The sequence below is a fragment of the Photobacterium sp. GB-210 genome, from assembly GCF_003026075.1.
In the GTDB taxonomy this organism is placed as follows: Bacteria; Pseudomonadota; Gammaproteobacteria; order Enterobacterales; family Vibrionaceae; genus Photobacterium.
Window position 1 is genome coordinate 1 of the sequence record NZ_PYNU01000008.1, and the last position, 57,671, is coordinate 57,671.

Annotated in this window: 48 protein-coding genes (1 of these 48 running past the window's edge); 34 read left to right on the forward strand and 14 right to left on the reverse strand. The window is 41.1% G+C overall.

The window, feature by feature from the left end; all coding sequences use genetic code 11:
* Nucleotides 1-560 precede the first annotated feature (560 nt).
* Entirely contained in the window at nucleotides 561-1,058 is a 498-nt protein-coding gene (locus C9J38_RS11570) for a putative 4-hydroxy-4-methyl-2-oxoglutarate aldolase (RefSeq protein ID WP_107207324.1), read from the forward strand.
* Between the two features lie 14 nt (nucleotides 1,059-1,072).
* Here the strand turns inward: C9J38_RS11570 and C9J38_RS11575 are convergent, their stop codons facing one another.
* A complete protein-coding gene (locus C9J38_RS11575; RefSeq protein ID WP_107207239.1) occupies nucleotides 1,073-1,540 on the reverse strand; it encodes a hypothetical protein in 468 nt (155 codons plus the stop codon).
* A gap of 171 nt (nucleotides 1,541-1,711) precedes the next feature.
* Nucleotides 1,712-3,430 carry a bifunctional isocitrate dehydrogenase kinase/phosphatase gene (gene aceK, locus C9J38_RS11580; RefSeq protein ID WP_107207240.1) on the reverse strand — a complete coding sequence of 573 codons (1,719 nt, stop codon included), beginning with the start codon at nucleotides 3,428-3,430 and terminating at the stop codon, nucleotides 1,712-1,714.
* Nucleotides 3,431-3,854: 424 nt separating this feature from the next.
* On the opposite strand from aceK, the gene thrA reads away from it, so the two are divergent.
* The 3 genes from thrA to thrC are packed head-to-tail and all read left to right on the forward strand — an operon-like array spanning nucleotide 3,855 to nucleotide 8,561.
* A complete protein-coding gene (gene thrA, locus C9J38_RS11585) occupies nucleotides 3,855-6,314 on the forward strand; it encodes a bifunctional aspartate kinase/homoserine dehydrogenase I (RefSeq protein ID WP_107207241.1) in 2,460 nt (819 codons plus the stop codon).
* 1 nt (nucleotide 6,315) lies between these two features.
* A complete protein-coding gene (thrB, locus tag C9J38_RS11590; protein ID WP_107207242.1) occupies nucleotides 6,316-7,272 on the forward strand; it encodes a homoserine kinase in 957 nt (318 codons plus the stop codon).
* Between the two features lie 2 nt (nucleotides 7,273-7,274).
* Nucleotides 7,275-8,561, forward strand: coding sequence for a threonine synthase (gene thrC / locus C9J38_RS11595; protein ID WP_107207243.1), 1,287 nt, complete (start codon nucleotides 7,275-7,277; stop codon nucleotides 8,559-8,561).
* 138 nt (nucleotides 8,562-8,699) lie between these two features.
* Here the strand turns inward: thrC and grcA are convergent, their stop codons facing one another.
* The gene (gene grcA / locus C9J38_RS11600; RefSeq protein ID WP_107207244.1) at nucleotides 8,700-9,077 is read right to left on the reverse strand and encodes an autonomous glycyl radical cofactor GrcA; all 378 of its coding nucleotides are present in this window, start codon (nucleotides 9,075-9,077) and stop codon (nucleotides 8,700-8,702) included.
* Nucleotides 9,078-9,393: 316 nt separating this feature from the next.
* On the opposite strand from grcA, the gene nfo reads away from it, so the two are divergent.
* On the forward strand, nucleotides 9,394-10,248 hold the full coding sequence (gene nfo, locus C9J38_RS11605) for a deoxyribonuclease IV (protein ID WP_199187070.1): 855 nt from the start codon (nucleotides 9,394-9,396) through the stop codon (nucleotides 10,246-10,248).
* Between the two features lie 92 nt (nucleotides 10,249-10,340).
* Nucleotides 10,341-11,003, forward strand: a complete 663-nt coding sequence (gene ung, locus C9J38_RS11610) for a uracil-DNA glycosylase (protein WP_107207245.1) — start codon at nucleotides 10,341-10,343, stop codon at nucleotides 11,001-11,003.
* Between the two features lie 71 nt (nucleotides 11,004-11,074).
* Here ung and C9J38_RS11615 read toward each other — a convergent pair whose 3' ends face one another.
* Nucleotides 11,075-11,257 carry a DUF3545 family protein gene (locus C9J38_RS11615; RefSeq protein ID WP_005369686.1) on the reverse strand — a complete coding sequence of 61 codons (183 nt, stop codon included), beginning with the start codon at nucleotides 11,255-11,257 and terminating at the stop codon, nucleotides 11,075-11,077.
* A 444-nt stretch (nucleotides 11,258-11,701) separates the two neighbouring features.
* On the opposite strand from C9J38_RS11615, the gene C9J38_RS11620 reads away from it, so the two are divergent.
* Nucleotides 11,702-13,129 carry a sodium:alanine symporter family protein gene (locus C9J38_RS11620; protein ID WP_107207246.1) on the forward strand — a complete coding sequence of 476 codons (1,428 nt, stop codon included), beginning with the start codon at nucleotides 11,702-11,704 and terminating at the stop codon, nucleotides 13,127-13,129.
* 103 nt (nucleotides 13,130-13,232) lie between these two features.
* A complete protein-coding gene (yaaA, locus tag C9J38_RS11625; protein WP_107207247.1) occupies nucleotides 13,233-14,006 on the forward strand; it encodes a peroxide stress protein YaaA in 774 nt (257 codons plus the stop codon).
* An 81-nt stretch (nucleotides 14,007-14,087) separates the two neighbouring features.
* On the opposite strand, the gene srmB is transcribed toward yaaA, so the two are convergent.
* Together srmB and C9J38_RS11635 are read right to left on the reverse strand one after the other, a co-directional pair.
* A complete protein-coding gene (gene srmB, locus C9J38_RS11630) occupies nucleotides 14,088-15,338 on the reverse strand; it encodes an ATP-dependent RNA helicase SrmB (protein ID WP_107207248.1) in 1,251 nt (416 codons plus the stop codon).
* A gap of 193 nt (nucleotides 15,339-15,531) precedes the next feature.
* Complete coding sequence (locus tag C9J38_RS11635) at nucleotides 15,532-16,254, reverse strand: tRNA1(Val) (adenine(37)-N6)-methyltransferase (RefSeq protein ID WP_107207249.1); 723 nt, start codon at nucleotides 16,252-16,254, stop codon at nucleotides 15,532-15,534.
* 397 nt (nucleotides 16,255-16,651) lie between these two features.
* On the opposite strand from C9J38_RS11635, the gene brnQ reads away from it, so the two are divergent.
* Entirely contained in the window at nucleotides 16,652-17,965 is a 1,314-nt protein-coding gene (gene brnQ / locus C9J38_RS11640) for a branched-chain amino acid transport system II carrier protein (protein WP_107207250.1), read from the forward strand.
* 74 nt (nucleotides 17,966-18,039) lie between these two features.
* Here brnQ and fldB read toward each other — a convergent pair whose 3' ends face one another.
* A complete protein-coding gene (gene fldB, locus C9J38_RS11645; protein WP_107207251.1) occupies nucleotides 18,040-18,561 on the reverse strand; it encodes a flavodoxin FldB in 522 nt (173 codons plus the stop codon).
* A gap of 214 nt (nucleotides 18,562-18,775) precedes the next feature.
* Between fldB and xerD the strand changes: the two genes are divergently transcribed.
* From xerD to C9J38_RS11680, 7 genes are all read left to right on the forward strand, one after another.
* Nucleotides 18,776-19,672 (forward strand): site-specific tyrosine recombinase XerD, encoded by an 897-nt coding sequence (gene xerD, locus C9J38_RS11650; protein ID WP_107207252.1) that lies wholly within the window; start codon nucleotides 18,776-18,778, stop codon nucleotides 19,670-19,672.
* A 160-nt stretch (nucleotides 19,673-19,832) separates the two neighbouring features.
* On the forward strand, nucleotides 19,833-20,561 hold the full coding sequence (gene dsbC, locus C9J38_RS11655; protein WP_107207253.1) for a bifunctional protein-disulfide isomerase/oxidoreductase DsbC: 729 nt from the start codon (nucleotides 19,833-19,835) through the stop codon (nucleotides 20,559-20,561).
* Between the two features lie 114 nt (nucleotides 20,562-20,675).
* Entirely contained in the window at nucleotides 20,676-22,400 is a 1,725-nt protein-coding gene (gene recJ / locus C9J38_RS11660) for a single-stranded-DNA-specific exonuclease RecJ (RefSeq protein ID WP_107207254.1), read from the forward strand.
* Nucleotides 22,401-22,579: 179 nt separating this feature from the next.
* Nucleotides 22,580-23,678, forward strand: a protein-coding gene (gene prfB / locus C9J38_RS11665; RefSeq protein WP_105059510.1) for a peptide chain release factor 2 whose coding sequence is annotated in 2 segments (ribosomal slippage) — nucleotides 22,580-22,654 and nucleotides 22,656-23,678 — 1,098 coding nt in all. Because the reading frame shifts where the segments join, the coding sequence is not laid out codon by codon here.
* Between the two features lie 32 nt (nucleotides 23,679-23,710).
* Nucleotides 23,711-25,216, forward strand: coding sequence for a lysine--tRNA ligase (gene lysS, locus C9J38_RS11670; protein ID WP_005369658.1), 1,506 nt, complete (start codon nucleotides 23,711-23,713; stop codon nucleotides 25,214-25,216).
* Between the two features lie 338 nt (nucleotides 25,217-25,554).
* A complete protein-coding gene (locus C9J38_RS11675; protein WP_107207255.1) occupies nucleotides 25,555-26,874 on the forward strand; it encodes a sigma-54 dependent transcriptional regulator in 1,320 nt (439 codons plus the stop codon).
* 338 nt (nucleotides 26,875-27,212) lie between these two features.
* A complete protein-coding gene (locus tag C9J38_RS11680) occupies nucleotides 27,213-27,455 on the forward strand; it encodes a hypothetical protein (protein WP_107207256.1) in 243 nt (80 codons plus the stop codon).
* Between the two features lie 58 nt (nucleotides 27,456-27,513).
* Here C9J38_RS11680 and C9J38_RS11685 read toward each other — a convergent pair whose 3' ends face one another.
* The gene (locus C9J38_RS11685; RefSeq protein WP_107207257.1) at nucleotides 27,514-28,548 is read right to left on the reverse strand and encodes an NADP(H)-dependent aldo-keto reductase; all 1,035 of its coding nucleotides are present in this window, start codon (nucleotides 28,546-28,548) and stop codon (nucleotides 27,514-27,516) included.
* 164 nt (nucleotides 28,549-28,712) lie between these two features.
* Here C9J38_RS11685 and C9J38_RS11690 point away from each other — a divergent pair, with 164 nt between their 5' ends.
* Nucleotides 28,713-29,015: a DUF6482 family protein gene (locus C9J38_RS11690; RefSeq protein WP_107207258.1), complete on the forward strand. Its 303-nt coding sequence runs from the start codon at nucleotides 28,713-28,715 to the stop codon at nucleotides 29,013-29,015.
* Nucleotides 29,016-29,041: 26 nt separating this feature from the next.
* Here C9J38_RS11690 and mutH read toward each other — a convergent pair whose 3' ends face one another.
* Nucleotides 29,042-29,722: a DNA mismatch repair endonuclease MutH gene (gene mutH, locus C9J38_RS11695; protein ID WP_107207259.1), complete on the reverse strand. Its 681-nt coding sequence runs from the start codon at nucleotides 29,720-29,722 to the stop codon at nucleotides 29,042-29,044.
* 622 nt (nucleotides 29,723-30,344) lie between these two features.
* Here mutH and rppH point away from each other — a divergent pair.
* The 4 genes from rppH to C9J38_RS11715 all read left to right on the forward strand — a co-directional run bounded on the left by rppH (nucleotide 30,345) and on the right by C9J38_RS11715 (nucleotide 34,941).
* Nucleotides 30,345-30,863 carry an RNA pyrophosphohydrolase gene (gene rppH / locus C9J38_RS11700; RefSeq protein WP_005369648.1) on the forward strand — a complete coding sequence of 173 codons (519 nt, stop codon included), beginning with the start codon at nucleotides 30,345-30,347 and terminating at the stop codon, nucleotides 30,861-30,863.
* A gap of 59 nt (nucleotides 30,864-30,922) precedes the next feature.
* Entirely contained in the window at nucleotides 30,923-33,169 is a 2,247-nt protein-coding gene (ptsP, locus tag C9J38_RS11705; protein WP_107207260.1) for a phosphoenolpyruvate--protein phosphotransferase, read from the forward strand.
* Nucleotides 33,170-33,196: 27 nt separating this feature from the next.
* Nucleotides 33,197-34,000, forward strand: a complete 804-nt coding sequence (locus tag C9J38_RS11710) for a sulfite exporter TauE/SafE family protein (RefSeq protein ID WP_107207261.1) — start codon at nucleotides 33,197-33,199, stop codon at nucleotides 33,998-34,000.
* Nucleotides 34,001-34,089: 89 nt separating this feature from the next.
* Entirely contained in the window at nucleotides 34,090-34,941 is an 852-nt protein-coding gene (locus C9J38_RS11715; RefSeq protein ID WP_107207262.1) for a thymidylate synthase, read from the forward strand.
* Nucleotides 34,942-35,040: 99 nt separating this feature from the next.
* On the opposite strand, the gene C9J38_RS11720 is transcribed toward C9J38_RS11715, so the two are convergent.
* Nucleotides 35,041-36,183, reverse strand: a complete 1,143-nt coding sequence (locus C9J38_RS11720; RefSeq protein ID WP_107207263.1) for a Na/Pi symporter — start codon at nucleotides 36,181-36,183, stop codon at nucleotides 35,041-35,043.
* Between the two features lie 520 nt (nucleotides 36,184-36,703).
* On the opposite strand from C9J38_RS11720, the gene nhaA reads away from it, so the two are divergent.
* The 3 genes from nhaA to nhaR all read left to right on the forward strand — a co-directional run bounded on the left by nhaA (nucleotide 36,704) and on the right by nhaR (nucleotide 39,123).
* The gene (gene nhaA / locus C9J38_RS11725; protein ID WP_107207264.1) at nucleotides 36,704-37,873 is read left to right on the forward strand and encodes a Na+/H+ antiporter NhaA; all 1,170 of its coding nucleotides are present in this window, start codon (nucleotides 36,704-36,706) and stop codon (nucleotides 37,871-37,873) included.
* A 1-nt stretch (nucleotide 37,874) separates the two neighbouring features.
* Entirely contained in the window at nucleotides 37,875-38,129 is a 255-nt protein-coding gene (locus C9J38_RS11730) for a hypothetical protein (RefSeq protein WP_107207265.1), read from the forward strand.
* 106 nt (nucleotides 38,130-38,235) lie between these two features.
* The gene (gene nhaR, locus C9J38_RS11735) at nucleotides 38,236-39,123 is read left to right on the forward strand and encodes a transcriptional activator NhaR (protein WP_107207266.1); all 888 of its coding nucleotides are present in this window, start codon (nucleotides 38,236-38,238) and stop codon (nucleotides 39,121-39,123) included.
* A 74-nt stretch (nucleotides 39,124-39,197) separates the two neighbouring features.
* Here nhaR and C9J38_RS11740 read toward each other — a convergent pair whose 3' ends face one another.
* On the reverse strand, nucleotides 39,198-39,824 hold the full coding sequence (locus tag C9J38_RS11740) for a DUF502 domain-containing protein (protein WP_107207267.1): 627 nt from the start codon (nucleotides 39,822-39,824) through the stop codon (nucleotides 39,198-39,200).
* Nucleotides 39,825-39,964: 140 nt separating this feature from the next.
* Entirely contained in the window at nucleotides 39,965-40,225 is a 261-nt protein-coding gene (gene rpsT, locus C9J38_RS11745) for a 30S ribosomal protein S20 (RefSeq protein ID WP_087845855.1), read from the reverse strand.
* A 208-nt stretch (nucleotides 40,226-40,433) separates the two neighbouring features.
* Here rpsT and murJ point away from each other — a divergent pair, with 208 nt between their 5' ends.
* The 10 genes from murJ to C9J38_RS11795 all read left to right on the forward strand — a co-directional run bounded on the left by murJ (nucleotide 40,434) and on the right by C9J38_RS11795 (nucleotide 55,287).
* Nucleotides 40,434-41,993 carry a murein biosynthesis integral membrane protein MurJ gene (gene murJ, locus C9J38_RS11750; protein WP_107207268.1) on the forward strand — a complete coding sequence of 520 codons (1,560 nt, stop codon included), beginning with the start codon at nucleotides 40,434-40,436 and terminating at the stop codon, nucleotides 41,991-41,993.
* A 155-nt stretch (nucleotides 41,994-42,148) separates the two neighbouring features.
* Nucleotides 42,149-43,111, forward strand: coding sequence for a bifunctional riboflavin kinase/FAD synthetase (ribF, locus tag C9J38_RS11755; RefSeq protein WP_105059524.1), 963 nt, complete (start codon nucleotides 42,149-42,151; stop codon nucleotides 43,109-43,111).
* 5 nt (nucleotides 43,112-43,116) lie between these two features.
* Nucleotides 43,117-45,957, forward strand: coding sequence for an isoleucine--tRNA ligase (ileS, locus tag C9J38_RS11760; RefSeq protein WP_107207269.1), 2,841 nt, complete (start codon nucleotides 43,117-43,119; stop codon nucleotides 45,955-45,957).
* Nucleotides 45,957-46,478, forward strand: coding sequence for a signal peptidase II (lspA, locus tag C9J38_RS11765; protein WP_107207270.1), 522 nt, complete (start codon nucleotides 45,957-45,959; stop codon nucleotides 46,476-46,478). The genes ileS and lspA overlap by 1 nt, the downstream gene beginning before the upstream one ends.
* Nucleotides 46,479-46,721: 243 nt before the next feature.
* The gene (fkpB, locus tag C9J38_RS11770) at nucleotides 46,722-47,156 is read left to right on the forward strand and encodes an FKBP-type peptidyl-prolyl cis-trans isomerase (protein WP_045083744.1); all 435 of its coding nucleotides are present in this window, start codon (nucleotides 46,722-46,724) and stop codon (nucleotides 47,154-47,156) included.
* A gap of 12 nt (nucleotides 47,157-47,168) precedes the next feature.
* On the forward strand, nucleotides 47,169-48,116 hold the full coding sequence (ispH, locus tag C9J38_RS11775) for a 4-hydroxy-3-methylbut-2-enyl diphosphate reductase (protein ID WP_107207271.1): 948 nt from the start codon (nucleotides 47,169-47,171) through the stop codon (nucleotides 48,114-48,116).
* Between the two features lie 113 nt (nucleotides 48,117-48,229).
* On the forward strand, nucleotides 48,230-49,039 hold the full coding sequence (gene dapB / locus C9J38_RS11780; protein WP_107207272.1) for a 4-hydroxy-tetrahydrodipicolinate reductase: 810 nt from the start codon (nucleotides 48,230-48,232) through the stop codon (nucleotides 49,037-49,039).
* A gap of 533 nt (nucleotides 49,040-49,572) precedes the next feature.
* Nucleotides 49,573-50,712, forward strand: coding sequence for a glutamine-hydrolyzing carbamoyl-phosphate synthase small subunit (gene carA / locus C9J38_RS11785; protein ID WP_006646195.1), 1,140 nt, complete (start codon nucleotides 49,573-49,575; stop codon nucleotides 50,710-50,712).
* Nucleotides 50,713-50,729: 17 nt separating this feature from the next.
* On the forward strand, nucleotides 50,730-53,948 hold the full coding sequence (gene carB, locus C9J38_RS11790) for a carbamoyl-phosphate synthase large subunit (protein WP_107207273.1): 3,219 nt from the start codon (nucleotides 50,730-50,732) through the stop codon (nucleotides 53,946-53,948).
* 490 nt (nucleotides 53,949-54,438) lie between these two features.
* On the forward strand, nucleotides 54,439-55,287 hold the full coding sequence (locus tag C9J38_RS11795; protein ID WP_107207274.1) for a magnesium transporter: 849 nt from the start codon (nucleotides 54,439-54,441) through the stop codon (nucleotides 55,285-55,287).
* Nucleotides 55,288-55,377: 90 nt separating this feature from the next.
* On the opposite strand, the gene dacB is transcribed toward C9J38_RS11795, so the two are convergent.
* Both dacB and C9J38_RS11805 read right to left on the reverse strand, forming a co-directional pair.
* On the reverse strand, nucleotides 55,378-56,781 hold the full coding sequence (gene dacB / locus C9J38_RS11800; RefSeq protein WP_107207275.1) for a serine-type D-Ala-D-Ala carboxypeptidase: 1,404 nt from the start codon (nucleotides 56,779-56,781) through the stop codon (nucleotides 55,378-55,380).
* A gap of 160 nt (nucleotides 56,782-56,941) precedes the next feature.
* A protein-coding gene (locus C9J38_RS11805) for a porin (RefSeq protein ID WP_107207276.1) crosses the window boundary here: on the reverse strand, nucleotides 56,942-57,671 show its 3' portion. 326 nt of this gene lie beyond the right edge of the window; only the last 730 of its 1,056 coding nucleotides appear in the window; its start codon lies off the right edge, out of view; it ends in the stop codon at nucleotides 56,942-56,944.

Consider the following 57,671-nt stretch of genomic DNA (forward strand, 5'->3'; position numbering starts at 1 on the left):
CTTAATATACTTATTAGTATATAGTTGACGGTTCTTATGCTTGCAAGTTTGAATAACCACCAAATCAAACCCGATACATTTCAGATAATATGGCAGTAAATAGTATGTGTAATGGAATGGAACTAATGTTGATTTATATCAAACAGAATGAGCAAAGATAGATTATTCACTCTTAGTTTTAACAATATCGTCGAAGCTATAGTGGGTTGATTACTTCCAAGTTAAATATTCATGAAAAACATACCGATTGTGTGTTTTTCAGGCTATAACTTACATTAACTACAACATGTTATTTACGTTATGTTTTTAATTGTAACATTGACGTCGTTATGTTGCATGTTTTATATGTGATGAATCTAAACCTGATTCTATATTAGATTGACGCTAAAAGTTGTTAATACGTCTTCTACATAGCTATTTTGTTTATAACGTTACCTTGTTTCAAGTCGTGTTGATTTCTGCGTTTAACCATTAAGGGGTAGGTAACATTGTTAATTTACTTTTTGATGTTAGACAAGATGAGTATTGATGACGTTAACTGATACTAAGAAGAGTGAATGATGAAAGATTTACTACCGGATTTATGCGATCACTATGAACAAGATATCCATTTTTTGCCAATAGGATGTCATGATTATGGTGGGAAAAACATTTTTTACGGCCAATGTGTCACGCTCCGATGTTTTGAAGATAATAGCTTAGTACGTGACATATTATCTCAAGACGGCACTGGTAAAGTGTTATTTATTGACGGTCATGGTAGTTGTCGACGAGCGTTACTTGGTGATCAATTAGCATTGTTGGCGATTAAGAATCATTGGCAAGGGATCATTGTTAATGGTGCGGTTCGTGATATAGCAACATTAGCGACATTAAATTTAGGTGTAAAAGCATTAGGGGGATGTCCGATTAAGACAGTGAAGCGTCAAATGGGAGAGCTCAATGTGACATTAAATCTCAGTGAAAACCTAGTTTACCCTGGTGATTATATTTATGCCGATTTAAATGGAATTATCTTGTCTAAGCACGCGTTGGATTTATCTGTCTTAAGTGACTAATAGCTAACTTTTACTTAGAAGCTAAATCCTAATCCAAACTCAATGACTTGTTCGAGTTCTTCATAATCAACAGTCGCTCTAAGGTTTAGTTGATCTGATACATCATATTGACTACTGACCTCTATCCCTAACTTTATATTCTCTTTAGTCGTTGCCGTATTTATTTCACTTTGTAGGCTGACTTTGGGCGTGAGATTATATTTAACACCTGATGCAATACCTCTAGACCCTCGCTGGGTTACTGTACCTGATGTTAATTGGGTACTTAAATAAAGTTGAGTATTTTTGGTAATGGTATAAGCGTATCCGCTGTCAATTTGCCAAACATCAAATGCTTGTTGATGACGTGATTGTGACGAGAGAAACCACCCTGATGATTGTTCTTTATTGCGATTATAAGTGGGTTCGAAGTCATCGAATTCAGAGGCAAATACAGGCTGAATCCCTAATAATACAATCATCCCTAATAATAATCTCGTCATACCATTATCTCTAATTATTATTTTATGTTACTAACTTTAGGGTATTGGTAGATAAAATGCATTTCAGATTTAAGAAATAGACACCCTGTTTTACATTATATGAGCCAGTGCGCTTATTTTATGTAACTAGTGTTTTAATTATTACAATGTGATGATGTTTTTTGTTGATTGTTAATGCTGATGAAATCGATATTCAGATGGATAAGGGAACACATCGGGATAATTTTCCTCCGTAATATTCTGTTGTAGCTTTTGCCAATAGCTCGCTTCAAACAAATCACTATGTAGCTCGTCAAATAATGCGCGTACTTTGGGGTTTATTAATAAAAAGGTACGAAACTCTTCAGGAAAGACATCATTGATTCCTACGCTATACCAAGGCTCTGCCGCCAGTTCATCTTCTGGGTATCGAGGTGGTGGAATTTTACGAAAATTCATCTCTGTCATGTAGGTGATTTCGTCATAATCGTAAAACACTACACGCTTATGTCGAGTCACACCAAAGTTTTTAAATAGCATATCACCTGGAAAAATGTTGGCTGCGGCTAACTGCTTTATAGCGTTGCCGTATTCATTAATAGCAAAGCGTAGATCACCATCGTCTGCTTTTTCTATATAGAGGTTAAACGGCACCATGCGTCGCTCCATATATAAATGTTCAATCATAATCGTATCATCAGTTAGCGTAATGATAGAGGGAGCGATAGACTGTAGCTCTTGGATTAATGCTTCGCTAAAACGCTCTCGAGGAAAACAGAAATTACGATACTCCTGGGTATCCGCCATTCGACCAACACGATCATGTCCTTTTACTAGCTGATACTTTTCTTTGACAGTGTTGTGGCTTATATCTTTTTGAGGTGCAAATTTGTCTTTAATGATCTTAAAGACAAAATCATAAGATGGCAGAGTAAATACCGACATCACCATGCCTTTTATGCCGGGCGCTACGACAAATTTGTCATCAGTTGTCGCCAAATGGGCTAAGAATTCACGGTAAAGCTCTGTTTTTCCATGTTTTTGGCAGCCAATCGCAGTATAAAGTTCAGCAAGGGTTTTATTGGGAATTAACTGTGAAAGGAAACGAACTAATGCAGCTGGCGCAGGGGCATAAACCATAAAATATGAGCGTGCAAAACCAAAAATAATACTGACATCGTTAGCGTCACAAATACACGCATCAAGATAAATTTCATGACTACTATCGTTTAAAATCGGAACGACAAAGGGACAGAAATCGCCATTAGAGAATGTGAGTTTTCCGATTAAATAGGCGGCTTTATTTCGATAAAAAGGCTCACGAATAAGCTCAAGCGTTGTATCTTGATCGAACTTATTACCCAGATCCCGTTGTAAGTGTTTAAGTAATAGTTGGATATCTCTCGATTTATCTTGCCAAGTTAACGTAAAGGGCGTGTCATCAAGTATTCTTTCAAACATCGCACTCAGTGTTGTTTTAACACGATAGTGGCGCGTTAGTGATGTTGGGTAAGGGGGAACACGATCTTCTTGTGAAGTATGAACAAACAATTTATCGCGATTAATATTTCGATGTTTGAATATACGGCAATATACTGAATTGAAGAAGCTCTCAGCAATATCGTAACGAGGATAGTCTAAGAGTAAATCTTGGTAGGCCATTTTCACAGCCATTAAAAAATCATGATTGGCGTATCGTTCACCTAGCATAATTTGAATTTGGTTTGTGACTAATTCAACATGATGATCATAAAAGCTGATGCGCTTCTTTAAAGCATTATGTACAAGCCCCCAATGCTGTTTTTCAAAACGTTCTTGTGCTTCAGCTGTTACATCGAGAAAGCGACCGTACATGGCATCAAAGCCTTGTAAGATGGTATGGGCAATTAATGATTCCATGGCAGCGCTCATTTGGTACTCCTCCCGATGCAATATATTCACGCCTAACTATGCAACGTAGTCCGCATGACTGCAAATAGAATAGCCATTTTTGTTAATTAAAGTGACTGATAATTGATTAATTTCGCCATCTATTGTGTTGTGCAATTGTAAAGATATTATTGACTCTAATGTATGATTGCTGTAAACGTAAGCTATTAGCAAAAAAGAATTTGTAGACCAATGAAGAATGTATTCAGCTCTCACGCCATTACACGCATTATTATTACCATTAACATCTTCGGTGTTGGTGCGGGCTGATATACGCAAGGATTAACAATAAGCCCGCAACTCATATTGAGCTGCGGGTTTTTTTTTAACGATTTTAAATTCACATATTTGAGTATATCTAGATGCGATAACTAGATAGATCAGGATAGTCACTCGGGAGTAGGGAATGCGAGTATTTAAATTTGGCGGTTCATCATTAGCCGATGCAGAGCGATTTTTAAGAGCAGCAGATATTATTGCGAGTAATGCTCAGCAAGGTGACGTTTCTGTTGTGCTATCAGCACCAGGGAAGGTAACAAATAAATTAGTTTCAGTGATTGATAACACCGTGAAAACGGGTGAATCATCGCTACAGTTGGCCGATCTCGAACAGGTATTTACTGAATTGTTTAGTGGCTTAAAAGCCTTAGAGCCTCAGTTTGATAAAGCCGCTTTAGATGCAAAACTGGCGAGCTCTCTAGGACAACTAAAAGAGTATGTTCATGGTATTAAACTATTAGGTTTATGTCCTGATAATGTGTATGCGACGATCATCAGTAAAGGTGAACGTCTTTCTATTGCAGCGATGAAAGCTTTACTTGAAGCGAAAGGTCAGCCTGCAAGCCTTATCGATCCGGTTAAATATCTCTATGCTGAAGGTGATTACCTTGAGGCGCATGTCGATATTGAAATTTCAACGCAGAATTTCCGTCGTGATCCATTACCTGCCGGGCATGTTTGTATTATGCCTGGCTTTACCGCAGGTAACAGCAAAGGTGAGCTAGTAACACTGGGTCGTAATGGTTCTGATTATTCTGCTGCAGTGCTTGCTGCATGTCTACGTGCGGATTGTTGTGAAATTTGGACAGATGTTGATGGTGTCTATAGCTGTGATCCTCGTTTAGTCCCTGATGCACGCCTACTGAAATCTTTAAGTTATCAAGAAGCGATGGAATTATCTTATTTCGGTGCTTCTGTTCTTCACCCTAAAACTATCGCCCCTATCGCCCAATTTCAAATTCCATGCTTGATTAAAAATAGCTTTAGCCCACAAGCGCCAGGGACACTAATTGGTCAAGATACTGGTGAAGATCAATTAGCCATAAAAGGGATCACAACTCTAAAAGATCTTACGATGGTGAACGTGTCTGGCCCAGGTATGAAAGGGATGGTCGGTATGGCTGCCCGCGTATTTGGTGCGATGTCATCTGCTGGCGTATCGATTGTATTGATCACTCAATCATCATCTGAATACAGTATTAGTTTCTGTATTGAAACGGCAGATCATGTTCAAGCTGAAAAAGCGTTAAACGAAAGTTTTGAACTGGAATTAAAAGAAGGTCTGCTTGAGCCTGTTGAATTTTCAGATAACGTATCGATCGTAACTTTAGTTGGCGATGGTATGCGTACATCTCACGGCGTAGCATCGCGTTTCTTTACTTCTTTAGCGGAAGTGGATGTCAATATTGTTGCGATTGCGCAAGGATCATCTGAGCGTGCTATTTCAGCGGTTATTCCACAAAATAAAGTCCCAGAAGCTGTTAAAGCGTGTCATGAGAATTTGTTTAATAGCCAGCATTTCCTAGATGTTTTTGTGATTGGTGTTGGCGGTGTTGGTGGTGAGTTGATCGATCAGATCCAGCGTCAACAAAGTAAACTTGCCGATGACGGTATCGTGATTCGCGTCTGCGGAATGGCGAACAGCAAAGGGTTACTCCTGAGCCGTGATGGCTTTGACCTAGATAACTGGCGTGATCAAATGGGAGCGGTGAATGAGCCACTCAATCTTGCTCGTATGATCCAGCTAGTTCAGCGTAATCACATTATCAACCCTGTGATCATTGATTGTACGTCAGATCAAACCATTGCTGAGCAATATACTGATTACCTTGCTGCTGGCTTCCATGTTATTACACCGAATAAGAAAGCAAACACGGCTAGCATGGCTTATTACCAACAATTACGCCAAGCGGCACGTTTAAGCCGTCGTAAGTTTATGTATGACACTACGGTGGGTGCAGGTTTACCTGTTATTGAAAACTTGCAGAACCTATTAGCCGCAGGTGATGAACTACAGCGCTTCTCTGGCATTTTATCTGGCTCAATGTCATATATCTTCGGTAAATTGGATGAAGGCATGAGCTTTAGCGAAGCAACAACCGTTGCGCGTAATAATGGCTTTACTGAGCCCGATCCTCGTGATGATTTATCAGGTATGGATGTGGCACGTAAGCTGTTGATCCTTGCTCGTGAGTCTGGTTTGGAGCTAGAGCTTTCAGACGTGGATGTTGAACAAGCACTACCACCAGGTTTTGATGCTTCTGGCTCTGTAGATGATTTCATGGCGCGTTTATCACAAGCGGATGCATATTTTACTCAATTAGCTCAAGAAGCGGCAAAAGAGGACAAAGTACTGCGTTATGTTGGTGAAATCGATAACGGCCATTGCTCGGTGAAAATTGTTGCGGTGAACCCTGATGATCCAATGTTTAAAATTAAAGATGGTGAGAATGCCTTAGCTTTCTACAGCCGTTACTACCAACCGATCCCACTGGTATTACGTGGTTACGGTGCGGGTACGGAAGTAACTGCAGCGGGTGTCTTTGCCGATTTAATGCGTACATTAGGCTGGAAGCGAGGAGTATAAGATGAGTGTTGTTGTTTATGCTCCGGCATCGATTGGTAATGTGAGTGTTGGTTTTGATGTTTTAGGCGCGGCAGTATCGCCAATTGATGGCACCTTATTGGGCGATCGAGTAAAAGTGGCTGCGGGTCAAACACCTTTTAGTTTGCAATGCGTTGGTGCCTTTGTTGATAAACTGCCGCAGCAGGCAGAAGAGAATATTGTCTATCGTTGCTGGCAAGTATTTGCACGAGAGCTGGATAAAAAAGGGGTCACGTTACTCCCAGTTGATGTGACATTAGAAAAAAACATGCCGATTGGATCTGGCTTAGGTTCAAGTGCTTGTTCGATTGTTGCCGCATTAGATGCACTTAACCGTTTCCATGATCAACCGCTTAATGAAACAGAGCTATTAGCGCTCATGGGGGAAATGGAAGGCGAGATTTCAGGGAGTCTTCACTATGATAACGTCGCACCGTGTTTTCTTGGTGGATTGCAGTTCATGGTGGAAGAGCTTGGGATCATAAGCCAGAAGGTCCCTTGTTTTGATGATTGGTATTGGGTGATGGCTTACCCTGGGATTAAAGTTCCAACGGCTGAAGCGCGTGCAATTTTACCGGCACAATATCGTCGCCAAGATGTGATCACTCATGGTCGTCATTTAGGTGGTTTTATTCATGCCTGTCACTCAAACCAACCGCTGTTAGCTGCGAAGATGATCAAAGATGTCGTGGCTGAACCTTACCGTGAAAAGCTGTTACCTGGCTTTGCGCAAGCACGTCAGCATGCGTTAGATGCAGGGGCGATTGCGAGTGGTATTTCAGGCTCTGGACCAACCATGTTTAGTGTTTGCACCGATTTAGAGGTCGCTAAACGACTTGCACGTTGGCTCGAAGAACATTATGTTCAAAATGATGAAGGATTTGTTCATGTTTGTCGATTAGACAGCTTGGGCGCAAAAGTAACAGGAAGTGAGCTATAACAATGAAATTGTATAATCTAAAAGAACATCAAGAGCAGGTTTCATTTGGTCAGGCTGTACGTCAAGGATTAGGACGTAACCAAGGTCTATTCTTTCCATCAGAACTCCCTCAATTTAGCGATATTGATGCATTGCTAGAGATGGATTTTGTCACACGTAGTAGCAAGATCCTTTCCGCGTTTATCGGTGATGAGCTAAGTGAAGAAACTGTTAGCCAAATGGTTGATAGTGCATTTCAGTTCCCAGCACCTATCAATAAAGTAAAAGACGGCGTGTATGCGCTAGAGTTGTTCCATGGCCCAACATTAGCATTCAAAGATTTTGGTGGTCGTTTTATGGCGCAATCACTCGCAGCAGTAACGGCTGATAGTGAAAGTGATATCACGATTTTAACCGCGACATCAGGCGATACAGGTGCCGCTGTTGCGCATGCTTTTTATGGCATGGATAACATCAAGGTTGTGATTTTGTATCCGAAGGGCAAGATTAGCCCATTACAAGAAAAGATGTTCTGTACTTTAGGTAAGAACATTACAACAGTTGCGGTAAATGGCACATTTGATGATTGCCAAGCATTAGTGAAACAAGCATTTGATGACGCTGAGTTGCGCAAAGAAGTGGGTTTAAACTCTGCTAATTCCATCAATATTAGCCGATTAATGGCGCAGATCTGTTACTACTTTGAAGCTGTTGCTCAACTGCCTAAAGCGGAACGTGAGCAATTAGTTATTTCAGTACCAAGTGGTAATTTTGGTAATTTAACGGCAGGCTTATTAGCTAAATCGTTAGGTTTACCTGTTAAACGCTTTATTGCGGCAACGAATGAAAATGACACTGTTCCACGTTATTTACAAACGGGTGAGTGGTCTCCAAAAGTCACTGTTCCAACTATTTCAAATGCGATGGATGTTAGCCAACCGAATAACTGGCCACGTATTGAAGAGCTTTGTCAGCTAAAAGGTTGGGGATTAAATGAATTAGGTTATGGTGCTGTTACGGATGAGCAAACAGCTGAAACCTTAAAGCAAATGAATGAAGAAGGCTATTTATGTGAGCCTCATGGCGCGATTGCTTATCGTATTCTTAACGAGCAATTAAATGATGGCGAAACAGGTTTGTTCCTCTGTACTGCGCATCCAGCGAAATTTAAAGAAGTGGTGGATGAGATCTTAGATAAAGATATTCCATTACCTGCACCTTTAGCGAAGCATAATGCGATGGAATTATTATCTTTAGAACGTGATAATGATTTTGAAGCCGTGAAGGCGGTATTACGTTCAGTACAGTAATAACGAATAGTATTTAGCGCTAAAAAGGAGCCGAGGCTCCTTTTTTTATTACTCTGTTATTACAGATAATAAAAAACGGCACATTGATCGTGCCGTTTTTTTATTGTTACGTACTTAATAAGGCAAGCTAGCAGGAAATTATAGGCTGCTAGTGAAAGTACGTGCGATAACGTCTTGTTGCTGCTCACGAGTTAGTGAGTTGAAACGTACAGCGTAACCAGAAACACGGATTGTTAGCTGTGGGTATTTTTCTGGGTGCTTAGCAGCATCTTCTAATGTTTCACGCTTAAGAACGTTTACGTTTAGGTGCTGACCGCCTTCGATTTTTGCTGGTGCTTCGATAGCTAGCTCACGGTATTCGATGTCACCTAGATCTGATTGAGCAATAACTTGGTCAGCTTCAAAACCAGATAGTGCACATACACAACGAGCTTCGTTTGTTTCGCTGTCTAGGATCCAAATAGTGTTTAGTAGATCGTCGTTTGCAGCTTTAGTAATTTGAATACCAGTAATCATAACTTATCTCCGAGAAAGTGGTGTTAATTTAATCTTTTTGCTGAGTCTTTAATGCTATAACTCAGCACGGCTACTTGTGTATTGATCTAGATCAAATTACAACAAAAAACCTTAAATAAAGTAGGGCTGTTTTATTGAGCTAAGTCAATCTAACGCCATTTTAAGGGTTAATCAACAACAAATTTTAAGCGATAAAAAATAGTTTAGTTCAATAATGTTGTATTTTTACAACATTATTGAAGTGTGATTGTAATTATAATGTTTGTTAAATGTTTCTCTTTGGCTTGAAATGCCAAATGACATGAATAAGGTGAAAATTGTTATGAAACTGATTGGTGCTCATGTTTCTGCTGCTGGTGGTGTATTTAATGCGCCAGTAAATGCTGACAAAATTGGTGCGAATGCTTTTGCCCTGTTTACTAAAAACCAGCGTCAGTGGGTGGCTAAGCCGTTAGAGGCCGATGTGATAGCGGCATTTAAAGCGCGTTGTTCTCAATTAGAATTTAATGCCAATGCTATTTTGCCACATGACTCTTATTTGATTAATTTAGGTGCACCAGAGGCTGAAAAGTTGGAAAAATCGCGTGCTGCTTTTATTGATGAAATGTCGCGTTGTAAACAGCTTGGATTGCACCTTTTGAACTTCCATCCGGGGAGTCATTTAAAAAAAATTTCTGAAAAAGAGTGTTTAAAATTGATTGCTGAGTCCATAAATCTTGCGCATAAAGAAGTCAGTGATGTGGTTGCAGTGATCGAAAATACCGCGGGACAAGGTTCAAATTTAGGTTGGCGGTTTGAACATTTGGCAGAAATTATTGATCAAGTTGAAGATAAAACACGGGTAGGTGTCTGTATTGATACCTGTCATACCTTTGCGGCGGGATATGATTTACGCACTGAAACTGCAACTGATCGAACTTTTGCTGAATTTGATGACGTTGTTGGAATGCAATATCTCCGAGGTATGCACTTAAATGATTCCAAAGGTGATTTAGGGAGTCATTTAGATCGCCACCATAGTCTAGGTGAAGGAGCGATCGGTTGGGATTGTTTTCGTTATATCATGCAAGATGATCGTTTTAATCATATGCCTCTTATTTTAGAAACGATTAATCCTGATATTTGGCATCAAGAGATTGCGACATTGCGAGATTTTGCCGCTCAAAAATAAGTGGCTTTAAATGAAGGCGTCGATTATTTATCTCGCTTGTGATCTGATTTTGATATTCTTACTGAGTAAATTCTATTGATGAGGAAGTATTTATGACCGCTAGCTGGTCTACATTTATCGAGCAACAACGAGCACAAGCGTATTTTTCTGGGATTGAACAGGCGGTTGACGCTGCTCGTGCATCAGGAAAAGTGGTATTTCCTCCTCAACAAGATATCTTTAATGCATTCACCTCTACGCCATTAGAGAACACCAAGGTCGTGATTTTAGGACAAGATCCTTACCATGGGCCAAAGCAAGCTCATGGATTAAGTTTCTCTGTACTTCCAGGAGTTAAAACGCCACCGTCATTGGCGAATATGTATAAAGAATTAGCCACTGACATTGAAGGCTTTGTAGTACCTGAACATGGTTATTTACAGCCGTGGGCAGAGCAAGGTGTTTTATTGCTTAATACCGTCCTAACAGTAGAGCAAGGGAGCGCGCATTCTCACGCTAAGATTGGTTGGGAAACATTTACCGATCGTGCGATTGAGTACATTAATGATAATACAGAGGGAGTGATCTTTTTACTGTGGGGCGCCCATGCTCAGAAAAAAGGTAAAAAGATAGATACCGAGCGTCATCATGTTTTACATTCAGCGCATCCTTCACCGTTATCTGCATACCGGGGGTTCTTTGGTTGTCAGCATTTTTCTAAAACCAATCAGTTACTCGCTGAAATGGGGAAATCAGTGATTAATTGGCAGCTATAAGTGAATTTATTTCTAAAAACAAAACGCCAGCAAAATGCTGGCGTTTTATTTTTTTAGTCTGGAACTGTCTGTTAAAAGTCGAATTCATCGGCATTGTAACTACCGCACATATCCATATCTTGAAGTTCACGACGAAGTCGTTGACGATCTTTTAAGGCTTCGATTTCACGCCATTTACGTTTTTCAGGTTTTGCTCGAGAGCGACGAGAGACGGTTTCTGTGGTGAACATATCATCAAATGCAAAGCTATCCATAAAGCACCTCTTCCTATGATCTAGCTAAATATAAGCTACAAGGTCATTAATTATCACACTATGGGGTAGAGTAAAATTGAACTGTTTCTCATTTGTTGCTTAAAGATGAAATTTTTATGTGCTAAAAGTCAAATATATCCTTTTTATGACCGAAAATGTAAGAAAACAACTCGCGATTAGGCTTTATTTATGTTTGGATTTAGTGGGAAGTTTTTAGATATTTACTTAAAAAATATACCCTTAGTGTATTTCATGTGATAATGAATGAAATTTTTTTGATATATCCCCTCATAATAGACTTACAAAAATAAGAGAGGGAATATCCATGTGTAATCACTCTGTTTGGTTACTAAATTGTAATGATTTAGTTTGCGCTGCTTGGGTGGATACCACATCCATTGCCATTATTTATTCGATACGTACGGTGTTGTAGAAGGAACCCACTTGTCTAGCCAAATTACCTTTTTAAATGACTTACTCTGGGGCTCGGTATTAATTTATTTACTGATAGGAGTCGGTATTTACTTTACCTACCGTTTGAGCTTTATCCAGTTCCGTCATTTTGGACATATGTTTAAGGTGATGAAAAACAGTCGCAAATCAGACAGTGCCGGAATTTCTTCCTTCCAAGCATTATGTACGAGCTTAGCAGCTAGAGTCGGCACAGGTAATATGGCGGGAGTCGCCGTGGCCTTAACTTTGGGTGGCCCCGGCGCGATCTTTTGGATGTGGCTGATTGCTATGCTTGGTATGGCGACTGCTTTTGCAGAAAGTGCATTAGCTCAGCTTTATAAAACCCGCGATAATGATGGTAATTATCGTGGTGGTCCTGCGTATTATATGGAAAAAGGATTAGGCATGCGCTGGATGGGCGTTATGTTCTCGGTCTTTTTGATCATTGCTTTTGGCTTAGTGTTTAACTCGGTTCAAGCTAACTCGATAAGTCAGGCGGCTCATGTCGCTTTTGGCTGGTCACCGATATATGTTGGTATTGGGCTTGTGATCATGACTGGAGTGATCATCTTTGGTGGTTTGCGTACGATTGCAAGAACCGCGGAAATTTTAGTTCCTGCAATGGCATTATGTTATCTGGTGCTTGCCCTTTATATTATGGCGATCAACATAGAAAAACTGCCTGATATTATCATGATGATTTTTCGCAGTGCTTTCGGTCTAGAAGAAGCGGCATCGGGAGCACTGGGGTATACCATTGCGCAAGGAATGATTAATGGATTAAAGCGTGGCTTATTTTCAAATGAAGCCGGCATGGGATCGGCACCGAATGCGGCAGCCTCTGCAACACCTTATCCGCCCCATCCTGCCTCGCAGGGATATGTGCAAATGCTGGGGGTATTTATGGATACAATGGTGATCTGTTCATCCACTGTCGCGATTATTTTGATGTCTGGCGAATATGTTCCCCATAGTGAAGTGACAGGGATTGAGTTAACTCAGCGTGCCTTGAGCTCGCAAGTCGGCGATTGGGGCTCTGTGTTTATTGCCGTTGCAATTTTCTTCTTTGCGTTTACATCGCTCGTTGCTAATTATTCCTATGCTGAAACCAACCTTATTTTTCTTGAGCATAACCATAAAATTGGCTTGAATATTTTTCGTGTTGTGGTGCTCTTTATGGTGATGTTTGGGGCGTTAGCTGATCTGCCAACGGTATGGGCAATGGCCGATGTCTCAATGGGAATGATGGCACTGATTAACTTAGTCGCGATTGTTTTACTGTCAGGCACTGTGGTGAAGTTGGCTACTGATTACAATAAACAGTTATCGCTGGGTAAGGTGCCGACGTTTGATAGTAATGATTACCCAGAGCTTCATGCCCAGTTAGAAGAAGGCATTTGGGATAAGAGTAAATCATAGTGAACGCCTATTACTGAAATAACCAAAGCCACTTAGTTTCTAAGTGGCTTTTTTGTTGTTTAGTGATAATCTTTTCAAGTCAGACTTTAAAGGAAAAAGCCTTATGTTAATTGTGGTCTCCCCCGCTAAAACCCTTGATTATGAATCGCCATTGGTAACATCAACCTATACTTTGCCAGAGCTAACGGATCACTCTGCTGAACTGATTGATGTATGTCGTGAGTTAACGCCAATGGATATTGCGAGCTTAATGAAAGTGAGCGATAAAATTGCAGGTTTGAATGCAGCTCGTTTTGCTGAGTGGCAGCCACAATTTACGCAAGACAATGCTCGTCAGGCAATATTGGCTTTTAAAGGTGATGTTTATACTGGTCTTGCGGCTGAAACCATGACGGAACAACAGTTTGCTTATGCTCAACAGCATTTACGTATGCTTTCGGGTTTATATGGTTTATTGCGTCCATTAGATTTGATGCAACCTTACCGCTTAGAGATGGGGACGAAATTAGCGAACCCTCGCGGTACTAATCTGTATCAATTTTGGGGTGATATCATTACCGATAAATTGAACCAAGCATTAGTAGAGCAGGGCGATGATATTCTGATCAACCTTGCATCTAACGAATATTTTAAATCGGTGAAACCGAAGAAGTTGAATGCTCAACTTATCACACCTGTTTTTAAAGATTGTAAGAACGGTAATTATAAAGTGATCAGCTTTTACGCCAAAAAAGCCCGTGGCATGATGGCGCGTTACATTCTTGATAATCAAATCACATCGATTGAAGCTTTAAAAGAATTTGATACCGCGGGTTATTATTTTGTTGAAGCAGAATCAACAGCGAAAGAATTCGTATTTAAGCGTGAAGAACAATAGTAATAAATAATTGTTTTTAAATGAAAAAGGCCAACTCGTGAAAGTTGGCCTTGTTGTTTTATCTATGTGGTAAAAGAGAAATTACGATTTAGCTTGGCCTTTTTTTGCCGCTTGTTTGATTTTCTTTTTCGCTTTCGCTTCTTTTACTTTTTTACTCACTTTTTTCTTTTTCTTGGCAGTGCTTGCTTTTTTGGTCTGTGGACGTAGGCCATGAATAAAGCGTTCTGGCACTTCTTCTTTCATGTAGCGGCTGATACGTTCGATCATGCTTTGATCATGTGCTTCAACCAAGGAGATTGCCGTTCCTTTCTTACCCGCTCGTGCAGTACGACCAATACGGTGTACATAAACTTCAGCTGTACGAGGTAGATCAAAGTTGATCACATGGCTAACATCAGGTAAATCAATACCACGTGCAGCAACGTCTGTCGCAATTAATACGTTCACAACACCATCACGAAAACGAGTGATCATGTTTGTACGTGCAGCCTGTGCCATTTCACCTTGGATCCAGTTACAAGGGATGCCCATGGCTTCTAGTTGACCACGAAGTACAGCTAGGCGCTCACGTGTTTTGACAAAGATGATCGTGCGTTCAGCTTGCTCTTTAATGATGTTTTCTAACAGAGCAAGCTTGTGATCCATATTGTCACAACGAAGGTACATTTGGTGGATCTTTTTACGTTCGCGGCGAGAAGGATCTGCATTTACTTCAACAGGCTCATTCAAAATTGTTTCTGAAAACTCACGTACACCTTTACCTTCTAAGGTAGCGGAGAACAATAAGCTTTGACGACGCCAGCGACACTCATGGTTAAGACGCTCAACAATTTTACCAAAGCCCATGTCTAACATGCGATCGGCTTCATCAAGGATCAAACACTCGATAGCACGACAGTCAAATTTCTCAGCTTCAATGTACTCCATAAGACGACCTGGTGTTGCTACCACGATATCCTGAGTTTTACCCAGCATTTCGGCATGTTCGTCATATGAGATACCACCTGTGATGGTAAATACTTTTAGTGTTGTATATTTTGCTAATGCTCTTGCTTGATCGGCAACTTGAATGGCAAGTTCACGCGTTGGCGTTAAGATCAGAATACGTGCAGGTCCCGGTCTTTTGCGTGGGAAATCTTGCAAGTGTTGGATCATCGGTAGAAGAAAGGCTGCTGTTTTTCCGGTCCCTGTTGGCGCAGAAGCCATTACATCTTTACCGTCAAGGGCATGAGGGATAGCCTGCGCTTGAACCACTGTTGGGCGGCTATAGCCGATTTCTTCAATCGCTCGTAACAGCTCGCTATCTAACTCTAATTCGGAAAAGTCTCTCACCAGTTATCTCTCCCAAGACAAATGCTATGTGTCATTATCGTATGCCAATTACAAAGAATAACAACAAGGGTATTAATATTTAAGGGGCGGCATTATAGCCACTCTTGGCGTAAGTGACACCGATTAAAACATAAAAACTTTAATCATTGATGATTATTACAACGTTTACAGGGGCTATAAATGTCGTATTCGGTTACATTTTCAGATAGAAATCTTTCGTTAATGCTTTGAATTCAATTGAATAATCACCATTATTATGAATGCAAAGGTGAGATGAATAACAGGTTTGTTTCTTTTTACTTAATTGTAGAAGTAATCGAATCGGTGCTTTTTTCTCGGTACTTTGGACATCGCAACGTTCAATACAATGTAAATGATATTCAGCAGCGGCTTCAATTAAGCGCTGTCCTTCGTAACTTGGCAAGATAATACTGGCGATCCCTTCTTCTGTAAGAAGCCATTGAAGCGTTTTAAGTAGCTGTTGATGGCTAAATGTATCGGTATGTCGAGCAGTAGCACGGTGTGATTGCTCTGCTTGCTGACCAAAATTGAAATAAGGGGGGTTACACACAATCGCATTAATACTATTAGGGGGCTGTGTATGTCGCCATTCAGTGACATCTTGTTCAATACACTGTAAGCGTAGATGCCAAGGTGAATTTGTGAAATTTTGGCGTGCTACCGCTGCGGCTTGTGGATCGATTTCGATAGCTTCGATAGTAATAGGTAAAGCTAACGTGCTTGTCCGCTGTGCAGCCATGAGTGCTAATAAACCACTGCCTGTACCAATATCCACCACTCTACCTTGTCGAGGCATAGCTGCCCATGCTCCTAGCAATACACCATCGGTGCTGATAGGCATTCCGCAGCCTAAATCATTGACGTGAAATTGTTTAAAGCTAAAGCCGCGTGACATGGCTATTTTCCCTTTTCTTGTGTTTTGAGCTAAGTAGTTTGAGCTAAATATGGAATAAACGATTAACCGTAATGGTTATAACACTAATCATCACAACGGCTTGGTTAGTGCGCTTTTATTGTTTTGACATAGTTAACTACTATGTTTGCTTTTTGTTTATATTTTAATCTTTTGTATTTAGTTGGTTTTATATTCTATTTTTATTGTCTTTATTGGTTGTATATTTTGGTTTTAATGCTTTGTTTATGTATTATGTGGTGTTTATTTCTACACTATTGCCAAGAATGCTGTTTTTATCCATTATGTTTTCGTTGGTTATATATGTTTAATTTTGTAATCAACGTGGATAATTATAAAAACACAACACGTAACCCATAAGAAGAGTGGAAGGTGCAGTTTGAAAAAGACACTCAAAGTAACAGACATTATAGCGTTAGGTTTTATGACTTTCGCTTTCTTTCTTGGTGCTGGGAATATTATTTTTCCACCATTAGCAGGTCAACTTGCCGGTGAAAATATGCTTTCGGCCATGTTTGGCTTTTTAGTTACAGCCGTTGGTCTACCTTTAATTGGCATTATTGCCGTTGCAATGGCAGGTGGTGGCTGGCAGGGGTTAACCCGTGATTTACCCTCAAAAATAGCAACGTTAATGGCGGTGCTGATTTTTATTATTATTGGTCCTGCTTTTGCTGCGCCGCGAACAGGTTTAGTCGCTTATGAAATGGCAGTAAAACCATTTATGGCGGCAGATGCTGGTCAAGCAAGCTTAACGACTTTTTCTGTGATCTTTTTTGCAGTCGCCCTCTTTTTTGCTTGGTCTCGTGGCCAGCTGATCGACATGATTGGTAAGTTCTTAACACCTGCACTGTTTATCGTATTGGCTATACTGGCTATTGCAGTATTTGTAAATCCACAAGGTTCGATTGTTGCAGCGCAAGGTGAGTATGTAACACAGGCGTTTACGAAAGGTTTCCTTGAAGGCTATAACACCATGGATACTTTCGCGGCCTTGATGTTTGGTATGCTGATTGTGGATGTGATCCGCAGTAAAGGTGTTAGTGATGAAAAAACAACCTGTACCTACCTGATCTACGCCGGTCTTATTGCAGCAGCAGGCTTAGCCTTTGTATATATCTCATTATTTTACTTAGGCGCGACCAGTACAGCGATTGCACCTAATGCGGCTAATGGTGGCGTTATCTTAACTGGCTATGTGATGGCGTTATTTGGTGCGCCGGGTCAGGTGATCCTATCTGCAATTGTATTACTTGCCTGTTTAACGACAGCGATCGGTTTGATCAGTGCATGTGCAGATTACTTCAGCTCTTTAACGTCACTGTCTTACAAAAAGTGGGCGGTGATTTTGGCGGTAATTTGTGCGGTGGTAGCCAATGTGGGTTTGAACCAGTTGATTGCGTTATCTGTACCTGTGTTATTTGCTTTGTATCCAGTCGCGATTGCACTGGTCGCATTAACCTTAGTACGTAAATGGTTACCGAATCCACGTTTAGCATACCGTGTTGTGTTGTTGGTTTCTTTTATCTTTAGCATGATTGATGTGGCGAAATACTTGAAGTTTGATGTATCAATGTTCAGTGATTTACCACTATTTAATTATGGTATGGCTTGGGTATTACCGACTTTGATTGCGCTTGCGATCACGCGCTTTGTCGGTGGCAAAGCGATGGGGCCACAAGATAAGTTAGCGTAAATTCACTGTTGAGATAGACATAGAAAAGGGATGCCATGTGCATCCCTTTTTGTTGATATATGCAATGTGATTGCTCACAAGGTTTCGGCGTACTCAAGCATAATTTGCTCACACCACTGGGTGATACGTTGATCGGAATGTTCGTATTGTGAGTCTTCATCCAGCGCAAGACCGACAAAGAATTGTTTATCGTCAGTAAGGGCTTTTGATGCTTCAAATTGGTAGCTATCATCATTGGGCCAGTAGCCAATAAATTGAACGCCTGCTTCTAATAGCTTGTCATGCAGCATTCCCATCGCATCAAGAAACCACTCGGTGTAACCTTCTTGATCGCCTAAGCCAAACAATGCAATGGTTTTATTGGTTAAACGTAATCCATCAAGCTGCTGCCACACGGCTTCCCAATCTTCTTGCAGTTCACCAAAGTCCCAGGTTGAAATACCTAAAATAAGCATATCAAACTGGTTCATCTCATTGATGTCTGCTTCTTTAATATTACGCAGTTCAATCAGCTCGGGACCAATACAATCACGGATCTTTTCTGCTGCCATTTCGGTATAGCAGGTGGTTGAGCCATAAAACAAACCGATTTTCATGCTGAGTATCCTAGTATTTTTATTTATTGTTTGAGTGTACCTGTAATGACCTTACAAGCTCAATAAAGTGAATAAAAGCATCCGATATTTTTTCACTTATTGTCTGTTGTAATAAGCCTCGTTACTTTTGCTTTAAAATATTCTATGATGAATGAAAGTACTGTGTTTCTATCCATGTGTTAAAGCTTTGCTAACACAGATTTTGGAGTGAAAAATGGAAAACGATGACGTTATTATCGAACGTTTTCTGGATGCGATGTGGATGGAGCGAGGATTATCTGAAAATACCTTGTCGTCTTACCGCAATGATTTAACCAAGCTATTACGCTGGTTAAAACAAGAATCACGTAATGTCATCAGTGTTTCAGTTGATGATTTACAGCGTTATCAACAATGGTTATTTGATAAAGATTATAAGCAAACCTCACGTGCACGTATGGTTTCTGCTATTCGCCGTTTATTTCAATATTTACATCGTGAAAAGATGCGTGATGACGATCCGAGTGCGATGCTAGTGACACCTAAATTACCCAAACGCTTACCCAAAGATTTAAGTGAAGCACAAGTGGATGCGTTATTAGAAGCGCCCGATGTTAATGATCCGATTGAACTGCGCGATAAAGCGATGCTTGAATTGTTGTATGCAACAGGCTTGCGTGTAACCGAGCTTGTGACATTAACTATGGAAAATATTAGCTTGCGCCAAGGTGTCGTTCGCATTACTGGTAAAGGTGATAAAGAGCGATTAGTCCCGATGGGAGAAAATGCTGTCGATTGGATTGAACAATTTATTGATACGGGGCGTCCGCAACTGCTGGGAGAAAAAAGCTCTGATGTGTTATTTCCGAGTCGTCGAGCAAGACAAATGACCCGTCAAACGTTTTGGCATCGGATTAAACACTATGCTGTTTTAGCGGGAATTGATGCAGAAACATTATCACCTCACGTGATGCGTCACGCCTTTGCAACGCACTTATTAAATTACGGTGCTGATCTTCGTGTGGTACAAATGTTGCTTGGACATAGTGACCTATCAACCACACAAATTTATACCCATGTTGCAACGGAAAGGTTAAAACAATTACACCAAACTCACCATCCTCGCGCATAATTGTGAGAGAGTGTTAGGTAAATTCGTGAATACTGTTTGCGTTCCGTTAGAGTTGACTTATTCTTGCCTAGCAAATGAGAGTAGAAAATTTGAAACTATTTTACGATGAATTAGGTCTCATAAAGATTGAGAGTATCATCATTAATTAAGGATAAATTAAATGCACTTTATCAGCCGAACAATTGTGGCAACAGCGGTTGCTTTAACGGCTTTTTCAGCGGCAGCGAAGCCAGATGAAGCGGCGATTAGTCAGCAACTTGCGAAAGTCGGCTTAACCCCTTCATCGATTGAAGCGTCTCCGATTTCAGGATTAAATGAAATTATGACAGAGCGTGGCATTGTTTATGCTTCTGATGATGGTAAGTATTTTGTCGTTGGTCACTTATACGAAAATAATGGTGCGCAGCCTGTTAACTTAACAGAGCAAAAAATGGCAAAAATGAACAAGGATAAAATTGCAGCGATGGAAAAAGACATGATTGTCTATCCTGCAAAGAACGAAAAATATGTCGTTACCGTGTTCACCGATACAAGCTGTGGCTATTGTCGTAAATTACATAATGATATCAAAGGTTATAATGATGAAGGCATTACTGTTCGTTATTTAGCCTTCCCTCGTGGTGGTGAGCGTTCTGGCAACTTTAATCAAATGAGTGCGATCTGGGGTGCTAAAGATCGTGCAAAAGCGATGGATGATGCGAAGAGCGGCAATTTTGATACAAGTAAGATCACACCTCGTCCAGATTTAGTGCGTGCACAATACGAGCTTGGTGTTGCAATGGGTGTGAACGGTACGCCTGCTATTATTCTCGCTGATGGTACGATGATCCCTGGTTATCAGCCGCCTGCAGCATTACGTCAGCTACTTGATAGCCAACCAAAAAGCTAATTTAGCGTCGTAGATGATGGAATAATAGAAAGCCTGAGCATTATGTTCAGGCTTTTTTGTTATAGGCTATTTCGTTACTATGAAAAGATAATAATACTGATAAGAAGCCTGATTATGATTGAAATTAAACGTCGCCCTTTAGCAGATACTGAGGGGTTCTCAGATCAAATCCCTCCGATCTTACAACGTATTTATGCTAGCCGTGGGATCAAAAATGATGCTGAGTTAGAGCGTAGTGCCAAGGGGCTACTTAATTACAATCAGCTTCATGGTATGACTAGCGCAGTTCAGTTGTTAGTGGATGCGCTTTTGCAAAACACACGAATTATCATTGTTGGTGATTTTGATGCTGATGGCGCAACAAGTTCAGCATTATCTGTGCTAGCGCTTCGTATGCTCGGCTGTAAAAATGTTGATTATTTAGTACCTAACCGTTTCGACGATGGATATGGCCTGAGCCCTGAAGTGGTTGAACAAGCCATTGAACGTGGCGCAGAGCTGATTATGACCGTGGATAACGGAGTTTCTTCGATTGCTGGCGTTGCGGTAGCGAAAGAAAAAGGCTTGACCGTATTAGTTACCGATCACCATTTGCCAGGCGATTGTTTACCGATCGCTGATGCGATTGTTAACCCAAATCTTAATGAGTGTGGGTTTCCATCTAAAGCGCTGTGTGGTGTCGGGGTAGCTTTCTACCTCATGCTGGCACTGCGCGCTGAATTACGTCAGAGAGGTTGGTTTGAACAGCAAGGTATCGCCATGCCTAATCTGGCTGAATTACTGGATTTAGTCGCACTGGGAACTGTTGCTGATGTCGTTGCACTTGATGGCAATAATCGTATTTTAGTGCATCAAGGCTTACAACGTATTCGTGCGGGTAAGTGTCGACCTGGTATTCAAGCGCTAATTGAGGTTGCCAATCGCGATCCGGCGCGTTTAGTGACCAGTGATTTAGGGTTTGCCTTAGGGCCTCGCATTAATGCCGCAGGACGATTAGATGATATGTCGTTTGGGGTTGAACTCCTGTTGTGTGACAACATTCAATCAGCGCGTCGTATGGCATCAGAGCTAGATGGCTTAAATCAGACTCGAAAAGAAATAGAGCTGGGCATGAAAGATGAGGCCTTAGCGATTTGTGAGCGTTTGAAGTTTAATCAGCAAGATATGCCTTATGGTTTAGTGCTCTTCCAGCGCGATTGGCACCAAGGTGTGATTGGTATTTTAGCCTCACGTATTAAAGATAAATATCATCGTCCTGTGATTGCTTTTGCCGATGCGGGGAACGGTGAAATTAAAGGCTCATGTCGCTCAATTCCTGGATTACATATGCGTGATGCGCTAGATCTGGTCGATACCCAAAATCCTGGGATGATTTTGAAATTTGGTGGTCACGCGATGGCGGCAGGACTTACTATCCCTGAAGATAAATTAGATACTTTTAGTAAAGCTTTTGATGCGGTGGTTCGTAATGTACTTGATGAAGAAGCGCTAAAAGGGGTATTGATGACAGATGGTGAGTTAGGCAGTCATGAATTAAACCTAGATGTGGCTGAAATTCTTCGTGCTGGTGGTCCTTGGGGACAACAATTTCCTGAGCCAGCCTTTGATGGTACTTTCCGATTATTGCATCAAAAGTTAGTGGGCGGGAAACACCTTAAGATGATGGTAGAGCCGCTAAGTGGCGGTAGCGTAATTGATGCGATTGCTTTTAATGTTGATGTGAAACGTTGGCCTGATGCATCGGTTCAACAAGTTGAATTGGTTTACCGTTTAGATGTTAATGAATACCGAGGCAATCGCAGTGTGCAATTGATGATTGAACATTTGAACGCGAAATAAGTATTATTTTCATTTTTTGATAACGAATATCTTAGTGGCGAGGTTTTCAAGGCTGATTAAGCCTAGAATCTCGCCATTTTATTATTAATTTTCTTATAACCTTTCTCTCCCTCTGTATATTCTATCTACAATTCGATAGAATCTTTCGGTTATGTCCATTTCGACAATGAAGAGTGGCAATGTTCGAGATTAATCCTATTAAAAACCGACTTGAGGATGTGTCAGCACGTACTGATACCCTTAGGGGGTACCTTTGACTACGATGCTAAGAAAGAGCGTCTAGAAGAGGTAAACGCAGAATTAGAGCAACCAGATGTATGGAATGAACCTGATCGCGCACAAGCGTTAGGTAAAGAGCGTGCATCACTGGAAGCGGTAGTTGAAACCATTGACTTACTAGATCAAGGCGTTGAAGACGTTGAAGGTTTATTAGAGCTGGCGGTGGAAGAAAACGATCAAGAAACATTTGATGAGATTGAACCTGAGTTAGCTGAGCTTGAAGCTAAGTTAGCTAAGTTGGAATTTCGTCGTATGTTTGCAGGCGATCACGATGCGTCTGATTGTTACCTTGACCTTCAAGCAGGTTCAGGTGGTACAGAAGCACAAGATTGGACTTCAATGATGCTACGCATGTATTTGCGTTGGGCTGATGCCAAAGGTTTTAAAACCGAAATCATTGAAATCTCTGATGGTGATGTTGCCGGTCTGAAATCGGTTACCGTTCGAATCAGTGGCGAGTATGCTTATGGCTGGTTACGTACTGAAACAGGTGTTCACCGTTTAGTGCGTAAGTCACCGTTTGATTCAGGTGGTCGTCGTCATACTTCTTTTGCTTCAGCATTCGTTTATCCTGAAATTGATGACAATATCGTGATTGATATTAACCCATCAGATCTACGTATTGACGTATACCGTGCATCAGGCGCGGGTGGTCAGCACGTTAACACCACGGAATCTGCGGTACGTATTACCCACCTTCCAACTAACATTGTGGTGCAGTGTCAGAACGATCGCTCTCAGCATAAAAACAAAGATCAGGCAATGAAGCAGTTAAAAGCGAAATTGTTTGAATATGAAATGCAGAAGCAAAATGCTGAAAAGCAAGCCAGTGAAGATACCAAATCCGACATTGGTTGGGGTAGTCAAATTCGTTCATACGTATTAGATGACTCCCGCATTAAAGATTTACGTACTGGGGTGGAAAATCGTAACACCCAAGCAGTACTGGACGGTGATTTAGACCGTTTTATAGAAGCAAGCCTGAAATCAGGTCTTTAACCGAATTCCGGTAAAAATTTAAGGGTTACCCCATGACTGATCAATTACAAGATGAGAATAAGCTGATTGCTGAGCGTCGCGCTAAATTAGATATGATCCGCGAAAACTGCAAAGCAAATGGCCACCCCAATGATTTCCGTCGCGATAGCTTAGCGGCAGATCTCAATGCAAAATACGGTGAAATGACCAAAGAAGAGCTTGAAGAAGCGGGTCATGTATTTGCAATCGCGGGTCGTATTATGGCTAAGCGTGGTCCTTTCTTAGCTATTCAAGATGTATCTGGTCGTATTCAAGCTTACGCATCAAAAGATGTGCAGAAAGAGCTAAAAGAGAAGTATTCAGGCTTAGATATCGGTGACATTATCGGTATTAAAGGTGCTCTTCATAAGTCAGGTAAAGGTGATCTTTACGTGAATATGGATGAGTACGAGCTGCTAACAAAAGCACTGCGTCCTTTACCTGAAAAATTCCATGGCTTAACTGACCAAGAAATGCGTTACCGTCAGCGTTACGTTGATCTTATCGTTAACGACGATTCACGTCATGCCTTTGTGGTTCGTTCAAAAGTGGTATCTGCGATCCGTAGCTTCATGGTAACGAAAGGCTTCATGGAAGTTGAAACACCAATGATGCATGTGATCCCAGGTGGTGCAACAGCACGCCCATTTATCACACACCATAACGCACTCGATATCGATATGTACTTACGCGTTGCACCAGAGCTTTACCTTAAGCGTCTAGTGGTTGGTGGTTTTGAGCGTGTATTCGAAATCAACCGTAACTTCCGTAACGAAGGTCTATCTCCTCGTCATAACCCTGAATTCACCATGATGGAATTCTACATGGCGTACGCAGATTACAACGATCTGATGGATCTGACAGAAGAAATGCTAAGCAGCATTGCGATTGACGTTCTTGGTTCTTCTAAAATGCCATACGGTGAGTTTGAAGTTGAATTTGCAGGTCCATACACACGTATGAGCATGCTAGATGCTATCAAGCAGTACAACCCAGAGCACGCAGAGATCCAAGCATTAACTTACGAAGGCGTTGCTGATCGTGAGCTAATGGTGAAGATTGCTAAGTCTGTACACGTTGATGTTGAAGATTTCTGGACTTGTGGTCAGTTGCTAGAAGAGATCTTCGGTGAAACCGCTGAACCTCAACTGATGCAACCGACCTTCATTACTGAGTACCCAGCAGATATTTCTCCACTTGCTCGTCGTAACGATGAAAATCCATTCATTACAGATCGTTTTGAATTCTTTATCGGTGGTCGTGAAGTAGCGAATGGTTTCTCTGAGCTTAACGATGCACAAGATCAAGATCAACGCTTCAAAGCGCAGGTTGATGCTAAAGATGCGGGTGATGATGAAGCAATGTACTACGATGCAGATTACATTACTGCGCTAGAGCACGGCTTACCACCGACAGCGGGTCAAGGTATTGGTATCGATCGCCTAGTGATGTTATTTACCAATACACACACAATCCGTGACGTGATCCTATTCCCAGCAATGCGTCCTCAAAGCAACTAGTTCTAAGCTCTGATATAAAAAACCACCGCTAAGCGGTGGTTTTTTTTGCTAAAAACAAAACTGAATAACCATTTCCTTATATTTAATGGTGCTATTTTTTAATTTGTTGCATTAAAAATGAATGTGATTTTTAGAATAATTCATTAAGATTGTGATGTATTTCGATAAAATGTAACTTTTAAGATAAAAAATAGATGCATACTTTGAATTTAATAGTAAACATGTTGCTCACTGGTGTGGCGTACATATAGTATTGTTAAGTATTTGGTGCGGTTACTATTAATACACATTAAAACAACAGTCGTGCTACGTAATAACGTTATCAAGGGCGATTAGGGATGGATAAACGAAATAAGATCGGGGCAGCGAATTCAATTGTTGTCTTTGGCGGAGTAAATCAAAAGTGGCTTCCATCAATGGAGGCGGCTGGGTGGTCATGTCACCGTTGTTATGATTTACGCGCAGCAGAATCTTTATTGTTAGAAATGGGCCCCTGTGTAGGTGTTGTAGATCTAAGTAATGATGATTTCAGTTTGCATAGCTTAGCCGCACTTGTGAATCGTAATAAGCAAGTACGCTGGATAGCGATTGTGCGTGATGAACAATTAAATAATGAAGCAATAAGTCAATTAATTGTGAATTTTTGCTTAGATTATTTTTCTACTCCTGTTCCTTGTGAGCGACTAAAGCAAACCATTGGTCACCAAAGTGGAATGCTAGCATTAGAACGTCAAGTTTGGCCTCAGTTAGGCCAGTTTGGGCAACAAGGCTTGCAAGGCAATACGCCAGTGATGAAGAAACTTCGTGATCAAGTTAAGCGTGTTGCATTAAGTGATGTACCTGTTTTAATCAGTGGTGAAATTGGTACTGGAAAATTAGTAGTAGCAGAAGCCTTACATCAAGCTTCGGTTCGAGCCAAAAAGCCGCTAGTACGTGTTAATTGTGAAAATTTACAAGCCGGGTGGATAAATGAGGTTGGACAAAATTCTTATCTCGATTATGCCAATAACGGTGTGTTAGTACTTAATGAGTTTACTTTACTTGCAGATGATCGAAAAAAAGAAGTACTGAAAATACTCAGTGATGGTGTCTATTATCATCCTGATGGCAGTATTTTAACGTTAGATATCCGTTTTATAGCCACCAGTAGTCACAATTTTGAAGATCTATCAGAGTTAGATACATTAACCCGTGATCTGTATTTTAGATTAAATGTGGTGTCACTAACGGTACCTGCTTTACGTGAAAGAGGCGGGGATATTGTATTACTAGCAGAGTTTTTACTCTTAAAATATGCTAGGCAATATAATAGTGTTGTTAAGACGTTTTCTGAACAAGCCAAAGCGATGTTGCTTCAATATCAATGGCCTGGCAATGTCCGTGAATTAATTAGTCAAATCAAGCGTTCTGTATTACTGGTTGAAACTAAGTGTATAGAAGCGGAGCATTTAGACATTCCCCGAGTGACTGAAGATAAGCAAAGTTTAAAGAAAATTCGTGAAGAATCGGAACGAACGGCATTATTAACAGTATTAGAAAATAACAAAGGTCAAATCTCTGCAGCAGCGAGAGAATTAGGTGTATCTCGCGCCACTATGTATCGATTGCTGAATAAACATGACTTGATCCCACCTCCTCGTTGTTTCCGCCAAGGTTAATATCATTTAACGTTGATTGATTAATACAACAGCGACTGCAAGGTGGCTGTTTTTTTAGATCTAAATATCATTCTCTCTACCAATACTACATAAATGTTTCTGCTGATATTTCATGAAAATATTGGTTTTAAATTAGTCTATAGCGAATAAAAGTAGAGTCTTATAGCATAAAAACATGCAGTTACATTGATGGCATAAATTTACTTGTTATATGTTAATGATTCGTTAGTATTGGTTTTAAGCATATCTTTCCAATTTGAAAATGTCCGATCCTTTAGCAAAGAACAGCGACATGGTTAGAGTGTGAATCTTAATTTAAAGCCAAGGAGAATGTCATTATGCGCCAGTCTGTGTATATCCGATTTGCTATTTTTTTAATCCAACAAGATGTGAAACGAGAAGAGGCGTTATGGCGACATCAGCAACGTCGAGTCAGTGTCTATTTACCTGTTCTTTCCCCTCACTTAATGCGCGATGTGGGGGTTGAAAGTGATGGACGTATTGCATTGAGTCATCTTGTTCATGCCGAGCGTAAAGTTCGTCATCTCAGACGAACATTAAGATTTAGACACAACACGTAAGGAGTAAGGCCAGCAAGTATTTTTACTTGCTGGCCAACCGTTACGTAATACTCAAACACTAAGGGCAAGGGTTTGAGTATTGAATACCAACTCGCTCTAAATCTGTCATAACTTCTTCAGAAAGCATGAGATCAATACTGTTTATATTGTTTTCTAACTGCTCTAGTGTAGTGGCACCGATGATATTTGCCGCAACAAAAGGACGTTGGTTAACAAACGCGAGTGCCATTTGGACGGGATCAAGTCCGTGCTTATTAGCGACATCAATATAAGCTTGTGTGGCTTGAATACCTTGCTGATTAAAATAGCGTGAAAAGCGAGGAAACTCAGTGCATCGCGCCCCTTTAGGCTTGGCATTATTTAAATATTTACCGCTTAATGCGCCAAAAGCTAACGGGGAATAGGCGAGTAGCTCTACACCTTCATGATGGCTAATTTCAGAAAGTCCGACTTCAAAACTACGGTTAAGTAAATTGTAGGGATTTTGAATGGATACGATTCTTGGTAAATTGTGTTTTTCTGCGAGCTGCAGATAAGACATGACTCCCCAAGGGGTTTCATTGGAGACGCCGATATATCTGATTTTTCCTGCTGTGACTAACTCACTTAATGCCTCTAGTGTTTCAATTAACGTAACACCACAATGATCTTCTTCATAATGGTAGTTTAACTTACCAAAACAATTGGTTTGCCGTTGAGGCCAGTGCAGCTGGTAGAGATCGATATAATCGGTTTTTAAGCGTATTAAACTATCATTCACCGCATCATGAATATGACGTCGATTAAGCGACATATTGTCACGAATATAAGGCACATTACGGGGGCCTGCCACTTTTGTTGCAATCACAACTCTATCTCGTAATTGTGTTTTTTCTAGCCAATTACCAATATAACTTTCTGTTAAACCTTGGGTATTAGCATTCGGCGGGACGGGATACATTTCCGCAGTATCAATGAAGTTGACGCCATGCTCAAAGGCGAAATCTAATTGGCTATGGGCTTCATCCTGATTATTTTGTTCACCAAAGGTCATGGTACCGAGGCAGATCTTACTGATCTCTAAACTAGAATGCGGGATTGTATGGTATTTCATTCGCTGTCCTTGCCATTAATGTCTTTTATTTGACTATAGCTTGAAGTGTTTGGACTGAGAAGTGCATTAAATATGAAATGAATATTATATTACGAACTTGATAGGAGGAGAAAACTGACACATAGTTAATGTTAGATCTTTTATTTTTTTAGTGTAGATAAACAATGAAGCTATCTCAATTAAAGCCGTGGCTTAAAGCATCACCGAATAAGATCCCACATTGTGTATTAACCTGTTATGCGGGATATTCTGATTATCTGATGGAAATTGAATATAAGCATCAGTTACAGCCACTTAAAGATGAGCAAGATAACTTACTGCATTTTAAGACGATTGAGCAGGCGCAGGTATTATTGAAATCTATTGGGATCAGTAATATGACGTTACGTTTAACTGATCCCTATGATGAATTCTTACCGGAAGGGCTCACGGCTGCTTGTGAAGAAGATATGGTGTTGCATTTTTAGTCCCGCGGTTTAACGCAGCACATAGCTTAAATAAAGTATCGAGCTAAAATTTCTGCCGTGAAGTGTGTTTTTAAATAAAAACCACGAGGTAAGGTTTTGATAGGCTGTCCATTTGCGCCGTAAGCTTCTGTGAGTACTTTGCTATTTGCCGCTTTGGGTCGTAATTGCAGTACCTCGCCATGGCGTGCTGTGATGTGCTCGACTTGGCCGAGTACGATCATATCCATTAACTCTTCCCAGTCTTGTTTTAACTGCGCATCTTCGTCTATCGATGGACTCCATATTAACGGTGATCCAACATGGCGTTCTGCTAAGGGAATATCACGTTCACCTTCGACAGGGATCCATAATACCCGTGAGAGCTTATGACGAATATGACTGGTTTCCCATCGTAATCCTTGTACCCCAATTAAAGGGGCGACACAGACAAATGTGGTTTCTAATGGTTTGCCATTATAGCCAATAGGGATCGTTTTAAGTTCAATCCCAAGATCGATAAAGTCAGGAACGGGCTTACTTCCCGCTGTTGCACCTAAATGCCATTCCAACAGCTGCCCAACCCATCCTTTATCTCTTTTTAGATCTGCAGGTGGAATAATGCCAGCAAGATCGGCTAATTCTCCAAGCGTTAACCCTGCTAGTTGTTGGGCTCGATAGAGGAGTTCGTGTTCAGTGAGAGGGGGGGATGGTTGCTCAGGCTTTGGCATAGTGCTACGCGATGATCATGATCTAAAATAAGAAGAGTCAAGATCATAACATAGCTTTTTCCTGTTTGAATGGATAAATCTAGAGAAAAGGATCATTTTAAAAGATATCCACAGATTATTTTTATTAAATATTTATTTTGATGCTAACTGTTTAAATAGACAGGCTTAAGTTGGTGTTTTATTCATCTTGATTATCTTGTGTTCGATCATTTTTATTGTATGGTGTGGATAAAGTCAGAATTGATTGATCTTTAACCGATCGTTTTTTTGAGATGTGAATATTCTATTTTTTAAAATTTATTATGTATCTTTATTGATTTTAATATTTTGATTTTTATGTGTTTTTCGTTTTATCTTTTGACGTTTTATTGCTATTTATCAAATGATAATTACATATAAAACCGAGGTTTTTTTATCTTCTGCACAAATCTATCCACAGAAAGAGTGAATAAATGTGGGGAATGTCTCATTTAGATGTTTATAACCTCTAGTAGAGAGAGGAGTTATCCCTAATTTGAGGTTTAGTTAGGAAAATATCACGATCTGATCGAATCTTTGTTTACCGATCACGTCTACTATGAAAAAATCACTATTAATAGATATTTATACTTGAGGTCGTCCAGTGATTGATGGCGATGGATACCGCCCTAATGTAGGGATCGTTATCTGCAATAGCCATGGCCAGGTATTTTGGGCTCGACGATATGGACAACATTCTTGGCAGTTTCCGCAAGGTGGTATTGATGATGGTGAAACACCAGAGCAAGCCATGTTCCGTGAATTGTACGAAGAAGTAGGATTAACCAAAAAAGATGTCAGGATAATTGCGTCAAGCCGTCATTGGCTACGTTATAAATTACCTAAACGTTTAGTGCGGTGGGATTCGAAACCTGTTTGTATCGGGCAGAAACAGAAATGGTTTTTGTTGAGCTTGGAGTGCGATGAGTCCAAGGTCAATATGCAGCGAGGTGCTACTCCTGAATTTGATGGGTGGCGATGGGTAAGTTATTGGTATCCAGTCCGACAGGTCGTTTCGTTTAAGCGTGATGTTTACCGTCGCGCACTGAAAGAATTTGCACCTGTAGCCATGCCTTTTAAAGAATGGAAAGAGCGAAAATTCAAGCGTAATAATAAAAAGTAAATAAGGTAATACAGTAATATAGAGGTTCTTGGCAATATAGAAGGATAATAAGGCTCGTTATGCTGACACAGCTTAGAGATATAGTTGACAAGGTTGTCAGCGCCCAGACCTTGATTGAAGCGCTAGATCAATTAGTGATGAGCACTTGTCAGGTCATGAAAACAGACTGTTGTTCGGTCTATATTGCTAATCATGAGCGTCAGCTTTATACATTGATGGCAACGCAAGGGCTGCATAAATCGCAGCGGCGTGTAAGTTTACGCTTTAATCAAGGTCTAGTAGGCCTTGTAGGGCGTAGTGCTGAGCTTGTTAATGTTGCTGATGCTCGTGTACACCCCCATTTCAAACATCTCCCGGGGATCGGAGAAGAATCTTTTCGATCTTTTTTTGGGACTCCTATCATTCATCAGCGCCAAGTTCTTGGTGTTCTTGTTATACAACAACGAGAAAAGCGGGAATTTAATGAAAGTGAAGAATCTTTCTTAGTTACCCTTGCCGCTCAATTATCAGGTATTTTGGCTCACGCGAAAGCACAAGGAATGTGGTTTGAGCAAGGGAATAAATTACACCTTACTGGATCTGCGGCTTCTGCTGGTGTTGCTGTTGCTAAAGCATGGTGGGACGATACCCAACCGCTATTAGAGCATGTTGCTCCCACGTCTTGCCTTGATGTGAATTTTGAGCAAGAACGTTTAGCTATTGCGATAGAAGCGGCCAGTACAGAGTTTCGACGTTTACGCAAACGTTTTGATAGTGAACTGCAAAAAGAAACCCTCGCCATTTTTGATTTATTCAGTCATTTACTCAATGATCCTATGCTGCGCAAAGATCTGAAAGCCCGGGTTGCTTGTGGTGATCAGGCTGAATGGGCTGTGCGTCAAGTGGTCGAATCTTATTCCGCTCGTTTTGCGAATATGAAAGATCAATACCTTAAAGAGCGTGCACAAGATATTCGCGAGTTAGGCCAGCGCTTATTGTTCTTTTTACGTGATGAAGAAGTCGATGAGTTGCAGTGGGATGAACCTGTGGTGCTATTAACTCGAGAGTTAACCGCAGCAATGCTTGCAACAGTCCCTTTAGGAAAGTTAGCTGCGGTTGTTGCTCAAGAAGGTGCCGCTAACTCACATGCTGCTATTTTGTCTAGAGCACTCGGTATCCCTGCTATTATGGGGGTCGACTTTGTTCCTCATATGGTACATAACAATTTAGTTATTGTTGATGGTTATCGTGGTGACTTTCTTGTTAACCCTAATCGTCATGTATTAATTGAGTATCGTCGTTTATTGCGGGAAGAGCATGAACTAGCCAAAACCGTTGAAGGTGATCAGGATAAAGAAGCCTATACCAAAGATAATCAACGGATCATGGTGCACTTAAATGCGGGTTTAAGTGCCGATACCAGTATTGCGATTAATAAAGGGGTCGACGGGGTCGGCTTATATCGCACTGAAGTGCCTTTTTTACTGCAACGTAGCTTCCCTTCAGAGGATGAACAAATTAATCAATATCGTTCTATTTTGCAGACTTATCCCGAGCAAACCGTTGTGATGCGAACGCTCGATATTGGAGGCGATAAGCCGTTACCGTATTTAACGATAGAAGAAGACAATCCCTTTTTGGGTTGGCGTGGGATCCGTTTTACCTTAGATCATCCCGAGATTTTTTTAATTCAAGTTAGAGCGATGTTACGTGCCAGTATTGGCTTGAATAATATGGACATTTTGCTCCCTATGATCTCAGGGATAGCTGAGCTTGATGAAGCCAAAATATTAATTGAGCGCGCCTATCAGGAAGTGTCAGCGCAATATGATGGTGAATTAAGAAAACCTCGCTTAGGTATCATGATTGAAGTACCGTCAATGCTTTATCAACTCCATGCGTTAGCCGATAAAGTTGATTTTATTTCAGTGGGTAGTAATGATTTAACTCAATATTTGCTTGCCGTGGATCGTAATAACTCTCGGGTCGCCAGTGTTTATGATGCGCTTCATCCTGCTGTTTTAAATGCGTTAAAACATATTATCGATAGTGCAGAGCGGTACCAAATTCCAGTTTGCGTTTGTGGTGAATTAGCAGGAGATCCGATAGGTGCAATTTTATTAGTCGGAATGGGGTATCGATCATTGAGTATGAATACCCGTAATGTAGCCAAAATAAAATATATATTACGTCATGTGTCAGCACTTGATATGACGCAATTGGCGGATGATGTTCTCGCGGTACATTTATCTTGTGAAGTAAGAGAGAGAACAACGTTATTTGTCGAGCAGCATGGTTTAGGTGGGTTTATCCGCGCAGGTAAGTAGAACACTCTTTTATATTGGTTACGTATTATGTATGAAACAACACTTTGGCTATTTAGCATGTGTTTGCTATTGGGATCTGTCGTCGGATTATTGGCTGGTTTATTAGGCATTGGCGGAGGCTTATTGGTTGTACCTGCTCTAGTTTGGTTATTACCGAAAGCCGGCATTGCATCGCATCTTGTGATGCATATTGCGTTAGCGACCTCACTTGCCAGTATTGTTATGACGTCAATGGCCTCAGCCCGTAATCACTTTAAGCTTGGAAATATTGATTTTTCAGTGGTGAAAATATTAGCGCCAGGGATCATTGTTGGTGGATTGGGAGGGAGTGTTGTTGCTGAGATCATCCCTTCACATTACTTACCTAAAATTTTTGCTGTCATCGTATTATGCTTAGCAATTCAGATGTTGCTCTCAATGAAAGTGATAAACAAGAAGCCTCTGCCAAACTCACTCGCATGTATAGCAAGTGGTGGCATCATTGGTTTGATCTCAAGTCTTGCTGGCATTGGTGGAGGATCATTAACAGTACCGTATTTAAGTTATTATGGTATTGAGATGCGACGTGCCATCGGTACCTCTTCGCTCGTTGGTTTCTTAATTGCTGTTTCTGGAATGATTGGCTTTATTTACGCAGGTGTTGGCAGTGAAGCGTTACCAGCGTTTAGTGCAGGTTATGTATATCTACCAGCTCTATTCGGTATTGCTGCAACATCGATGATCGCAACTCGTTACGGCGCGGCGTTAGTGAGTCGACTACCGACCCCGACACTGAAAAAGCTATTTGCGGTGTTATTGTTATTGATCAGTATAAAAATGTTTTTAAGTTAACAGTAAGGCCAACAGGCTTCTGATAGAATAACGATTACTAATTTTCGCGCCTAGCTTTTGCTGGGCGTATTCAATTTACGAGTAGGACTATGAAACAATATTTAGCCTTATGCCAACGCATTGTTGATGACGGTGTATGGATTGAAAATGAACGTACAGGTAAGCGTTGTTTAACGGTTATCAATGCTGATCTGACTTATGATGTTGCTAATAATCAGTTTCCGTTGATCACTACTCGTAAAAGTTTCTGGAAAGCAGCAATTGCAGAGCTTCTCGGCTACTTACGTGGCTATGATAATGCCGCGCAATTTCGTGCGATTGGTTGTAACACTTGGAATGCTAATGCCAATGATAACCAAGCATGGCTGAACAATCCTCATCGTAAAGGTGAAGATGACATGGGGCGTGTTTATGGTGTTCAAGGTCGTCGTTGGCAAAAATCAGACGGTACGCCAATTGATCAATTAAAGATGATTGTCGATGATTTAACCAAAGGTATTGATAATCGCGGTGAAATATTAACGTTTTATAACCCAGGTGAGTTTGATATGGGGTGTCTGCGTCCTTGTATGCATACACATACATTTTCACTACTGGGTGATACGTTATATTTAACGAGCTATCAACGCTCATGTGATGTACCGCTAGGGTTAAACTTCAACCAAGTACAAGTGTTTACCTTGCTAGCGTTAATGGCGCAAATAACAGGTAATAAAGCGGGTCAGGCTTACCACAAAATTATCAACGCACATATCTACGAAGATCAACTAGAGCTTATGCGTGATGTGCAATTAAAGCGTACTCCATTTTCTTCACCACAACTTAAAATCAACCCGAAGATCAAATCATTAGAAGATTTAGAAACATGGGTAACGCTAGATGATTTTGACGTGGTGGGTTATGAGCATCACGATCCGATTCAATACCCATTCTCTGTTTGAACTCATAAAAACATATATGAAAAAGTAAATATAATCAAAGTGATAAGAAATAAATAAAAAGCCCAGCATAAGCTGGGCTTTTTTGTTGCGCAGTATTAATTAAGCGGTTAATGCTAAAATTGTACCTGGGATAGCAATGAATATTAAGACAAGGTAACCTGCGACAGCTACTTTGTTTTTGGTTGCTAAGTCACTTAAGAAGAATGCGCACTTTAACGGAATTTCACGTAAGAATGGAACACCGTAAATCAGTACTGTTGCCATTACATTGAAACATAAGTGTACCAGTGCAATCTGTAATGCAAATACTGCGTTATCACCTGATACTGCTGTTGCTGCTAATAGTGCAGTAATACATGTACCGATGTTTGCACCAAGCGTGAATGGGTATACATCACGTACTTTTAGTACACCTGTACCTACTAGCGGTACCATCAAACTTGTTGTTGTTGATGACGATTGCACTAAAATCGTTACTGCTGTACCTGACGCAATACCATGCAGTGGGCCTCGACCAATTGCACTTTTTAGAATATCACGAGCACGACCAACCATTAGGCTACGCATTAGCTTACCCATAACCGTAATCGCGAAGAAGATTAATGCGATACCAATGAAACTAAGCGCGACACCACCCATAGAACCAAATGCTTCTAGAGGACCTTTTACTAGCTCTACTGCAGGTTTAGTTAATGGCTTCATAAAGTCCATTCCCTTCATGCTCATATCGCCAGCATTTAAGAATGGAGACACTAACCAACTAGACATTTTATCTAGCAGACCAAACATCATCTCTAGTGGCAAGAAAATTGCTACAGCTAGTAGGTTGAAGAAATCATGGACGGTTGCACTGGCAAAAGCACGACGGAATTCATCCTTACAACGCGCATGTCCTAAGCTCACTAACGTATTAGTTAGTGTAGTACCAATATTTGCACCCATTACCATTGGGATTGCTGTTTCAACAGGCAAACCACCGGCAACAAGACCAACAATGATTGACGTTACCGTACTTGATGACTGAATTAATGCTGTTGCGATTAAGCCAATCATGAGTCCTGCTACAGGGTGAGAGGCAAATTCGAATAAGGTTTTAGCTTGTTCGCCAACAGACCATTTAAAACCGCTGCTGATCATGGATACAGCAACAAGTAAAAGATAAAGCATGAACGCTAGGTTGGCCCAGCGGACCCAACGCATAGAGCTGAACTTAGATACAGCAGTAGTGGCTTGGGTTGTCATAATCATTTCTCCATGACAATAGTATGTCGTTTTGGTGTCATTTGGTTGAAATCTGTGTGGATAGTAGATGGCTTTTATTTCAGAAATATTACACTGATTGTCACAAACATAATTTGTCGCTTTTTTGTGATGGCAAGCGATTAACTGGCACTATTTTATTTTTGTTTTTATATAATTAACTATCTGTTATATATAGATTATTAAGAGGCTTTTGGTGAAAAAGGAAATTTAAGTTTTTTTTTTATATGGTATATCGAAAGGTTGTCTTTTTTTACGATAAGTCGTAAAAATCGGTCAATTATGACAGTTTGCCTATATTTAATAGGGAAGCACATGACAGGGAAATGCGCGCTAATGTCAAAGGTTCGTTAATACAGCACGGTTATTATATTGTTATAGCTCTAATTATTCGGTATTTCCGAGTTATTGTATCTAAACAAACGATTTCACAAGTGCTGATAATGACGTTTACACTGCATTTAATTGATTAATTCATATTGTTTTATAGGAGTGACGGTCGATGACCGATGCTATTCGTAAGTTTCTTAAATTAGAATCAGCTGGTGGAATTGTGCTGATTATTGCTGCGCTTATTGCGATGATCATTGCTAATTCACCGCTAGCATCAGTGTATACCGATACATTGCACAGTTATGTTGCTGGCTTATCTGTTTCTCATTGGATCAATGATGGTTTAATGGCTGTTTTCTTTTTGCTTATTGGCTTAGAAGTAAAGCGTGAGCTAATTGAAGGAGCACTAAATACTAAAGAGAAAGCGATTTTCCCTGCTATTGCGGCAGTGGGCGGTATGGTTGCACCTGCATTAATTTATGTTGCGTTTAACTATAATGATCCAATGGCTATTAAAGGTTGGGCAATCCCTGCTGCGACAGATATCGCATTTGCATTAGGTGTGATGGCACTACTGGGTAATCGTGTACCGGTAAGCTTGAAAGTATTCTTGCTTGCACTTGCGATTATTGATGATTTAGGGGTGATTATCATTATCGCGCTGTTCTATAGCTCTGATCTATCAACGGTTGCTCTTGCGGTTGCTTTTGTTGCTACTGCGACCTTGTTCATCATGAATGCGAAGAATGTTACTAAGCTTTCTTGGTACTTAATTGTCGGTGCTATTTTGTGGTTCAGTGTATTGCAATCAGGCGTTCACGCTACGTTAGCTGGTGTTATCCTTGGTTTTACTATTCCACTAACGGGCAAAGATGGTCGTTCAGATAAACACTCACCATTGAAGCATTTAGAGCATGTACTACACCCGTATGTTGCTTTCTTGATTCTGCCTATCTTTGCTTTCGCTAATGCAGGGATCTCATTAGATGGCGTGTCTTTAGAAAGTTTGTCAGCAATGTTACCTGCAGGTATCGCAGCAGGTCTGTTTATTGGTAAACCATTAGGTATCTTTACTGCATGTATTATCGCTGTGAAATGTGGTTTTGCGAAATTACCTGATGATATTAACTTTAAGCATATTTTTGCGGTATCGGTACTGTGTGGTATCGGCTTTACGATGTCGATTTTCATCTCATCATTAGCATTTGTTGGGGCAGGTGAAAGTTTTGCAACTTACTCACGATTAGGAATATTGTTAGGCTCAACAGTAGCGGCAGTTGTGGGTTACGTGTTACTGAGTCGCTCTCTTCCAAAGGAAGCACAAAAAGTAGAGGCGTAATATGTATAAATACCTATTAGCTATACTGTTTTCAACTTTCGCAACCTCAAGTGTTGCAGCTATGAACTATCAACAATGTACAACGGCTGATAGAACTGAGGTTTGTCAGGCTTATTTGCAAGGTTTAAATGATGGGAAAGAAGAGGTAAAAAAAGTAATCACCTCTAAATCATCTTTCCAAGATCGAGCACTTGAGCAGCGAAGCGGTGAGCTATATCGCAATCTTGAACGATTTAATCGTCAACCTGCGAGTTAATAGGTTTCTATTACGCGTTTATTAGAAATAATAAGATAAAGATTGAAGACCCCAGTGGCACTGCGTAAGCTTTGTCGTTGGGGTTTTTTTATGAGTTGGTAAGGGTATGTCTCACTTAAATTATAATCACTTATATTATTTTTGGATGGTGTGTAAACAGGGCTCAGTGACCAAAGCTGCGGATGCTTTATTTCTAGCGCCACAAACGGTAACAGGGCAGATCCGTGCTTTAGAAGATCGTTTAAAAGGGCGATTAACTAAACGTGTAGGACGCCAGATTGAACCAACTGAATTAGGACAAATGGTGTTTAAGTATGCCGATAAAATGTTTGATTTAAGTTATCAAATGCTGGATCGGATCAACTATACCCAGCGAGATAATCAGCTTTTTGAAGTGGGTGTTGCTGATGCGTTGTCTAAACGGTTAGTTAGCCAAGTGTTATTAGAAGGCATGCCTGATGATCAGCGAATTCATTTTAGCTGTTTTGAATCAACCCATGAGATGTTGTTAGAACAATTATCCCAGCATAAGCTCGATATGATCCTTTCTGATTGCCCCGTAGATTCAACCCAAAGTCCTGGTTTATACAGCAAGAAATTAGGGGAGTCTGGAATGAGCTTTTTCTGCTCAGATAAACTATCAGAATCGACGTTTCCCGCATGTATTGAAGATTATAAATTGTTAGTGCCAAGCCGCCGCTCTGCGATGGGGAGAAAACTGCACCAATGGTTTGATCAACAAGGGATCACACCTAATATTTTAGGTGAATTTGATGATTCAGCTCTGATGAAAGCGTTTTCATCTTATCAACAATCTATGTTTATTGCTCCCTCTAATTATGCTGATGAGTTAAAGGAATCGTGCCAAGTGCATGAGGTTAAACGAGTGAGTGATATTTCAGAAGAGTATTATGTGATTTTTGCGGAACGGATGATTATGCATCCATCGGTCACGCGTATCTGTGAGGCGGATTTTAGTCGGTTATTTGTTTAAGTAGCCTCATACCCATTGATGAGGCTACTAAAGTTGCAGGCTGATGGATAGCGCGCTTATGAGGGGCTTATTTATCAGCTATCAGAAAGCGTGTCTGTTTCTTCTTTGGTGTTTTTATCATTTTTTCCTTTGGGTGTAGAGATCCCCGCTGTTAGATTGTAGCGCATCGCTTCTTCGAAGGACCAATCAACAAGTGTCAAGTCTTCACGCTTAACCAAGGTTGTCACTCCAGCAATTTGATAGCTTAGTGGGAATAATACAGGAACCCAATCCCCCTCAGGGAGCGCATTAGCGAGCGGTTCTGGCATGTCGTCAGACATAATAAAGCCGATTACATAACTATCATTGGCTTGATGCACTAAAACCGTCTGCTGCCCTTTATTTTTATTATCGCTGCTGATGAGTGAGGCAATGTCATTGATGCTGCTGTATACCGTTTTAAAGAACGGAAAACGCATTAATTGTCGAATAATGAAATCATACAGCCAAGCAATAGGGCTAACAGAGAAAAGAAGACCAGCAATAAATAATAAAGTCAGGATCAATAAAAATCCTGCGCCTTTGAATAACTCAGTTATATGGAATAAACCAAATAAAAAGTTACCGACTTTGTCTAATGACTCAAATAATGACCAAAATAGCCATATGCTCAAGACTAAAGGTAGGACGTTGAGCAAACCTCGTAACAACGTTTTTTTCATGTTTTGCTCTTAATGAAGATAAGAATGAGAAGACAGTGTGCCACAAAAATAGCAGCTGAGAGTCAGAGGAATATAAATTTCAGGTATAAAAAAACCGACTCGAGGTCGGTTTTTTTAAATCTAAACTCAAAAATTAAAAATTAAAGAGCTTTGATTTTAGCAGCTAGACGAGCTTTATGACGTGCAGCTTTGTTTTTGTGGATCAGGCCTTTAGTAGCCATGCGATCCATAACAGGTTGCATTTCAGCGAAAGCTTGTGTTGCAGCTTCTTTATTACCAGCTTCAATAGCGATAATTACTTTCTTGAAGAAAGTGCGCATCATAGAACGACGGCTAGCGTTGTGCTGGCGACGTTTTTCTGAAGTTAGTGCACGTTTCTTAGCAGATTTGATATTTGCCAAGGGTGTAACTCCCAAATCTTGGTACGGTGACAATTTAAGGCCGAGGACTATGCCTTGGTTCTTTGTAATTGTCAAATGATTTGTGCGAATAACCGCCAGACCAATCAAGTTGGCACTTGCGGATTAACACGGTTAATATGGCGGCAGATTTTACCAGTATTTGGAATCAGAAGTCACCTTTCTGAGTCATCTTTTATGAGGTTTTTTTGTGAGTAAGCGTCTTTTACGCTCTGGAATGATAGTTAGCGCCATGACTTTGGTCTCTCGCGTACTCGGTTTAGTCCGAGATGTGGTGGTTGCTAACCTTATGGGAGCAGGGGCTGCGGCCGATGTTTTTTTCTTTGCAAATAAAATTCCCAACTTTTTACGTCGCCTTTTTGCCGAAGGGGCTTTTTCGCAAGCATTTGTACCTGTATTGACTGAATATCATGCGGCAGGCGATGTTGATCGAACACGAGAGTTGATTGCAAAAGCGGCAGGAACGCTAGGCGGCATTGTAACGATAGTGACATTGTTTGGGGTGTTAGGCTCCGGCGCTGTGACGGCGTTATTCGGATTTGGTTGGTTCTGGGATTGGCTACATGGCGGGGCTGATGCGGAAAAATTTGAACTAGCGAGTTTACTGCTAAAAATTACTTTCCCGTATTTGTGGTTTATTACTTTTGTTGCATTATCTGGCGCGATATTAAATACGTTAGGTAAATTTGCGATATCGTCATTTACCCCTGTTTTTTTAAACATCTCTATTATTGGTTGTGCGTGGTTTGTTTCTCCACATCTGGCTCAACCAGAGATTGGTTTAGCTATCGGTGTTTTCGTTGGTGGCTTAGTGCAGTTTAGCTTCCAATTGCCATTTTTGTATCGCGAAGGATATTTAGTTCGCCCTAAATGGGGTTGGAATGATCCGGGTGTGACAAAAATTCGCAAACTGATGTTGCCAGCGCTGTTTGGTGTTTCTGTTACCCAAATTAACTTATTGCTTGATACCTTCATTGCTAGTTTCTTAATGACGGGCTCAATCAGTTGGTTGTATTACTCTGATCGTTTATTAGAATTTCCTCTGGGTTTATTTGGTATTGCAATAGCGACGGTAATATTACCCGCGCTTTCACGTAAACACGTTGATAAATCGCCAGAACAATTTGCTCAGACAATGGACTGGGGCGTAAGAATGGTGCTACTGCTTGGTATTCCAGCCATGCTGGGGATGGTCACACTGGCTAAACCAATGTTGATGGTAATGTTTATGCGTGGGGAATTTAGCGTTTATGATGTAAACCAAACCGCAGCATCGCTATGGGTTGTATCTGCCGGTTTATTAAATTACATGCTAATAAAAATCTTCGCGCCAGGTTATTACGCACGACAAGATACAAAAACACCGGTGAAAATTGGCATTATTGCGATGGTGAGCAATATGGTGTTTAACGGTATATTTGCACCATTTTATGGTTATGTTGGTTTATCTATCGCTAGTGTATTATCGGCATTTTTAAATGCTGCATTACTATACCGTGGGCTGCATGTTGGCAATATTTATCGCATTAGCCGTCAAACGTTATTTTTTGTTCTGCGACTTGCTGTGGCTGGTGTTTTAATGGTGGCAAGCTTGTTATGGTTAAGCCCTACAATTGAACAGTGGTTGGGTTTTCATTTGCTCGAACGTGTCGGCTGGTTGTTTGGTTTAATTGCAATAGGCATTGGTGTTTATCTAATAATTGCGATGATTTTAGGCATTCGCCCACGACATCTGCGTACAGATAGCTGATTGAAAGCGTTGAGTAGTATATAATCCGCCAGCTTTATTGTAGAAAGAGAACATTTTTCGCAGCAATAGCGGCGGAGTTATTAGCTTAAAGGCGGATTTTAATTGGTTGCATCTTTTTGCGTGTAAACATTGATGAGTGGTAAGTAACAGAGCACATGGAATTAATTCGAGGTATACATAATATTCAACCCCAGCATCATGGCTGTGTGTTGACTATCGGCAACTTTGATGGTGTTCATTTAGGGCATCAAGCATTGCTACGTCAAGTGGTAGCTAAAGCCCATGCGATGCAACTTTCCGCAACGGTAATGACATTTGAGCCTCAGCCGTTAGAATTGTTCGCAGGAGATAAAGCGCCAGCACGCTTAACCCGTTTTAGAGATAAATATTTACAGCTAAAAAAGGTCGGTATCGATCGTTTATTGTGCGTAAATTTTAATCATCATTTTGCTACCATGAGTGCTGAAGATTTCGTTGAGTGCTTGTTGGTTAAGCAATTGGGTGTTAAGTTTCTTGTTATTGGCGATGATTTTCGCTTTGGACAAGGTCGTAGTGGCAGTTTTGATATGTTAGTTGCCGCTGGTCTAAAACATGGCTTTGAGGTGGTAAGTACCCAAAGCTTTTGTGTTTCGGAGCAGCGTGTAAGCAGCACTGCCATTCGTCAAGCACTGGCAAATAACGAACTTGAACAAGCGGAGATGATGCTTGGTCGGCCTTACAGTATTCGCGGACGTGTCTCACACGGACGCAAGCTCGGTCGAACTATTAATTTCCCTACCGCCAATATACCTTTAAAGCGACGTGTAGCGCCGGTAGCTGGTGTTTATGCTGTTGAAGTGTATGGTGCAGATAGTCGCCCTGTGATGGGGGTGGCTAATGTTGGTCATCGACCAACCGTAAAAGGTGTACGCCAACAACTTGAAGTACACTTATTTGATTTTAATGCTGATCTCTACGGACATCAGCTAGAAGTCGTGTTACGCCATAAATTGCGTGACGAAAAGAAATTTGAATCCTTCGATGCGCTTAAACGCCAAATCGAGCGAGATGCTCAAACAGCACGGGTGTGGCTGTCTGAGCGTAATAATGTCCAACTTCGCCCAAGTAACGGAATCTAGAATCAATGAGCGACTATAAAGATACCCTGAACCTGCCTGAAACAGGGTTTCCGATGCGAGGCAACCTAGCTCAGCGTGAGCCTGCAATGCTTAAGCGTTGGTATGATGAAGATCTTTACGGTGAAATCCGTAAAGCAAAGAAAGGTAAAAAATCTTTCGTATTACACGATGGCCCTCCATACGCTAACGGTGATATTCACATTGGTCACGCACTAAACAAGATTCTTAAAGACATTATTATTAAGTCAAAGACTCTGTCTGGTTTTGACTCACCGTATATCCCTGGTTGGGACTGTCACGGTCTACCTATCGAATTGATGGTAGAGAAAAAAGTGGGTAAGCCGGGTCAAAAAGTGACAGCAGCTGAATTCCGTGAAAAGTGTCGTGAATATGCTGCAGGTCAAGTTAATGGTCAAAAAGAAAGTTTCATTCGTTTAGGTGTACTAGGTGAATGGGACAAGCCTTACCGCACAATGGACTTCGATACCGAAGCCAACATTATTCGTGCATTAGGTAAAATTGCAGATAACGATCACTTGTTGAAGGGTTTTAAACCTGTTCACTGGTGTACTGACTGTGGTTCAGCACTGGCTGAAGCTGAAGTTGAATACCAAGATAAAGTATCGCTATCTATCGATGTGAAATTTAAAGCGGTAGATGAAGCGGCTGTATTAGCTAAATTTGGTTGTGTGGCTGATCAAGGTCAAGGCGATGTATCGATTGTTATTTGGACAACAACGCCTTGGACAATGCCTGCTAACCGCGCAGTAGCTGTAAGTGCTGATCTTGAGTACGCATTAGTACAAACACCAGTTACAGAAGCACATCCTCAGCCGCAACGTTTAATCGTAGCGGCAGAGCTTGTAAAAGATGTAATGGGTCGTGTTGGTTTTGAAGAATCAGAAATCCTGGGTTTCTGTAAAGGTGAAGAGCTTGAGCTACTTCGCTTTAACCACCCATTCTACAGCTTTGATGTGCCAGTAATTTTAGGTGATCACGTAACGACTGAATCAGGTACAGGTTGTGTACATACCGCTCCTGGTCACGGTCAAGAAGACTTCGTGGTAGGTCAAAAATACAATCTTGAAATTGCAAACCCTGTGGGCAGTAATGGTGTTTACCTACCAGATACTGAGATCTTTGCTGGTCAACACGTATTTAAAGCAAATGAAGCTGTTGTTGAAGTACTACGTGAGCACGGCTCACTATTGAATTTCTCAAAAATCACACACAGCTACCCACACTGCTGGCGTCATAAAACGCCAATTATCTTCCGTGCTACGCCGCAATGGTTCATTTCTATGGACAAAGCAGGTCTACGAACGAAAGCATTGGGCGAAATCAAAAATGTTCAATGGATGCCTGAGTGGGGTCAAAGCCGTATTGAAGGTATGATCGAAGGTCGTCCTGAGTGGTGTATCTCGCGCCAGCGTACGTGGGGCGTGCCAATTGCACTATTCATCCATAAAGAAACGCAAGAACTTCACCCTCAAACCTCTGAGCTAATTGAAAAAGTAGCACAGCTTGTTGAGCAAAAAGGCATTCAAGCTTGGTGGGATCTAGAACTGACTGATGTAATGAGCGCAGAAGATGCCGCAAATTACGAAAAAGTACTCGATACACTAGATGTATGGTTTGACTCAGGTGTTACGCATTTCTCAGTGGTTGATAGCCGTCCAGAATTTAATGGTCATTCAGCGGATCTTTACCTTGAAGGTTCAGACCAACACCGCGGTTGGTTCCAGTCTTCATTGATTTCATCGGTAGCGATGAAAGATAAAGCACCGTACAAGCAAGTGTTAACTCACGGCTTCGTGGTTGATGGTCAAGGCCGTAAGATGTCTAAATCTATCGGTAATGTCGTTGCACCAAAAGATGTCACGAATAAGCTTGGTGCTGATATTTTACGTCTATGGGTTGCTTCGACTGATTACACTGGCGAAGTGGCTGTATCTGATGAGATCTTAAAGCGCTCTGCCGATGCTTACCGTCGTATTCGTAACACGGCACGTTTCTTCTTAGCTAATTTAAGCGGTTTCAACCCTGAAACTGACTGTGTTCCAGCTGAAGAAATGGTAGCTCTTGATCGTTGGGCTGTTGGCCGTGCAATGGCAGCTCAAGAAGAAATTATCAAAGATTACGAAGATTACAACCTACACGCAGTAACACAACGCTTAATGCAGTTCTGTTCTATTGAGATGGGTTCATTCTACTTAGATGTAATCAAAGATCGTCAATACACAGCAAAACGTGGAAGCCATGCTCAACGTAGCTGTCAGACTGCGCTTTACTACATTGTAGAGGCATTAGTTCGTTGGATGGCACCTATCATGTCATTCACAGCAGATGAAATTTGGAACGAAATGCCAGGTCAGCGTGACAAGTTCGTGTTTACTGGTGAGTGGTTCGATGGTCTATTTGGTCTTGCTGATAACGAAGAGCTAAGCAATGAATTCTGGGCTGAAATCCAACAAGTTCGTGGCGCGGTGAACAAGTTACTTGAAACGGCGCGTAGTGAAAAAGTGATCGGTGGCTCACTACAGGCTGAGGTTATTCTTTCTGCTAATGCTAAATTGGCTGAGAAGCTGAATAAGTTAGAAGACGAACTACGTTTTGTTCTATTAACATCTAAAGCTCAAGTTGTTGTTGCTGATAGTAAGCCTGAAAATGCGCAAGAAACCGATATTGAAGGTTTATTCGTAACGGTTAAAGCATCTGAAGCAGCGAAGTGTGAGCGTTGTTGGCACCATGTTGCTGATGTTGGCACAATTGCAGGTCATGAAGAAATTTGTGGTCGCTGTGCAACTAACATCGATGGCGAAGGCGAAAAGAGAAAGTTTGCATAATGACAAGTACAGCACTGAAGCAATCGCTAACAGTTAAACAATCTGGCATCCGTTGGCTATGGTTAGCGGTTCTGGTATTTATCATCGATAATGGTACCAAACTGTTAGTGATGGACACGATGGGCTATGGCTGGCCAAACCGGATCGAAGTACTGCCGTTTTTTAATTTACTTTATGTGCACAATACCGGTGCAGCGTTTAGTTTTTTAAGTGACGCAAGTGGTTGGCAGCGTTGGTTATTTGCAGCTATTGCCTTTGGTGTTTGTGGCTTATTAATGTACTGGATGCGTCGTACACCTGCGACAAATAAAATCGCTAATATTGCTTATGCATTAATTATTGGTGGCGCATTAGGTAACTTATTTGATCGTATCTATCATGGTTTTGTGGTTGATTTTCTAGACCTTTACTATGGTAGCTACCATTGGCCTGCATTTAATATTGCTGATAGTGCAATATGTGTCGGTGCGGCTTTGTTGATACTTGATGGTTTTAAATCAGACAAGCAAGCTAAGTCGTAATTAGTTACCTTTAACTGGTATTAATAACACGTCAATATTAAACGCAGTTCATTTTATGAGCTGCGTTTTTTTATCTGTGCATATTGACGTCTTATTCTTGATTTAACAAATCAAGTGGTACAAATGTAAAACCTTAGTGCCTGTCCGTTGATACGCACGATGGTTTATTGTTAAATGGGAACATTAAAATAAAATGAGCGACTTGTTGTTAGATCAATAAGCGATCATACAAAAGGATGTGCTATGTCGGTGATTAAAGATAACAGCGAAGTGCTGATGCATTTTGCCATTAAACTTGATGATGGATCGGTTGCTGAATCTACTTATGCCGCAGGTAAACCTGCAATGTTTCGCATGGGAGATGGCAGTTTAACTGACAATTTTGAAAAGTGTTTATTAGGGTTAACTATTGGTGAAAAAGGTACATTTGAACTATCGCCAGAAGATGCATTTGGTTTACCTAACCCCGATAATATCCACCATCTTGATTTAGCTAAATTTGGTGCTGATGCTCCTGCTGAAGTGGGCAACATTATCGCCTTTGCAGGTCCCGATGGACATGATATTCCCGGAATAATTACAGCCGTTGTGGGTGACTCTGTTACTGTTGATTTCAATCATCCACTTGCAGGGCAAGCTGTCACCTTTGAGGTGGAGGTTGTCTCCATTGAAAGTTAAGAGCAATTGTTGATGAAAATCTTACTCGCAAATCCACGAGGTTTTTGTGCTGGTGTTGATCGTGCGATCAGCATTGTCGAGCGTGCGTTGGAAATGTACCAACCGCCTATTTATGTTCGCCACGAAGTCGTACATAACCGTTTTGTTGTTGAAGGGCTAAAGCAGCGAGGGGCGATTTTTGTTGAAGAGCTTAGCGAAGTGCCTGATGACAATATCGTTATATTTTCAGCTCACGGTGTCTCTCAAGCGGTGCGTAATGAATCTAAGCAACGTCAATTAACCGTGTTTGATGCAACGTGTCCATTGGTGACAAAGGTACATATGGAAGTGGCTCGTGCTAGTCGAAAAGCGATGGAAGTGGTGCTGATTGGACACGCAGGACATCCCGAAGTCGAAGGTACAATGGGGCAATATGCTAATCAAGATGGTGGTATGTACCTTGTTGAAAAACCGGAGGATGTCGATAAGCTGACCTCCATCGTTAAAGATCCAACTAATCTTCACTATGTTAGCCAGACGACATTATCTGTGGATGAAACGGCAGATGTCATTGATCGCTTGCGCCAAGTGTTTCCAAAAATCCAAGGGCCACGTAAAGATGATATTTGTTACGCGACTCAGAACCGCCAAGATGCTGTGCGTGAAATGGCTGAAATGGTTGATGTAATGATTGTGGTTGGCTCAAAAAATTCTTCCAACTCTAACCGTTTACGTGAGTTAGCTGAAAAGCTTGGAACACCGGGTTATTTAACCGATTGTGTTGAAGATATACAAGCTAGCTGGTTTGAAAATAAAACCAAGGTTGGAGTGACTGCGGGGGCTTCAGCGCCAGAAGAACTCGTTAATCAAATTATCGAGCAGATCAAAAAGTTAACAGGCTCTGAAGTGGAAGAGCTTTCAGGTCGTGAAGAAAACATGTTCTTTGAAGTACCTAAAGAGTTACAAGTAAAGAATATCTAATAGCATATTGATTTGTACAGAATAAGCCTCAGTGAAAGCTGGGGCTTTTTTATCGTCTGTAAAACCGCTACAGTATTGAGATAATTATATATTCATCAAGGGAGAAGCACGCAATGGTAAGAATTGCGATAGCCGGAGCTGCTGGCCGAATGGGGCGTCAGCTATTAAAAGCAACACAACTATCAGAAAAAGCAGAATTAGGTGCCGCGACTGAGCGTGCAGGTTCTACATTAGTAGGTGCTGATGCTGGTGAGTTAGCAGGAACGGGTGTTGCCAATGTGATCATTGTTGATGATCTTAACCAGGCTCTTGATGATTTTGATGTGTTAATTGACTTTACTGCACCTGTCGCAACATTGGCGAATATTGAGTTTTGTCAGCAACATAATAAAAAAATTGTAATTGGTACAACCGGCTTTACAGAGCAAGAGCGAGAGTTAATTGATCTTGCTGCTCGTGATATTTCTATCGTGATGGCGCCTAACTATAGTGTAGGGGTTAATCTGGTTTTCAAATTGTTAGAAAAAGCTGCCAAAGTGATGGGCGATTACTGCGATATTGAAATTATCGAAGCGCACCATCGTCATAAAGTGGATGCACCATCAGGAACAGCAATTGGGATGGGAGAAGCGATTGCGGGCGCGATGGGCAATAAATTAAGTGATGTTGCAGTTTATGCTCGAGAGGGGATCACGGGTGAGCGTACTCGTGATGAGATTGGTTTTGCTACGATTCGTGCTGGTGACATAGTAGGTGAACACACCGCCATGTTTGCAGATATCGGTGAGCGTGTGGAGATCACTCATAAAGCGACAGACAGAATGACATTTGCCAATGGTGCGGTGAGAGCGGCGGTATGGCTCAATGATAAATCGCCTGGTTTTTATACTATGGAAGATGTCTTAGGGCTTGATTCATTATAATCGAGACAAAAACCTGCTAATAAGCAGGTTTTTTTATATCTGAATAAAGTGAGAATAAATATTGTAAATACAAATAGAGATGAATTTATTCGTGTTATATCAGTATATTTTTGAGGTGGTTAAATATCGCACTGAGCTGGGTTTATTTACTGTGTAAAATAGATGGTTGGTCGTGTTTTTTTTGTTAGATGGTTATTTGTGTTTGCTTAGTTATCATTTTTGGCTTTTTTGATGGGTGTTTGTATTTGTTAATGGTTTGGTTTTGATTGCAAACGGTTGCGTTCTCATTTGATTTGATGTTGATACTAAAAAATACGACTAAACATGTTATTTTAGCATTTTGGATACTTAATTGTGTTGAGATAGTTATTTGTTGAATTTATTTCTGCTCTTATGTTGACAGATTGCTAACAGATCAATAGAATTTGCGCAATTTGTCAAAAATCAGTAAGACGTGGTTTTTGATATGAAAAGGAATGGGTAATTGCAAGTTTATCTGTTTTAATTGCATTTTTATTTAATTGGAGGTTGTCTTGAGCAAATCTGCGCTATTAGTCCTTGAAGATGGGACTGTGTTCCGCGGCGTGTCCATTGGAGCAGATGGTTCGGCCGTTGGTGAAGTCGTTTTTAATACTTCGATGACGGGGTATCAGGAAATTCTCACTGACCCTTCCTACTCACAACAGATCGTTACCCTTACTTATCCCCACATTGGCAATACCGGTACTAATACCGAAGACGAAGAATCCACGGCAATTCATGCACAAGGTTTGGTTATTCGTGATCTTCCTCTTATCGCTTCAAACTTCCGCTCTGAACAATCTCTTTCTGACTATCTAAAATCACAAAACATCGTTGGTATCGCTGATATCGATACTCGCAAGCTAACCCGTATTCTTCGTGAAAAAGGTGCGCAGAACGGTTGTATCGTTGCAGGTAACAATATCGATGAAGGTTTTGCACTTGAACAAGCGAAAGCGTTTCCTGGTCTGAAAGGCATGGATTTAGCGAAAGAAGTGACAACAAGCGAAACTTACAGCTGGAAGCAAGGTTCTTGGACATTAGAGAATGGTTTACCAGAAGCACAAGAAGATAAAGAACTGCCTTACCATGTAGTCGCTTATGATTTTGGTGCTAAACGTAATATTTTACGTATGTTGGTTGACCGTGGTTGTCGCTTAACAGTTGTGCCTGCACAAACGTCAGCAGAAGACGTGCTTGCGTTAAATCCAGATGGCGTATTCTTATCAAATGGTCCTGGTGACCCAGAGCCATGTACTTACGCGATTGAAGCAACCAAAACATTCCTCGATAAAAATATTCCAATCTTTGGTATTTGTTTAGGTCACCAAATTCTTGCCTTAGCAAGTGGTGCAAAAACAGTAAAAATGAAGTTTGGCCACCATGGTGCTAACCACCCTGTTAAAGATTTAGATCGTGATGTTGTGATGATCACCAGCCAGAACCACGGTTTTGCTGCTGACGAAGCAACGTTACCTGAAAATTTACGTGCGACACACAAATCCCTGTTTGATGGCTCGCTACAAGGTATTCATCGTACCGACAAGCCTGCATTCAGTTTCCAAGGCCACCCAGAAGCGAGCCCTGGTCCACATGATGCAGCACCATTATTTGATCACTTTATCGAATTAATTAAGAAACACAGCGCCTAAGCCGGGAGTAGTAAGAAATGCCAAAACGTACTGATATAAAAAGTGTACTAATTCTAGGTGCTGGACCGATCGTTATCGGTCAGGCCTGTGAGTTCGATTACTCTGGTGCACAAGCTTGTAAAGCACTTCGTGAAGAGGGTTACCGCGTTATTCTGGTAAACTCTAACCCTGCGACTATCATGACTGATCCTGAAATGGCTGATGCAACTTACATAGAGCCAATTCACTGGGAAGTGGTACGTAATATCATTGCTAAAGAGCGCCCTGATGCGGTACTACCAACCATGGGTGGTCAAACCGCACTTAACTGTGCGTTAGATCTTGAAAAATATGGCGTATTAGAAGAATTCAATGTTGAAATGATCGGTGCAACAGCGGATGCAATTGATAAAGCTGAAAACCGTTCTCGTTTTGACAAAGCAATGAAAGCCATCGGCCTTGAGTGTCCTCGTGCTGATACTGCAACAACGATGGAAGAAGCTTACAAAGTTCTCGAAATGGTTGGCTTCCCTTGTATTATTCGCCCGTCATTTACTATGGGTGGTACAGGTGGCGGTATTGCATACAACAAAGAAGAATTTGAAGAAATTTGTTCGCGCGGTATCGACCTATCACCAACCAATGAATTATTGATTGATGAATCACTGATTGGTTGGAAAGAATATGAGATGGAAGTGGTTCGTGATAAGAACGACAACTGTATCATTGTGTGTGCAATTGAAAACTTCGACCCAATGGGTATTCACACCGGTGACTCAATCACAGTCGCACCTGCGCAAACACTAACAGATAAAGAATACCAATTAATGCGTAATGCATCGCTTGCAGTACTGCGCGAAATTGGTGTTGAAACCGGTGGTTCAAACGTCCAGTTTGGTATTAACCCGAAAGATGGCCGTATGGTTATCATCGAGATGAACCCACGTGTATCTCGTTCATCGGCATTAGCATCAAAAGCAACAGGTTTCCCGATTGCAAAAATCGCGGCAAAACTGGCGATTGGTTTCACCCTTGATGAACTGATGAATGACATCACAGGCGGCGCAACACCGGCATCATTTGAACCAACTATTGATTACGTAGTAACGAAAATTCCTCGCTTTAACTTCGAGAAATTTGCTGGCGCTAACGATCGCTTAACGACACAAATGAAGTCGGTAGGTGAGGTTATGGCGATTGGCCGTAACCAACAAGAATCATTACATAAAGCACTACGTGGCCTAGAAGTTGGCGCGAACGGCTTTGATGAAATGGTTGATCTTGATGATCCAAATGCGATGAGCAAGATCCGACATGAACTGAAAGAAGCAGGTGCTGAGCGTATTTGGTACATCGGTGATGCTTTCCGTGCGGGTATGTCGGTTGACGGTATCTTCAATCTAACTAACATTGACCGTTGGTTCTTGGTTCAAATTGAAGAAATCATCAAACTTGAAGAGCAAGTGAAAGCTGGCGGTTTTGCAGGTCTTAATGCTGACGTATTACGTAAGCTTAAGCGCAAAGGTTTTGCAGATGCACGTCTTGCTAAATTATTGGGTGTTAGCGAAGGCGAAATTCGTAAACTACGTGATCAGTTTGACATTCATCCTGTCTACAAGCGTGTAGATACGTGTGCCGCTGAATTCTCATCAGATACTGCTTACATGTACTCATCATACGATGAAGAGTGTGAAGCAAATCCAACGGACAAAGACAAAATCATGGTACTGGGCGGTGGTCCAAACCGTATCGGTCAAGGTATCGAGTTTGACTACTGTTGTGTTCATGCATCACTGGCGCTACGTGAAGATGGTTATGAAACTATCATGGTTAACTGTAACCCAGAGACTGTATCAACTGACTATGACACATCAGATCGTCTGTACTTCGAACCTGTAACACTTGAAGATGTACTGGCTATCGCACGTGTTGAAAAGCCAAAAGGTGTGATTGTTCAGTATGGCGGTCAAACACCACTGAAACTCGCTCGTGCACTAGAAGCGGCAGGTGTGCCAATTATCGGTACAAGTCCAGATGCGATTGACCGCGCAGAAGATCGTGAGCGTTTCCAACAAGCCGTTGACCGTTTAGGTTTACTGCAACCAGAAAATGCAACGGTAACAACGATGGAGCAAGCGATTGAGAAGTCGCGTGACATTGGTTACCCATTAGTGGTACGTCCATCGTATGTACTTGGCGGTCGAGCAATGGAAATTGTTTACGACGAGCAAGATCTACGTCGCTACTTCAATGAAGCGGTAAGTGTTTCAAATGAATCACCTGTACTACTCGATCGTTTCTTAGATGATGCGGTGGAAGTAGACGTTGATGCAATTTGCGACGGTGAGCAAGTGGTGATTGGCGGTATCATGGAGCATATCGAGCAAGCGGGTGTTCACTCAGGTGATTCTGCATGTTCACTGCCTGCTTATACCCTAAGTCAAGAAATCCAAGATGTGATGCGTGAGCAGGTGAAGAACCTAGCGTTTGAATTAGGTGTTCGTGGATTAATGAATACCCAGTTCGCCGTAAAAGATAACGAAGTGTACCTTATCGAGGTTAACCCTCGTGCTGCACGTACCGTACCGTTCGTATCTAAAGCGACAGGTGCACCGCTGGCGAAAATTGCAGCGCGTGTAATGGCTGGTCAATCACTTGAATCACAAGGTTTTACCAAGGAAATTATTCCACCGTATTATTCAGTGAAAGAAGTCGTCCTACCGTTTAACAAGTTCCCAGGTGTTGATCCACTGTTAGGCCCTGAAATGCGCTCAACAGGTGAAGTTATGGGTATCGGTAATACGTTTGCAGAAGCATTCGCTAAAGCTGAATTAGGTTGTGGTAAAGAATACCCTGAAGGTGGTCGTGCGCTATTATCTGTTCGTGAAGGTGATAAGCAACGTGTGGTTGATTTAGCTTCTAAGCTAATTAAGCTTGGCTACCAATTAGATGCAACACACGGTACAGCAGTTATTCTTGGTGAAGCGGGTATTAACCCACGTCTAGTGAACAAAGTTCATGAAGGTCGTCCTCATATTCTTGACCGTATCAAGAATAATGAATACACCTACATTGTAAATACTGCATCGGGTCGTCAAGCGATTGAAGATTCAAAAGTACTTCGTCGTGGTGCGCTAGCTGAAAAAGTTAACTACACTACAACTCTAAATGCGGGATTTGCAACATGTATGGCGCATACTGCGGATGACCGCAATACAGTGTCTTCAATTCAAGAGCTTCACGCACGTATTAAATAAGTATTACTCACTACGAAATAAAAAGCCGAACGTTAACGTTCGGCTTTTTTTATTGTTAAATACATAATCACATATAACTCATTGAAATTTTATATCATTAGTTTAATCAGTTGCTGTTCAGATTTATTAACGTAAGATACTGGCGTCGCAGCAAGCGATACATTCTTCTTGGAGATTTTAATGAACAATACCGACCATCCCCCGAGTATGAAGCTGGAAAATTAGCTTAGGTAACGGTATTAAATAGTATATTCCGTGCTGCTAGGCTCGGAGTCATGTCTCGTAACCCACTTTTTTGAAATTATTCATTTTCGACATCTCTCCTGTAATTTTCCTCTTTATTTACTTATCAATAATATGAGCTTTAAATCTATGTTTACCACAACAGCGCGACTGTATTGTTATGTGGTGCGCTAGGGTTTATTGCAAATGTTAATGTGGTGGTCGTTACCTTCTCTTTCTAGAGAGACAGCTAATCGGGAGATTCGCCATGGCGGTAATGAATTATGCAGCTTTTTCAGCAACAACCCATATTGCGCAAAAAGAGGCGTTAGCAGTACGTAATGCATTTTTAAAATATGATCTAGTTGAACAAGCGCAATTATTGGCAAAAATGCCAGTCGTAGAGGCTTTAGCTATGTTACAGGAATGCCCATTGCGGCATGTGCAAATTTTATTAGATCGTTTAGATGAATTAGAAGAGGACATACGAGCCCGCCAACTAGCCAGTGGTTTAGGGTTAATTTGCTCTGAGGTTGAACCGAGCGGGCATTATTTAGAAAATAGTGTCTTAAACCATGTTAAGGAACGCATAGGTTGGATTGTAGGGCTGGCTTTAATGGGAATTGTCTCGGGCTTAATTATCTCTCACTATGAAGATACCCTGAGTCAATTAGTCCTACTTGCGATTTATATGCCGGTGATTGCAGCTGCGGGGGGGAATGCTGGCTCGCAGGCGGCAACACTGGTTGTGCGAGCATTGGCAATGGAAGAAATACGCTCAAAAGATTGGTTATTGGTGCTTTGGAAAGAATTTAGAGTTGCGATTATTATCGCGCTGAGCCTTGCAGTCGTGATCATTGGACGGGTGATTTTTTTTAGTGGGGATGTTGTGTTACCTGCAGGAATGACACTAGACTCGATAGCATTTGCGATTGGGATAGCCATTGCTATTCAGGTGATTATTTCGACTAGTGTTGGTGGGGTTTTACCGATGCTAGCGAGATCATTAAATCTCGATCCTGCGGTATTAGTCAGCCCTGTCTTAGCTTCAATGGTCGATATCACGGGGATGGTGATTTACTTCAAGACAGTCAATTGGATGCTAGGCTTCGGTTAGTAAGATTGTTTGTATTAAAAAAGCCGCTATTGCTCGAATATTTCTAGTTGAAAGTATTTAATAGCGGCTTTTATCTCTCAGGTCTCTTATTTAGTCGTTTTTATACAGTGAGCTATAAAGTTGCTTTTCAAATTGGTAAATAGGCGGTAATGCTGCTTTTTTACCGTCATGCATATGTGGATAGTAATTCGTCACTAGCTGTACAAAGAGTAGTGGTTTACCGTTGTGGGTCTTAATCACACCTGCAAGGTTATAAGTTCCGAATAAAGAGCCACTTTTAGCAATAACCTTACCTTTTAACGGAGCATCACGAAGACTGCGACGGTACTGTAACGTGCCACTTTTACCTGATACGGGTAAATCGTTCATTAAACCTAATTTAGGGTGGTTATAAATGTAAGTGACTACTTTCATTAAATCACTTGCTGTTAAACGGTTGTTACGCGATAAGCCTGAACCATCCACCATCACGGTATCAGAAAGATCGATACCAGCTTTATCTTTTAGTATCGCCTTAATTGCTTCAATGCCATTGGTGTAACTACCGGCTTGGTGGTAATACTTGGCACCAATGGTTTTGGCAATGTTATCGGCAAATAAGTTATCAGAGCGCTTCAGCATAATATCAAGCAGCGTTGATAATGGGGCTGAGCGATGTGTTGCAATGATTTTACCGCTGACTTTATCGTTACGAAGTACCTTACCGTTTAACTTTATCCCTGCGCGCTTAAGCTCTTGTTGAATAACTGCAGTTGAATACAAGGTTGTGTTTTGTACTGCAAATTTAAGCGGTAGAGGCTGTTTACGAGGTTGGATACAGCCACTAATTTGATACATATTACGATCATTCGATGTCATTGAAAGCTGACAGTGCTGCTCTTTTTGCTGTGCTTTTGACACCACAATCGCAGAGGTTTTTACTTGAATTGGCTGGTGGCTAGGCACATTTACGCGTGTAACGTCACCCAAAGATTTATTGCTGTATAGCGCACCTTGAACACAGTTGTGCTCTAAGCTGATACTACTTGATGGCGCACTATAGCAAGAGCCTAAAATATCCCAAGGCCAACCAATAGCACGTTCATAGCCAGTAAAATGTCCACCGTTTAAGTACAGGTTACCTTTAATCGTAGCTATGCCTTGCTGTTTTAGTTGGCGAAGTAAATTGGCAATATCGCTGCGTTTAAGTGTTGGATCGCCATTAAATTTCAAAATGACATCATTACCTTTCGTTTCAAGGTAAGTATCAAAGCGGAAGTTATTACCGAGATATAGCTTTGCGGCAAGGGCGGTGATCGTTTTTTGGGTACTTGCAGGGGCTTGTAATTCATCTGCGCGTTTATCGTATATAACTTTGTTGGTGGCTGGGTTTACAATAAGAAGCGCGACATCGCTCCCTTTGGGCAGGTGTTCGATAGCTTGCTGAGGTAAGAACGCAGCAAAAGAAGAAAAGGTCGTTGCCATTAAAGCGGAGCAAAGCAATTTTTTAAACATGTGAAGGCATAATTTTGGTTAAGAGATAGGCCTTAATCATAACGTTTATATGAGAGAGGGTAAAAAAAGAGAGGAAATAAAGAATAAAACTGACACAAAAGTAATAAAAAACGCCGACCGAAGCCGACGTTTCACTATATGTTGCTTTTAATCACAAGGATTAGAAGTCGTAACGAGCACCTAGAACGAATTGGTCAGATGCTGCAACTTTACCTACTTCGTTCTTATTAAGCATGTTGAATGTGTAAGAAGCGTAAGTACGGAAGTTGCTGTTGAAGTAGTAAGTAGCATCAACTGCAGCTGCATTTGCTAGCTCATCGTATACATTGTGAGCGTTTTCATCTTTCATGAAGCCGTAAGTAGTCGTGAATACAGTTTTACCCATAGTGTACGCTGCTGCGAATTCGTAGCCTTGAGTATCTGTTACATCGCCAGTTACTAAGTTAGTACCGTCGCGACGACCGGACTTGTATAGACCACCGAAGTATAGATCGCCCATTGTGTAAGATGCTACTGCGAAAGTTTGCTCTGAACGTGCTTTGTGAGTATTCGCGTTACCAAGTTGGTCACGTTGCTCGCCGTAACCAGCACCTAGTGCAAGACCTGTATCAGCTACTTTGTATACAGCACCTGTTGAGAAACCGTGTACGTCTGTTTTGTTACCAGCTGTATCATAATCAGCGCCAGCGAAAACGTAGTTAGCTTTGAACGTTAGATCACCAAATGTACCAGCGTATGCTAGGTTGTTAGTTGTACGGTCAGCTACTGCTAGCTTAGTACCACCAACAACAGAGCCAGCGTATGCCATGATATCAGTGAAATCAGTTAGCATACCTAGAGAGCCGTCAGCCTTACCGTAAACAATTTGACCGTATTGGTCGCTGTTTACA

Bases quoted from the DNA above. Each gene is read 5' to 3' on its own strand.
- carB (WP_107207273.1), top strand. From the start codon at position 50,730: ATGCCAAAACGTACTGATATAAAAAGTGTACTAATTCTAGGTGCTGGA.
- C9J38_RS11675 (WP_107207255.1), top strand. From the start codon at position 25,555: ATGGATAAACGAAATAAGATCGGGGCAGCGAATTCAATTGTTGTCTTT.
- C9J38_RS11685 (WP_107207257.1), bottom strand. From the start codon at position 28,548: ATGAAATACCATACAATCCCGCATTCTAGTTTAGAGATCAGTAAGATC.
- C9J38_RS11720 (WP_107207263.1), bottom strand. From the start codon at position 36,183: ATGACAACCCAAGCCACTACTGCTGTATCTAAGTTCAGCTCTATGCGT.
- ileS (WP_107207269.1), top strand. From the start codon at position 43,117: ATGAGCGACTATAAAGATACCCTGAACCTGCCTGAAACAGGGTTTCCG.
- C9J38_RS11740 (WP_107207267.1), bottom strand. From the start codon at position 39,824: ATGAAAAAAACGTTGTTACGAGGTTTGCTCAACGTCCTACCTTTAGTC.
- aceK (WP_107207240.1), bottom strand. From the start codon at position 3,430: ATGAGCGCTGCCATGGAATCATTAATTGCCCATACCATCTTACAAGGC.
- mutH (WP_107207259.1), bottom strand. From the start codon at position 29,722: ATGCCAAAGCCTGAGCAACCATCCCCCCCTCTCACTGAACACGAACTC.
- xerD (WP_107207252.1), top strand. From the start codon at position 18,776: ATGGAAAACGATGACGTTATTATCGAACGTTTTCTGGATGCGATGTGG.
- nhaR (WP_107207266.1), top strand. From the start codon at position 38,236: ATGTCTCACTTAAATTATAATCACTTATATTATTTTTGGATGGTGTGT.
- C9J38_RS11635 (WP_107207249.1), bottom strand. From the start codon at position 16,254: ATGTCACGCGGCTTTAGCTTTAAACAATTTCACGTCAATGATTTAGGC.
- C9J38_RS11690 (WP_107207258.1), top strand. From the start codon at position 28,713: ATGAAGCTATCTCAATTAAAGCCGTGGCTTAAAGCATCACCGAATAAG.
- dacB (WP_107207275.1), bottom strand. From the start codon at position 56,781: ATGTTTAAAAAATTGCTTTGCTCCGCTTTAATGGCAACGACCTTTTCT.
- C9J38_RS11570 (WP_107207324.1), top strand. From the start codon at position 561: ATGAAAGATTTACTACCGGATTTATGCGATCACTATGAACAAGATATC.
- ptsP (WP_107207260.1), top strand. From the start codon at position 30,923: ATGCTGACACAGCTTAGAGATATAGTTGACAAGGTTGTCAGCGCCCAG.
- C9J38_RS11730 (WP_107207265.1), top strand. From the start codon at position 37,875: ATGTATAAATACCTATTAGCTATACTGTTTTCAACTTTCGCAACCTCA.
- yaaA (WP_107207247.1), top strand. From the start codon at position 13,233: ATGTTAATTGTGGTCTCCCCCGCTAAAACCCTTGATTATGAATCGCCA.
- C9J38_RS11710 (WP_107207261.1), top strand. From the start codon at position 33,197: ATGTATGAAACAACACTTTGGCTATTTAGCATGTGTTTGCTATTGGGA.
- C9J38_RS11680 (WP_107207256.1), top strand. From the start codon at position 27,213: ATGCGCCAGTCTGTGTATATCCGATTTGCTATTTTTTTAATCCAACAA.
- C9J38_RS11795 (WP_107207274.1), top strand. From the start codon at position 54,439: ATGGCGGTAATGAATTATGCAGCTTTTTCAGCAACAACCCATATTGCG.
- fkpB (WP_045083744.1), top strand. From the start codon at position 46,722: ATGTCGGTGATTAAAGATAACAGCGAAGTGCTGATGCATTTTGCCATT.
- nhaA (WP_107207264.1), top strand. From the start codon at position 36,704: ATGACCGATGCTATTCGTAAGTTTCTTAAATTAGAATCAGCTGGTGGA.
- ribF (WP_105059524.1), top strand. From the start codon at position 42,149: ATGGAATTAATTCGAGGTATACATAATATTCAACCCCAGCATCATGGC.
- fldB (WP_107207251.1), bottom strand. From the start codon at position 18,561: ATGAAAATCGGTTTGTTTTATGGCTCAACCACCTGCTATACCGAAATG.
- lspA (WP_107207270.1), top strand. From the start codon at position 45,957: ATGACAAGTACAGCACTGAAGCAATCGCTAACAGTTAAACAATCTGGC.
- thrB (WP_107207242.1), top strand. From the start codon at position 6,316: ATGAGTGTTGTTGTTTATGCTCCGGCATCGATTGGTAATGTGAGTGTT.
- C9J38_RS11575 (WP_107207239.1), bottom strand. From the start codon at position 1,540: ATGACGAGATTATTATTAGGGATGATTGTATTATTAGGGATTCAGCCT.
- ispH (WP_107207271.1), top strand. From the start codon at position 47,169: ATGAAAATCTTACTCGCAAATCCACGAGGTTTTTGTGCTGGTGTTGAT.
- ung (WP_107207245.1), top strand. From the start codon at position 10,341: ATGACCGCTAGCTGGTCTACATTTATCGAGCAACAACGAGCACAAGCG.
- thrC (WP_107207243.1), top strand. From the start codon at position 7,275: ATGAAATTGTATAATCTAAAAGAACATCAAGAGCAGGTTTCATTTGGT.
- recJ (WP_107207254.1), top strand. From the start codon at position 20,676: ATGATTGAAATTAAACGTCGCCCTTTAGCAGATACTGAGGGGTTCTCA.
- C9J38_RS11615 (WP_005369686.1), bottom strand. From the start codon at position 11,257: ATGGATAGCTTTGCATTTGATGATATGTTCACCACAGAAACCGTCTCT.
- grcA (WP_107207244.1), bottom strand. From the start codon at position 9,077: ATGATTACTGGTATTCAAATTACTAAAGCTGCAAACGACGATCTACTA.
- lysS (WP_005369658.1), top strand. From the start codon at position 23,711: ATGACTGATCAATTACAAGATGAGAATAAGCTGATTGCTGAGCGTCGC.
- dapB (WP_107207272.1), top strand. From the start codon at position 48,230: ATGGTAAGAATTGCGATAGCCGGAGCTGCTGGCCGAATGGGGCGTCAG.
- thrA (WP_107207241.1), top strand. From the start codon at position 3,855: ATGCGAGTATTTAAATTTGGCGGTTCATCATTAGCCGATGCAGAGCGA.
- dsbC (WP_107207253.1), top strand. From the start codon at position 19,833: ATGCACTTTATCAGCCGAACAATTGTGGCAACAGCGGTTGCTTTAACG.
- C9J38_RS11715 (WP_107207262.1), top strand. From the start codon at position 34,090: ATGAAACAATATTTAGCCTTATGCCAACGCATTGTTGATGACGGTGTA.